The 57,671-nt window shown below is 66.5% G+C and carries 41 protein-coding genes (1 of these 41 only partly in view); 15 read left to right on the top strand and 26 right to left on the bottom strand.

All coding sequences use genetic code 11. The features are described 5' to 3' along the window. Nucleotides 1-151 precede the first annotated feature (151 nt). Nucleotides 152-943 (top strand): TatD family hydrolase, encoded by a 792-nt coding sequence (locus FHS47_RS16880; RefSeq protein ID WP_167030842.1) that lies wholly within the window; start codon nucleotides 152-154, stop codon nucleotides 941-943. A gap of 3 nt (nucleotides 944-946) precedes the next feature. Here FHS47_RS16880 and FHS47_RS16875 read toward each other — a convergent pair whose 3' ends face one another. Continuing rightward, nucleotides 947-2,605, bottom strand: a complete 1,659-nt coding sequence (locus FHS47_RS16875) for a Na+/H+ antiporter (protein ID WP_167030839.1) — start codon at nucleotides 2,603-2,605, stop codon at nucleotides 947-949. A 440-nt stretch (nucleotides 2,606-3,045) separates the two neighbouring features. On the opposite strand from FHS47_RS16875, the gene FHS47_RS16870 reads away from it, so the two are divergent. Beyond that, the gene (locus FHS47_RS16870; RefSeq protein ID WP_167030836.1) at nucleotides 3,046-6,096 is read left to right on the top strand and encodes a TonB-dependent receptor; all 3,051 of its coding nucleotides are present in this window, start codon (nucleotides 3,046-3,048) and stop codon (nucleotides 6,094-6,096) included. Between the two features lie 474 nt (nucleotides 6,097-6,570). Further along, on the top strand, nucleotides 6,571-9,672 hold the full coding sequence (locus FHS47_RS16865) for a TonB-dependent receptor (protein WP_167030833.1): 3,102 nt from the start codon (nucleotides 6,571-6,573) through the stop codon (nucleotides 9,670-9,672). A gap of 104 nt (nucleotides 9,673-9,776) precedes the next feature. Here FHS47_RS16865 and FHS47_RS16860 read toward each other — a convergent pair whose 3' ends face one another. Continuing rightward, entirely contained in the window at nucleotides 9,777-10,562 is a 786-nt protein-coding gene (locus FHS47_RS16860; RefSeq protein ID WP_167030830.1) for an AMP nucleosidase, read from the bottom strand. A 148-nt stretch (nucleotides 10,563-10,710) separates the two neighbouring features. Here FHS47_RS16860 and FHS47_RS16855 point away from each other — a divergent pair, with 148 nt between their 5' ends. Beyond that, nucleotides 10,711-11,655, top strand: coding sequence for a DegV family protein (locus FHS47_RS16855; RefSeq protein WP_208382101.1), 945 nt, complete (start codon nucleotides 10,711-10,713; stop codon nucleotides 11,653-11,655). An 11-nt stretch (nucleotides 11,656-11,666) separates the two neighbouring features. Next, complete coding sequence (locus FHS47_RS16850; protein ID WP_167032288.1) at nucleotides 11,667-12,302, top strand: DUF4124 domain-containing protein; 636 nt, start codon at nucleotides 11,667-11,669, stop codon at nucleotides 12,300-12,302. Between the two features lie 16 nt (nucleotides 12,303-12,318). On the opposite strand, the gene FHS47_RS16845 is transcribed toward FHS47_RS16850, so the two are convergent. Continuing rightward, complete coding sequence (locus tag FHS47_RS16845; RefSeq protein ID WP_167030827.1) at nucleotides 12,319-13,551, bottom strand: Hsp70 family protein; 1,233 nt, start codon at nucleotides 13,549-13,551, stop codon at nucleotides 12,319-12,321. 33 nt (nucleotides 13,552-13,584) lie between these two features. Further along, entirely contained in the window at nucleotides 13,585-14,367 is a 783-nt protein-coding gene (locus FHS47_RS16840) for an SDR family oxidoreductase (RefSeq protein ID WP_167030800.1), read from the bottom strand. A 115-nt stretch (nucleotides 14,368-14,482) separates the two neighbouring features. On the opposite strand from FHS47_RS16840, the gene FHS47_RS16835 reads away from it, so the two are divergent. Continuing rightward, a complete protein-coding gene (locus tag FHS47_RS16835; protein WP_167030797.1) occupies nucleotides 14,483-14,695 on the top strand; it encodes a hypothetical protein in 213 nt (70 codons plus the stop codon). A 36-nt stretch (nucleotides 14,696-14,731) separates the two neighbouring features. Here the strand turns inward: FHS47_RS16835 and sppA are convergent, their stop codons facing one another. Beyond that, complete coding sequence (gene sppA, locus FHS47_RS16830; protein WP_167030794.1) at nucleotides 14,732-16,651, bottom strand: signal peptide peptidase SppA; 1,920 nt, start codon at nucleotides 16,649-16,651, stop codon at nucleotides 14,732-14,734. An 81-nt stretch (nucleotides 16,652-16,732) separates the two neighbouring features. Then, complete coding sequence (locus FHS47_RS16825; RefSeq protein ID WP_167030791.1) at nucleotides 16,733-18,091, bottom strand: MATE family efflux transporter; 1,359 nt, start codon at nucleotides 18,089-18,091, stop codon at nucleotides 16,733-16,735. 89 nt (nucleotides 18,092-18,180) lie between these two features. Here FHS47_RS16825 and FHS47_RS16820 point away from each other — a divergent pair, with 89 nt between their 5' ends. From FHS47_RS16820 to tal, 3 genes are all read left to right on the top strand, one after another. Further along, complete coding sequence (locus tag FHS47_RS16820) at nucleotides 18,181-19,350, top strand: DUF3667 domain-containing protein (protein ID WP_167030788.1); 1,170 nt, start codon at nucleotides 18,181-18,183, stop codon at nucleotides 19,348-19,350. 371 nt (nucleotides 19,351-19,721) lie between these two features. Beyond that, entirely contained in the window at nucleotides 19,722-21,896 is a 2,175-nt protein-coding gene (locus FHS47_RS16815) for a primosomal protein N' (protein WP_167030784.1), read from the top strand. Between the two features lie 136 nt (nucleotides 21,897-22,032). After that, complete coding sequence (tal, locus tag FHS47_RS16810; RefSeq protein WP_167030781.1) at nucleotides 22,033-22,986, top strand: transaldolase; 954 nt, start codon at nucleotides 22,033-22,035, stop codon at nucleotides 22,984-22,986. Between the two features lie 71 nt (nucleotides 22,987-23,057). Here the strand turns inward: tal and FHS47_RS16805 are convergent, their stop codons facing one another. From FHS47_RS16805 to FHS47_RS16755, 11 genes are all read right to left on the bottom strand, one after another. Then, nucleotides 23,058-24,449: an efflux transporter outer membrane subunit gene (locus FHS47_RS16805; protein ID WP_208382099.1), complete on the bottom strand. Its 1,392-nt coding sequence runs from the start codon at nucleotides 24,447-24,449 to the stop codon at nucleotides 23,058-23,060. Nucleotides 24,450-24,465: 16 nt separating this feature from the next. Beyond that, a complete protein-coding gene (locus FHS47_RS16800; protein WP_167030775.1) occupies nucleotides 24,466-25,638 on the bottom strand; it encodes an efflux RND transporter periplasmic adaptor subunit in 1,173 nt (390 codons plus the stop codon). Continuing rightward, a complete protein-coding gene (locus FHS47_RS16795) occupies nucleotides 25,628-28,831 on the bottom strand; it encodes an efflux RND transporter permease subunit (protein WP_167030772.1) in 3,204 nt (1,067 codons plus the stop codon). The genes FHS47_RS16800 and FHS47_RS16795 overlap by 11 nt, the downstream gene beginning before the upstream one ends. 78 nt (nucleotides 28,832-28,909) lie before the next feature. Continuing rightward, entirely contained in the window at nucleotides 28,910-30,277 is a 1,368-nt protein-coding gene (locus FHS47_RS16790; protein WP_208382098.1) for a HAMP domain-containing sensor histidine kinase, read from the bottom strand. Next, nucleotides 30,261-30,941 (bottom strand): response regulator transcription factor, encoded by a 681-nt coding sequence (locus FHS47_RS16785; RefSeq protein WP_167030769.1) that lies wholly within the window; start codon nucleotides 30,939-30,941, stop codon nucleotides 30,261-30,263. Before FHS47_RS16785 ends, FHS47_RS16790 begins: the two co-directional genes overlap by 17 nt. Nucleotides 30,942-31,021: 80 nt before the next feature. Further along, the gene (rpoH, locus tag FHS47_RS16780) at nucleotides 31,022-31,882 is read right to left on the bottom strand and encodes an RNA polymerase sigma factor RpoH (protein WP_167030766.1); all 861 of its coding nucleotides are present in this window, start codon (nucleotides 31,880-31,882) and stop codon (nucleotides 31,022-31,024) included. 311 nt (nucleotides 31,883-32,193) lie between these two features. Next, nucleotides 32,194-32,895, bottom strand: coding sequence for a uracil-DNA glycosylase (gene ung, locus FHS47_RS16775; RefSeq protein WP_167030763.1), 702 nt, complete (start codon nucleotides 32,893-32,895; stop codon nucleotides 32,194-32,196). Continuing rightward, on the bottom strand, nucleotides 32,892-33,731 hold the full coding sequence (locus FHS47_RS16770; protein ID WP_167030760.1) for a response regulator: 840 nt from the start codon (nucleotides 33,729-33,731) through the stop codon (nucleotides 32,892-32,894). The genes ung and FHS47_RS16770 overlap by 4 nt, the downstream gene beginning before the upstream one ends. A 13-nt stretch (nucleotides 33,732-33,744) precedes the next feature. Beyond that, nucleotides 33,745-34,725: a permease-like cell division protein FtsX gene (gene ftsX / locus FHS47_RS16765; protein ID WP_167030757.1), complete on the bottom strand. Its 981-nt coding sequence runs from the start codon at nucleotides 34,723-34,725 to the stop codon at nucleotides 33,745-33,747. After that, complete coding sequence (ftsE, locus tag FHS47_RS16760; protein ID WP_167030754.1) at nucleotides 34,722-35,399, bottom strand: cell division ATP-binding protein FtsE; 678 nt, start codon at nucleotides 35,397-35,399, stop codon at nucleotides 34,722-34,724. The genes ftsX and ftsE overlap by 4 nt, the downstream gene beginning before the upstream one ends. A gap of 111 nt (nucleotides 35,400-35,510) precedes the next feature. Further along, complete coding sequence (locus FHS47_RS16755; protein WP_167030751.1) at nucleotides 35,511-37,268, bottom strand: DEAD/DEAH box helicase; 1,758 nt, start codon at nucleotides 37,266-37,268, stop codon at nucleotides 35,511-35,513. 428 nt (nucleotides 37,269-37,696) lie between these two features. Here FHS47_RS16755 and trxA point away from each other — a divergent pair, with 428 nt between their 5' ends. The 3 genes from trxA to FHS47_RS16740 all read left to right on the top strand — a co-directional run bounded on the left by trxA (nucleotide 37,697) and on the right by FHS47_RS16740 (nucleotide 41,581). After that, entirely contained in the window at nucleotides 37,697-38,023 is a 327-nt protein-coding gene (gene trxA, locus FHS47_RS16750) for a thioredoxin TrxA (RefSeq protein WP_338039638.1), read from the top strand. 149 nt (nucleotides 38,024-38,172) lie between these two features. Next, nucleotides 38,173-39,939: a transcription termination factor Rho gene (gene rho / locus FHS47_RS16745; protein ID WP_167030745.1), complete on the top strand. Its 1,767-nt coding sequence runs from the start codon at nucleotides 38,173-38,175 to the stop codon at nucleotides 39,937-39,939. A gap of 226 nt (nucleotides 39,940-40,165) precedes the next feature. Next, nucleotides 40,166-41,581: a glutamate--cysteine ligase gene (locus FHS47_RS16740; RefSeq protein ID WP_247741512.1), complete on the top strand. Its 1,416-nt coding sequence runs from the start codon at nucleotides 40,166-40,168 to the stop codon at nucleotides 41,579-41,581. Nucleotides 41,582-41,739: 158 nt separating this feature from the next. On the opposite strand, the gene FHS47_RS16735 is transcribed toward FHS47_RS16740, so the two are convergent. Continuing rightward, on the bottom strand, nucleotides 41,740-43,167 hold the full coding sequence (locus FHS47_RS16735; RefSeq protein ID WP_167030739.1) for an outer membrane protein transport protein: 1,428 nt from the start codon (nucleotides 43,165-43,167) through the stop codon (nucleotides 41,740-41,742). Nucleotides 43,168-43,404: 237 nt separating this feature from the next. On the opposite strand from FHS47_RS16735, the gene FHS47_RS16730 reads away from it, so the two are divergent. Then, nucleotides 43,405-43,707 carry a YcgL domain-containing protein gene (locus FHS47_RS16730; RefSeq protein ID WP_167030736.1) on the top strand — a complete coding sequence of 101 codons (303 nt, stop codon included), beginning with the start codon at nucleotides 43,405-43,407 and terminating at the stop codon, nucleotides 43,705-43,707. Between the two features lie 90 nt (nucleotides 43,708-43,797). Next, nucleotides 43,798-47,226, top strand: coding sequence for an ankyrin repeat domain-containing protein (locus tag FHS47_RS16725; RefSeq protein WP_167030733.1), 3,429 nt, complete (start codon nucleotides 43,798-43,800; stop codon nucleotides 47,224-47,226). Here FHS47_RS16725 and FHS47_RS16720 read toward each other — a convergent pair whose 3' ends face one another. The 3 genes from FHS47_RS16720 to ugpC form a co-directional block, all read right to left on the bottom strand. After that, entirely contained in the window at nucleotides 47,227-49,035 is a 1,809-nt protein-coding gene (locus tag FHS47_RS16720) for a monovalent cation:proton antiporter-2 (CPA2) family protein (RefSeq protein ID WP_167030730.1), read from the bottom strand. 76 nt (nucleotides 49,036-49,111) lie between these two features. Continuing rightward, nucleotides 49,112-50,101, bottom strand: coding sequence for a porphobilinogen synthase (gene hemB, locus FHS47_RS16715; RefSeq protein ID WP_167030726.1), 990 nt, complete (start codon nucleotides 50,099-50,101; stop codon nucleotides 49,112-49,114). 104 nt (nucleotides 50,102-50,205) lie between these two features. After that, on the bottom strand, nucleotides 50,206-51,300 hold the full coding sequence (gene ugpC, locus FHS47_RS16710; protein WP_167030723.1) for a sn-glycerol-3-phosphate ABC transporter ATP-binding protein UgpC: 1,095 nt from the start codon (nucleotides 51,298-51,300) through the stop codon (nucleotides 50,206-50,208). A gap of 215 nt (nucleotides 51,301-51,515) precedes the next feature. On the opposite strand from ugpC, the gene glk reads away from it, so the two are divergent. Further along, nucleotides 51,516-52,556 (top strand): glucokinase, encoded by a 1,041-nt coding sequence (gene glk / locus FHS47_RS16705; protein ID WP_167030720.1) that lies wholly within the window; start codon nucleotides 51,516-51,518, stop codon nucleotides 52,554-52,556. A gap of 9 nt (nucleotides 52,557-52,565) precedes the next feature. On the opposite strand, the gene FHS47_RS16700 is transcribed toward glk, so the two are convergent. From FHS47_RS16700 to secB, 5 genes are all read right to left on the bottom strand, one after another. Beyond that, the gene (locus FHS47_RS16700) at nucleotides 52,566-52,850 is read right to left on the bottom strand and encodes an addiction module antidote protein (protein ID WP_167030717.1); all 285 of its coding nucleotides are present in this window, start codon (nucleotides 52,848-52,850) and stop codon (nucleotides 52,566-52,568) included. Next, entirely contained in the window at nucleotides 52,847-53,149 is a 303-nt protein-coding gene (locus tag FHS47_RS16695) for a type II toxin-antitoxin system RelE/ParE family toxin (RefSeq protein WP_167030714.1), read from the bottom strand. Before FHS47_RS16695 ends, FHS47_RS16700 begins: the two co-directional genes overlap by 4 nt. A gap of 89 nt (nucleotides 53,150-53,238) precedes the next feature. Continuing rightward, nucleotides 53,239-56,247: a DEAD/DEAH box helicase gene (locus FHS47_RS16690; RefSeq protein ID WP_167030711.1), complete on the bottom strand. Its 3,009-nt coding sequence runs from the start codon at nucleotides 56,245-56,247 to the stop codon at nucleotides 53,239-53,241. Nucleotides 56,248-56,372: 125 nt separating this feature from the next. Next, entirely contained in the window at nucleotides 56,373-57,407 is a 1,035-nt protein-coding gene (locus FHS47_RS16685; RefSeq protein WP_167030708.1) for an NAD(P)H-dependent glycerol-3-phosphate dehydrogenase, read from the bottom strand. A gap of 3 nt (nucleotides 57,408-57,410) precedes the next feature. Then, nucleotides 57,411-57,671, bottom strand: the 3' portion of a protein-coding gene (gene secB, locus FHS47_RS16680) for a protein-export chaperone SecB (protein WP_167030705.1). Its footprint extends 231 nt past the window's final position; 261 of the gene's 492 nt are visible here — the last part of the coding sequence; the start codon falls outside the window, past its right edge; its stop codon occupies nucleotides 57,411-57,413.

Raw genomic sequence — 57,671 nt, 5'->3', positions numbered from 1 at the left:
TTGACGCGCATTTTCCGATCATCCTTCCGGCCTATGCTGAAACCCCGGCGAAAGTTCGTTCGGACGTCTATATCTGTTCCAATTCATAATCTTGCATGGCAATAACGCGCTTTTGCGCCGTGCAACCCCATTCGTCAACGCGAAAGAAAACATGGACTTGATCGACATCGGTGCCAATCTCACCCACGAATCCTTCCGTCAAGATCTTGACGATGTGCTGGCACGCGCCAGCGCGCATGGCGTCGGCCGGATGGTGGTGACCGGCGCATCCCGCGAGGGCAGCGTGCACGCGCTGGAGCTGGCACGCGCCAGCGGCGGGCGGCTGTTCGCCACCGCTGGCGTCCATCCCCACCACGCCGTGGACTACGACAGGCACACCGATGCCCTGCTGCGCGAACTGGCGCGCGAGCCGGAGGTCCGGGCCGTGGGAGAAACCGGGCTCGACTACAACCGCAATTACTCGCCGCGCGACGTGCAGCGGGAGGTATTCGAGCGCCAGCTGGAGATCGCGGCGGAGGTCGGCAAGCCGCTGTTCCTCCACCAGCGCGACGCGCACCACGACTTCCTAGCCATCCTGAAGCGCTATCGCGACCGCGTTCCTGCGGCGGTGGTGCACTGCTTCACGGACAGCGCCGAGGCGCTGCGCGACTACCTCGACCTCGATTGCCACATCGGCATCACCGGATGGATCTGCGACGAACGCCGCGGCGCGCACCTGCGCGAACTGGTGCGCACCATTCCGGCGAACCGCCTGATGCTGGAAACGGACGCCCCGTACCTGCTCCCGCGCACGATCCGTCCGATGCCCAAGGACCGCCGCAACGAACCGATGTACCTCGCGCACATCCGCAACGAGGTGGCGAAGGACCGTGGCGAAACGCGCGAGGCCCTGACCGAGTCGACCACGCGCACGGCGGAAGCATTCTTCGGCCTTCCGGCCTGAGCCTCAAACCGAATGCAATCCGGTCAACGCCGCTTCGGCCAGGTCCACTTCGCGCATGAGCAGGCGCATCGTCTCGTCGTTGATCCGATGCGTGCGGCGTAGTTCCGCCAGTTCCTTTCGCTCTGCCTGCAACGCCACGAGTCGCATGGCTCGCTCTGCACCCACTTCGGCGCGTGCCCTCTCGGGCACGTCGCCTTCCTCGCCCGCGGCAGCCAGCCGCTGCTGATAATCGGCCATGACACGTGCCGCGATCCGCGAGGCGAGCGCGACGGAACGATCGTCGCCACCGTCCTCCACGCGCTTCTGCTCCGCGGCAATGCCGCGCAGCGCCGCCTCCGCAGCAAGCGCTCGCGCTTTCCTCTCTTCCCGGACACGGGGATCTTCCCCGTCGAGTTTCAGCCCCCTCACCAGCAACGGCAGACCGATGGCGCCGAGCAGCAGCGTGCAGAGGATCACGCCGGTCGCGAGGAAGATCATGAGATCCCGCGTCGGAAACAGCACGCCCCCGTGCTTCATGAGGGGCAACGACAGCACGCCGGCCATGGTGATGGCACCGCGAACACCCGCCAGCGCGGTCGTCCAGACGAGGCGCGTGCCGACTTTCGGTCGCTGCTCTCCACGGTGCCAGGCCCGCATCAGCATGAAGCGCAGTGACACCCACACCCAGATGAAGCGCAGCACCACGAGCACCAGCGTGATCGCCACCACATAAGCCACGAGGTGCCACGGTTCGCCGCCTCCCGCCTGACGCAGATCCAGCGCCGCGTCGTCGACGATGCCGGGCAGTTGCAGACCCAGCAGAAGGAAGATCAGTCCATTGAAGACGAATTCCAGCATCGACCAGACAGCGCCGTTCTGCACGCGCGTGGCCACATAGCCGCCCTTCGATACATCCGTGCGGTTCATCGTGACGCCCGCCGCAACGGCCGCGAGGATGCCCGATACGCCGAAATGTTCCGCGAGCAGATATGCGGCAAAAGGCAGCACGAGCACGAGCGCGACCTGGCTCGGCGGATCGACCTCGCTGGCCCAACGGACGAGACGACGGCGGACCACCCCGAACACCAGTCCGACGAATGCCCCTGCCAGCACGCCACCGAACGCCATCATGGCGAAATCCGCCGCGGCCGAAGTCAGGGAGAACCTGCCAGTCAACTCGGCGGCGATCGCGAACTGCAACGCAACGAGGCCGGACGCATCGTTCAGCAGTGCTTCGCCGGAAAGCACGTGCATGAGTCGCGGCGGGATCCGCGATCCGCCGGTCATCGAGGACACCGCCACGGCGTCGGTCGGTGAAAGCACCGCCGCCAACGCAAACGCCACCGCCAACGGCACCGTGGGAATCATCCAGTGCACGAAGTAGCCCACCCCGACGATGGTGAAGAACACCAGGCCGATGGCGAGCGCCAGGATGGGACGCCACAGGAGGAACAACTCGCGCTTGGGAATACGCCAGCCGTCGGCGAACAGCAGGGGCGGAATGAACAACAGGAAGAAGAGATCGGGATCGAACTCGACATGCATGCCGAACGGCCGGGCGAGCAGCGCACCAAGGGCGATCTGCAACAGCGGCAGCGGCAGCCTGACCGGCAGGATGCGCACCACCGAGCCGGACAGCGCGACGACGAGCAGGAGGATGAGCACAGTGATGACGAGGTCCATGCGGCGACGCTAGCGGCCGGCCCCGGAAGAGGCAACAGGAACCTTCGACCGACGTAATATGCTGCACATCATACGCAATTACCTGCTTAGGACTTATTCCTATTGTTCCCTTATGGAACGGAGGTTTACGTTTTGCAAACGCATCGGTTCCGGTGCGTTCGTCGACGACGATTTCGCTCCATGGACGATGTCCCTGCACGAGCTTTTCAGGGGAGAACCCCATGCCGTTCCCGTATCGGTCCGTACCCCCATTCCGAGAAGAGGACAGGCTCGCCCGCCTGCCATGACGTCGCGCCGTCGCGCGCATCCGGCGTGACGGCGGCGAGATAACCCATTCCCCGCAAACCCACCGCCGTTCTTCGGCGGCCTGTCCGCGTGCCGCGCGGGCACGGGTGCTGCCGCTCCGATTTCGTTCCGCATAATCACAGGAGGGTACTTCCATGCAGTTCGCAAACCATGCTCCGGCAACCGCACGCCGACGACTTGTGGCCGCGCTGGCGTTCGCCATCGCCACGGGAGCCGCCGGTGGAGCGCTCGCGCAGAGCAACGCCACCGGCTCCATCTTCGGCTCGGCCACACCCGGCGACGTCGTCCATATCGAGAACACCGCCACCGGCCTCCGCCGCGACATCACCGTGGACGCGGGCGGACGCTATCGTGCCAACTCGCTCCCGATCGGCAGCTACGACGTCTCGCTGATGCACAACGGCGCCGTGGTCGATTCGCACAAGGGCGTGCAGACGTCCATCAGCCAGGGCACGGACGTGTCGTTCGCGTCCACCTCGGCGGATGCCACCACCCTGGGCAGCGTGCAGGTCACGGCGAACAGCCTGCCCAGCATCGACGTGAGCTCGGTCGACTCGCGCACGGTGCTCACGGCCGACCAGCTGTCGAAACTGCCCATCGCACGCACGTCGATCAGTTCCGTGGCGTTGCTCGCGCCGGGCACCACGCCCGCCGCGCGCGGCTACGGCAATGCGTTGTCGTTCGGCGGCTCGTCGGCGTCGGAGAACGCGTATTACATCAACGGCTTCCAGGCGACCAACCCGCTCACGGGTGTGAGTTCACGCCAGCTGCCCTACGACGCGATCGACCAGGAGCAGGTGCTCATCGGCGGCTACGGCGCGGAATACGGCCGTTCCACTGGCGGCGTGATCAACGTGGTTTCCAAGCGCGGCTCGAACGAATGGAAGGGCGACGTGCAGGTGCTGTTCTCGCCCAGCGGCCTGGCGCAGCAGCCGAAGGACATCCGCCTCACCGACGGCACGCTCTACCAGCGCGGCAACCCGTACGCCCTGCGCGACCAGGAAAACCTCCAGTATTCCGGCTCGCTCGGCGGCGCCCTGATCAAGGACAAGCTCTTCATCTTCGCGGCCGCCGACTGGATCAAGCAGACCGGAAACTACACCGGACCCAGCACGGTCAGCGACGACGAGCGTGACTCGAACAAGACCACGCGCTGGCTGGGCAAGATCGACTGGAACATCACCGACAACAACATCCTCGAGTTCACTGGGATCGGCGATACCGAAACCACCGATGCCTCCATCTTCGGCTACGACTATGCGACGGGCCGCGGCGATTACCTCGGCCACACCTACACCAAGAACTACAACGGCACGCAGACCAACGCCACGCCGGGCGGCAACATGTACATCGGCCACTACACCGGTTACATCACCGACGATCTCACGATCAACGCGATGTACGGCAAGTCGAGCTCCAACCATCAGCAGACCATCAACTCCGCGTCCGGCGGGACCTGCCCCGGCATCACCGACAACCGCGTCGAATTCGCCGCCAATCCGCAGACCGGCTGCACGGTGGGCGCCACCTCGTTCCTGCTGCCAGGCTCGAAGGACCGCACGAACGGCTGGAGCGCGAACATCGAATACCGCATCGGCGACCACGACCTGCGTGCCGGCGTGGACAACTATGTGCTCCGCGCCACGTGGGGTTCCGTGCCCGTGGGCGGCACGGGCTACATCTACGCCGACGTCGGCAACGGCAAGTCGATACGCAATCGCCTGAGCAACCTCGGCCTCGACCCGGACCTGTACAACCCGGCCGACTTCCCCAATGGCTACTACGTCGAATCCACCGCCCTGACCACCGGCACGTCGGCACGCACGAACCAGCGGTCGCAGTTCGTGGAAGACAACTGGCAGATCTCCGACCGGTGGCACGCGTATATCGGCCTGCGCAACGAGCAGTTCACCAACTACAACGGTTCCGGCGACGCGTATGCGAGTTCGCGCCACCAGCTCGACCCGCGCCTGGGTGCGTCGTGGGACGTCTACGGCGACAGCTCGTTGAAGATCTACGCCAATGCGGGCCGCTACCACCTCGGCCTGCCAACCTCGGTCGCCGTGCGCGGCGCCGGCCCATCCACCTATCCTTCGCAGTTCTACAGCTTCACGGGCATCGACCCGGTCAGCGGCGTGCCCACCGGGCTCGGCACCGGCCCGTGGTCCGCCACCTACTACAACAACGGTGCCAACGGTGTGCCGCCGGATGCGAAGACCGTGTCGGCCCAGCAGCTGCACTCCTACTACCAGGATGAGTACATCTTCGGCTTCGACAAGCAGCTCGGCGACAACTGGACCGTCGGCGCGAAGGCGATGTACCGCCGCCTGCGCAGCCTGATCGACGACACCTGCGATTCGGCGCCGCTGCAGGCATGGGGCGACCGCAACGGTCTCAGCGACGAAGTGGCGGCCGGCATCGCGCGAAGCACGGGCTGCTGGCTGTACAACCCCGGCCGTGCCAACACGTTCACGGTGTCGCCGGCAGACGGCCAGTATCTGAGCATCCCGCTTTCCGCCAAGGATATCGGCGAGCCGAAGCCGAAACGCTCGTACTACATGCTCGACCTCTACGCCGAGCACCAGTTCAGCGACAAGTGGTACGGCAAGATCGACTACACGTACTCGCGCAGCTACGGCAACTCCGAGGGCCAGCTCGATTCCAACATCGTGCAGGCTGACGTTTCCACGACGGAAAGCTGGGACTTCCCGGCCATCATGGAGAACACGAACGGCGACTTGCCGAACGACCAGAAGCACCAGCTGCGCATCTACGGCACGTACGCGCCAACCGATGAATGGCAGTTCTCGACGGTAACGCGCATCGCCTCGGGTTACCCGGTGAGCTGTCTCGGCGTTCGTCCGGAATCCGCCGGTGGCGACCCGTACAACTACCAGAACAACTACTTCTGGTGTAACGGCCAGCCCTCGCCGCGCGGCTCCCGTGGCCGCACGCCGTGGACGTACACGCTCGACCTCAGCGCCGCCTGGAAGCCCGCCTTCGCGGACCACAAGCTCACGCTGTCGGCCGACGTGTTCAACGCCCTCGGCAAGCAGCGCGTGACGCAGTACTACGAAACCGGCGAGACGGCCGCCGGACTGCCGAACCCCAACTACCTGCGCGCCCGCTCGTTCCAGGATCCGCGCTACGTCCGCCTCGGCGCACGGTACGACTTCACGCTCTGATCCATAACAAGAAAGTGGCAACACTCCCCAGATTGGCCGCTCCCGGAGGGAGCGGCCTTTTTTTATGGTGGGTTTTCGCGTCGTGGGTGGGCCTCGGCGGCCTTGCCCGCCCATGTCGCCACCAGGAAAAAGCGACGCCGTCCAGATCTGTTCGCGAGTTCGCGAAGCGAAGTGTCGAAATATCCCGAACTCAATGAAGATTTTTTCATCGAGGGGTTAACGGTATACGGACCTTCCTGCGACCTCCGATGCCCAAGGCAGCCGTGGCGCCGAAGCCGCCTTGCGATGCAGGCGCACGACCCATGCGTTCGCCGCGCACGCAATATCCAGAGGAAATTGTGTTCAGGGAACTCGCATTGAGCGGCCCTGGTCGGCGGGCGTAGCGTGCATCCGCTTGTTGCAGTTTCGTTAACCGCTTCGCTCGTCGAGGGACGGCGACGGTTTGAATCAGTGGGCCATTGGCCGGGAGAACACATGGGATCGCGTCATTCGGTGGAGCGTACGCAGCGACGCTCGCTTTCTTTTGCCATCGCGTTGGGACTGGGGCTCATCGCGACCGGCGCCTTCGCACAGAGCACGGTCGGCGGCATCTACGGCACGGCGGACGCCGGGGCGCAGGTCACCGCCACCAATACCGGGAGTGGCCTCAGTCGTTCGGCCACGGCGGGCAACGATGGTCGTTTCACCATTTCGTCGCTTCCACCCGGCAGCTACCACGTCACCTCGACGAAGGGAGGCCAGAGCGCCGCACGCGACGTGCAGGTCGTGGCCGGCCAGGGCTTCAACCTCAATCTCGCCGCGCCGACCGGCACCGAAGACCTTTCCACGGTGTCGGTCACCGCGAATGCCCTGCCACCCATCGACATCACCTCCAGCCAGACCAACACGGTGATGACCTCGGACCAGATCAAGAAGCTGCCGCTGGCCCGCAACCAGACGGCGGTCGCCCTGCTGGCACCGGGCGCCACGCGCGGCGACAGCGCCTTCGGCAACCTTGCGTCCTTCAGCGGCGCGTCGGTGGCCGAGAACAGCTACTACGTCAACGGCTTCAACGTCACCAATTTCTTCCAAAGCCTCACCTACGCGCAGGTGCCGTTTGAAGCGATCGACCAGGAGGAAATCCAGGATGGCGGTTACGGGGCCGAGTACGGTAATTCCACCGGCGGCGTCATCTCGGTAAACACCAAGCGCGGCACGAATGAATGGAAGGGCGGCGTCGACTACACCTGGAACCCGTACCAGTTCCAGGCCAACCAGCCGAACGTGTACCTGCGTAATGGCGCGCTGTTGCAGAACAACCGCCACAACAGCAACTACGTCATGGGCAACAACCAGACGGGCAGCCCCACCGATTTCGGCCAGCGCTGGAACGCGTGGCTCGGCGGTCCGCTGATCAAGGACAAGCTGTTCCTGTTCGCCCTGGTGGGCGGGACGCGCACGGCCGACGAGCACTATGGCGATACGACCGGTGGCGGCAACTTCAACAAGACGACGATCAGCGACCCGCGCTACCTGGTGAAGCTGGACTGGAACATCAACGAGAGCAACATCCTCGAATACACGGGTTTCAGTGATTCCAGCACGCAGCAACAAAGCGTCTACGGTTACAGCTACGACGACAATGGCCAGCCCCACCGCGGCGACTACCTCGGCCAGGTGTACGACAAGACCGGCGGGATGAACAACATCCTCAAGTACACCAGCTACGTCACCGACGACTTCACGATATCCGCGCAGTACGGCACCAGCGTGAACAAGCGCATCGAGCGCGCCACGACCGCCGATGGTGTTGTGGAGCAGTACGACGGCAACATCTTCGACGCCGTGAATTCGCCCGGTTGCCCGATCATCAACGACCACCGCACGCCCGTGAACGACGGCGCCTCGGGCTATCCGCACTGCTCGTTCACCACCGGCACGCTCAACACCCCCGATGGGGAGGATAAGCGTAACGCCGGCCGCATCGACTTCGAGTACCACCTGGGCGATCACGAGCTGAAGGCGGGCTGGGCGCGCGACCACTTCACCACCGATACCGGCACCGCCTACGAAGGCGGCTCGACGTATACCTACCAGTCGATTCCGGAAAGCATCCTGGGCCATGCCCCGGGACTCGATCCTGCCGACAGCGTCGTGGAGCAGGCCGTATTCGCCACCGGCGCGAAAGTGGGTATCACGCAGAAGTCGTATTACCTCCAGGACAACTGGCACGTCAGCGACAACTTCGTCGCTCGCATCGGCGTGCGTAACGACGGCTTCAACAACACCAACAGCCTCGGCCAGACGTATGTCAGCCAGACGCATAGCTGGCAACCGCGCCTGGGTTTCTCCTGGGACGTGCATGGCGATTCGTCACTGAAGGTGTACGGCAGTGCGGGCGACTATTCGCTGCCGCTCGACGGCAACGTCGCGTTGCGCGGCGCCGCCGCGTCGCTCTACCAGATCCGCTACTTCAGCTACACCGGCGTGGATCCGGTCACCGGCGCGCCGCTTGGGCTCGGCCCGGTACCCGCGGCATACGGGGCGCAGTTCCCATCGCGCACCGGCACCGTGTACGCCAACGGCGAAGCCGGTGTGGTGCCCAATCCGGACGCCGTGGCCACCAGGGACCTAAAGCCGTTCAAGCAGCGCGAGTTCATCCTCGGAGCCCAGCAACAGGTAGCGGACTGGACGCTTGGCGCGAAGGCGATCTACCGCAAGGTGCTCACGGGCATCGACGATGCCTGCGACTTCCGCCCGATCGCAAAAGCCGCCAATGCGGAGTACGGCCTCAACCTGGATACCAACAGCCTCACCCCGGCCGCGTCCAACGTGCCGGGCTGCTACATCTTCAACCCCGGCAGTTCGGTCACCTTGAGGACGCCGGTGGATGCCACGGGCACGCTGTACGACATCCACCTGCCCGGTACGGCCGTAGGCGAGCCGAGCTACAAGCGCTCGTACATGGCCCTCCAGCTCACCGCTGAGCGCAACTTCGACAATGTGTGGTACCTGAAGACGTCGTACGTGTTCTCGCACACTCGCGGCAATGCCGAGGGTGGCGTGGATTCAAGCAACGGCCAGGCGGACACCGGCACCACCGAGCTGTTCGACTATCCGGAAATCATGGCCGGTGCGAACGGTTACCTGCCGAACGACCGTAAGCACACCTTCAAGATCTATGGTGCGTGGCAGATCACGCCCGAATGGCTGATCGGCGCCAACGGCGTGTTGCAGACGGGCCGCCCGGAAAATTGCTATGGCCTCAACCCGATCGACGGCCAGGTCGATGGCGGATACGGTGGCGGCGCCTATCTCTATTGCAGCGGCATGATCGTCAAGCGCGGTTCCGTCGGCCGCACGCCCACGTACTGGAATATCGACCTCAACACGTCGTACAAACCGGAATGGGCCAAGGGCGTGACGATCTCGGCGAGCGTGTTCAACATCTTCAACAAGCAGCACACCACCACGATCAACGAAGTAGGCGAGGACAACAGCGGCAATTCGCTGGCGGGAAGCACCTACAAGATTCCCACCAGCTTCCAGCAGCCTCGCTATGTGCAGCTTTCGGCCGAGTACGACTTCTCTCTCTGAAGCAACACCACAATAAGACATGGCGCGTGCCCCTGGGCGCGCGACCGGTGCGAACATCCCCAGATCGCCGCCCGCTCCCACGGGCGGCTTTTTTTTGTTCTGCACTACTCCCCGTCGTCCTCGAAGCGCAGGTGCTTCACGCTGCGACCGTGACGACGTACCAGCTTCAACGCTTCCACGCCGACCTTGATGTGCCGCTCGACAAAGTTGGCCGTGACGGCGGCGTCGCTCGTCTCGGTTTTCACACCTTCGGGAATCATCGGCTGGTCGGAGACGAGCAGCAGTGCGCCGCAGGAGATGTGATTGGCGAAGCCGGCGGCGAAGATCGTCGCGGTTTCCATGTCGATGGCCATGCTGCGGGTGCGGCGCAGGTATTCCTTGAAGGCGTCGTCGTGTTCCCACACGCGGCGGTTGGTCGTGTAGACAGTGCCCGTCCAGTAGTCGTGGCCGAGGTCACGGATCATGGTGGAGACGGCGCGCTGCAGCTGGAATGCGGGCAGCGCCGGCACCTCGGGAAGCAGGTAGTCGTTGGACGTGCCCTCCCCGCGGATGGCGGCGATCGGAAGCACGAGGTCGCCGATGGCGTTCTTCTTCTTGAGGCCACCGCACTTGCCGAGGAACAGCACGGCCTGGGGTTCGATCACGCTCAGGAGGTCCATGATCGTGGCGGCGTTGGGGCTGCCCATGCCGAAGTTGATCAGGGTGATGCCGTCGGCCGTGGCGTTGGGCATGGGCCGGTCGCGGCCGCGCACTTCCACGCCGTGTTCGTGTGCGAAGCGGTCCACGTAGTGGCCGAAGTTGGTCAGCAGTATGTGCTGGCCGAAGGCCTCCAGGGGCGTGCCCGTGTAGCGGGGCAGCCAGTTGGAGACGATCTCGTTCTTGGTTTTCATGTCGAATCCGGATGCGCGTGCGCCGTCGGTGGACTTCAAGCCGACGACACGGTTACCGGCGACGCCACGCCGGCGGAGTGCCAAATTCATTCGTGCAAGTGTAGCATCGGCCTGAAGGAACCCAGGGGGGTTCGAGCGGGAGTGGCCGATGCGGATCGGCGTGGCGATCGATGCGGCCTGCGACGTGCCGCAGGACTTTCTGGAACGGAACGACATCGCGGTGATGCCCATCGCGGTAAAGGTCGATTCCGAACGGTTCAAGGACGACCGCGATCCGGCCGAGATCCAGCGCTTCCGCGACCGGAAGCTGGGCAGCCGGAGCCATTCGGCCGAAACCGAGGCCAGTTCGGTGGAGGACGTGCAGTCCCTCTTCCTCGACCGCCTGGTGAAGGAATACGACTGCGTCGTGTGCCTCACCATCATGGCCACGCGCAGCCCCATTCACGACAACGTGATCAAGGCCAGCTTCGCCATCCTCAAGAATTACCGCCCCGTGCGCGAGGCCGCCGGGCGCTCGGGCCCCTTCCTGATGCGCGTGGTGGACACGCGGAACATTTTCGCCGGAGCGGGCCCCGCCATTGCGGAAACCGTGCGCATGATCCAGGCGGGCAAATCGCCGGCCGAAGTACGCGAACGGGCGGCGCAGGTGGCCGACTGCTCGTACGGTTACATGCTCCCGCGCGACCTCAACTACCTGCGGTCGCGCGCCCGCAGCAAGGGCGACCGCAGCGTCAGCTTCCTGAGTTCGATGCTCGGCACCGCGCTGGACATCAAGCCCATCCTCCGCGCCCATCGCGGCGAAACGGGGCCGGTCGGCAAGATCCGCGGCTTCGAACAGGGCGCACTGGCCTTGTTCGAATACGCGGCGAAGCGCGTGCAGGCGGGCCTGATGGTTCCCTCGCTTTCGCTGAGCTACGGCGGCGACCTCGACGAGATGCGCGACCTTCCAGGGTACAGCCGGCTCGTTCGCACCTGTGACGACGCGGGCGTGCAGATACTGGAAAGCCCCATGGGCATCACCGGCATGGTGAACGTGGGCGAAGGCGCCATGACGCTGGGGCTGGCCTCCGAAGACCACGTGGCGGAGTTCTGAACGTGCGCGCCATGCGCGGCGCGGCGGTTGCGATCGCGCTGGCTGCGACCGGCGGCGCAGCAGGTGAAACCGTCTACAAGTGCGAGGCCGGCGGTCGCACGATCTACCAGCAGACGCCCTGCGCGCAGGGCCAGCGGCAGCAAGCCATCCAGTTGGCGGACCCGGCTCCCCCGGCGGAGCCATCCGCTCCGCCTCGTCCGCCGCCGGCCGCCGAAGAAGGCCCGGCCGCAGCACCGGTCGCGCCCCGCTCTTTCACGCCGCCACCGACCTTGTTCGGCTGCATCCGTGCCACCGACGGCAAGCCCTATACCAGTCCCGACGGAGAACCGCAGCCGTACATGGCACCCCTGGGTGTGTTGGGTGCGGTCAGCCAGTCGCTCGCCGACACGTACGGAAGCCGCGGCGCGGCCATTGCGTCAGCGCCCGAGTTGAACCGCGGCAAGGGCAATGCCGCGGCGGTGGCCACAAGCAACTACGTATGGGTGCAGGACCAGTGCCGGCAGCTGTCGCCGGCCGAGGCCTGCGGCGCGCTGCGCGACGAGGCGGAGGCGAACCAGCGCGCGATCCGCCAGGCCTTCAAGAGCGAACGCGGTCCGCTGGAAGCGAAGGACGCGCAGTTGCGACAGCAGCTGCAAGGCTGCGACTGAACGCTGGAACCGCGCCTCAGGCCGAGGTGACGTCCAGTTCCGTCGCGGCAACGGCAAGGCCCGACACCACGCCCAGCGAGGGATCGCCTTCCACCATCGGGATATCCGGGAAGCTGCGGCGGACCGCTTCTTTCACGATGGGCGAGCGCGAGGTGCCTCCGGTGAGAAAGATGCTGGCGGGCACGGATGGCCATTCCTCGCGCACGTCGGCGAGCAGGCGCTGCATGCGTTCGATGAAGGGCTCGGCCGCCTCGTTCATGTCATCGCGCACGATGCTCACGCCCAGTCCGGGGTCGAGAAAACCGAGGTCCGCTTCGGTCCGGTCCCGGCTGCTCAGCGCGATCTTGCTGCGTTCCGCCGTCTGGTTGAGTCGGGTGGTGGCGCCGGGCTGTTGCAGCGCCTGCAGACGGGAGCGCCACGGCTCGTCCACGAAGCGATAGTCCTGGCGGCGGAACTCGCGCTGTTTGGGCAGGTTGTGCACGCTCGCCGCCTCCACGAAGTGGTGCACCGGCACGCGGGTTACGTTGTTGCCCAATGCCGGCATGAAGGCGCGCATGCTCAGGTTCACGTCGAGGTCGGTACCGCCCTTTGCCAGGCCCCACGTGCGCGCGATCTTCGGCAACTCGTCGCCGCCCAGCTCGGCGAAGGCCACGTCGGTGGTACCGCCGCCGATATCGACGATGAGCGCGGTCTGCCGGTGCGAAAGGCGCTTGTGGTAGTGCATCGCCGCCGCGGCAGGTTCCTCCAGGAAGGAAACGCTGTGGAAGCCCGCGACGGCGGCCGCTTCGCGAATGATCTCCACCGCCTGCTCGGAACCCTTCTCGCCCATCGAACTGCGGAAATGGACGGGGCGACCGATCACCGCCGTGCGCACGTTTTCGCCAAGCTGGCGACTGGCGGCAAGGCGGATGTGCTCGAGTACGTAGGTGGCGATATGCACGATCACGCGGCGAACCTGCGGATCCATGCGGAACCCGAGCATCGACTTCGGCGATTCGATCAGATTGCCGTCGCCGTATTCGAGATAGGCAGCGACGGCCTCGTCGCCGAACAGGGCGTCCTCGAAACTTTCCACGGTTGCCGCCGCCGTGTCCGCCGCGCGACGTTTCGTCGGGTCGGGCACCACTTCGGGGAAGAACACGGCGGTACGGAACTGCTTCGCGTCGCCGAAGGCGACGTGGGTCAGCTCACCGTCGACGAAGGTCGCCGCGGCCGTGTAGCTCGTGCCGAAATCGATACCGATGTGCATGGGAGTTCCTCGGGGGAACTCCCGATTCTAGCGTCAGAAGCCGTAGCGCAGGAATCCGCCGTCCACGGCGACGATCTCGCCCGTCACGTAGCTCGCGGCGGGCAGGCACAGGAAGGCCACGGCCCCGGCGACTTCCTCGGGCTCGCCTATGCGCCCCATCGGCGTCCGGTCGAGCACTTCCTCCAGGTATTCCGCATCGGCCAGCGCGGGTTCGCTGCGCTGCGTACGGATGTACCAGGGCGCCACCGCATTCACGCGAATGCCGTCCTCGGCCCATTCGCAGGCGAGGTTACGGGTCATCTGGTGCAAGGCGGCCTTGGTCATCCCATAGGGCGAACCGGTGCGCACGTGCACGATGCCCGACACCGAGCCCACGTTCACGATGGCCGCGTTCGCGTGCTGCACGAGGTGCGGGTACGCCGACCGGCTCATCTCGTACGCGGAGAACACGTTGAGTTCGAACAGGTCGCGGTACTCGTCTTCCGAATAGTCGAGCGTGGCCTTGGGCGCGTTGCCGCCCACGTTGTTCACCAGAATGGAAAGGTTCGCGCCGAGGTCGGCCACCCAGTCGAACACGGCCAGGCGGTCTTCGTGATCGGAGAGATCGGCAGCCATGCCCAGCACTTCGACGTCCGGGCATTCGTCGGCGAGTTCGTCGCGTACCTCCTGCAGGGCCAGCTCGTCGCGCGCGACGAGAAGGACATCGGCACCGAGGGCCGCCAGCTCGCGCGCGCAGGCATAACCGATGCCCTTGCTTGCCCCGGTGACGAGGGCGGTACGGCCGTCGAGGCGCCAACTGGCAAGTCGTGGGTGCATGTGTCATCTCCGTGCGTTACGCCGATCGTAAGGGATCGAACGCCGGATGTGTCCGCGCCGATTGCACGGGATCGCCATCCGGACCAGACTCGGCGCCGATACCGGAGGACACGACATGGCCCGCTACCTTCCGCTGCTTGTTCTGATCGGCGTTTGCGCCGCCTGCTCGAAACCGCCGCAGCCGCACGAGCCGCCAACGCCCCAGGCCAGGGCCGAGACGCCCTGGGATTCGCTGGAGGCGCAGAAGAAGAAGGCGCAAGACGTGCAGAAGACCGTCGACGCCCAGGCTAAGGCTCAGGCGAAGGATATCGACGCCCAGACGCAATGACCCGAACGAGCCGCCGTGGCGGCTCTCGGGCACCCGTCAGCGGGGAGAGCAGAAGCAGTAGGCGTACACGTGCGGCTTGCCTGCCTCGGCATTGCGGAACAGCGACCACTCCGGCGCCAGCTTCGGCAGTTCAGCCACCCACGACGGCAGGCGCAGGCCCCACGACATCGCCACCCGCGCTTCGGAACTGTCGCCGATGCTGGTGAGGAAGCGCTCGAACGCGCCCATGGGTTTCTCCGCGTACCGTACGTTGAAGCTCTTGCCCAGCCCAGCCTGTTCCGCTGCGTCGCGGATCGCGTCGTCGAGGCTGCCGAGGCGGTCTACGAGGCCGCGATCCAGGGCCTGCTGGCCCGTCCATACGCGGCCCTGCGCAATCGCGTCGATGGTTGCGAAGTCCTTGCCGCGCGCCTTCGCCACGTTGCCGACGAAGTCGCGGTAGCCCTTGTCGATGATGCTCTGGATCAGCACCCCCACGTTCGGATCGAGCGGCCGGGTCATGTCGAACGCACCCGCCAGCGGGCTCGTCGAAACGCCGTCGCTCTTCACGCCGATCTTGGCGAGGGTGTCGGGCACGGTGAAGAACATGCCGAAGATGCCGATCGAACCGGTGATGGTGTTGGGCTCGGCGTAGATCCGGTTGGCGTTCATCGAGATCCAGTAGCCGCCGCTCGCGGCCACGTCGCCCATCGACACCACCACGGGGATGCCCGCCTCGCGGGTGAGTTCCACCTCGCGGCGGATCTGCTCGGCGGCGTAGACCTCGCCGCCCGGCGAGTTCACGCGGAGTACCAGAGCCTTGGTGCGCCGATCCAGGCGCACGGCGTGGATAAGGGCGGCCGTGGATTCGCCGCCGATGCGGCCCTGCGCCTGCTTGCCTCCGGCGATCTCGCCCTCGGCCACCACGACGGCGACACCCGGCCCCGTCTGCAGCATGTCGACGGTGGAGAGGCCTTGCGTGGCGACGTACGACGCCAGGTCGACCTGACGGAAGCCTTGGTCTTTCTTCCCGGCGGGCACGCCCTCCTCACGAAGCATCTTCACGAACTGCTGCTCGGTGGCGATGCCATCGGCGAGCTTTTCGTCGACCGCGAGCTGGGCGAGGCTGCCCTTCGCATCGCGCACGCGCTCGGCCAGACCGTCGATGTCGGCGCGCAACACGGCGGGGTCGAGGTGGCGCATGCGTGCCACTTCGTCGATCCAGGTGTTCCACAGGCCGCCCAGCCAGTACGTGTCGGCCTCCTTCGATTCGGGCGAGGCATGGTCGAGGATGAACGGCTCCGCCGCGCTCTTGAACTGGCCTACGCGGAACAGGTGCACCTGCACGCCGAGCCGGTCGAGCATGTCCTTGTAGAACAGGCGGTAGTTGGCGAGGCCCACGGCCATGACGCCGCCCTGGGGATCGATGTAGATCTTGTCGGCGTGCGCGGCCAGGTAGTACTGGCCCTGCTCCAGGCTGGCGGCCCAGACCAGCACGGGCTTGCCGGCCTTGCGGAAGCGGTCGAGCGCCGCACCGACTTCGCGCAGCGCCGCGAAACCGCCGGCCTGCAGCTTGTCGGGGCGCAACACGATGCGGCTGATGCGGTCGTCCGTGGCCGCGCTGTCGATGGCGCGGACGAGGTCGCGCACCTGCACCTGCTGCACGCCGTCGCCCGTCATGCGGCCGATGGCGCGCGACAGCGGATCGGCGCTGTATTGCTCCACCAGCGCGCCCTCCGGCGCCAGCACCAGCACGGTGCGGTCGTCCACCTGGCCGGCCCGGCCACCGAGGAACAAGAGCAGCAGGAACACGGCAAGAAGACCGAAGAAGATCGCGTTGATGATCACCAGCCGGGTGATGTTCAAACCGCGACCGAGGCTCAGCATGAAGCGGCCAAAGCCGCCACGCCGGCGCGGCGGGGGAACGGGTAGCGGGCGGTGTGGCAGGGGCGGCGGCACGGCGTCGTAGCGATCCGACATCTAGGCGGTTCCTTCGGGACTGTGCGCAGCGTAACCCGTTGGACCGTTGGTATCACGTGTGGAATGGCATGGAGGGCGCGGTCAGGGATCGTTCCGCCAATCGCCTTTCGCGCTGCTGCGCCAGAACCTTGCGAAAAGAAGGATCGCGGCCATGCTGAGCCCGGCGATCAGGCCCATCCACATGCCTCGCGCGCCCATGTCCCGGTGGAACGCCAGCCACCAGCCGACCGGCATGCCCACAACCCAGTAGGCGAACAGGGTGATGCCCATCGGCACGCGGGTGTCCTTGAGCCCACGCAGCGCACCGTTCGACGCCACCTGGATGCCGTCGGAGAACTGGAAGAAGCCGGCCAGCACGAGCAGTTGCGATGCCATCGCGATGACACCGACATCGCTCGTGTAGAGGCGCGCGATCGATTCCGGGAAGGCCAGCATGACGCCGGATGACACGAGCTGTGTGACGAGCACCAGCGCGATACCGGAAAGGCCCGCATAGCGCACGCCCGCGGCGTCGCGCCGTCCCGCCGCGTTGCCCACGCGCACGGTGATCGCCATCGACAGGCCCAGCGGGATCATGAAGGCGACGGACGCCACGTTCAGCGCCACGTGGTGGCCCGCCGTGACCGTTTCCCCGAGGCGGCCGATCAGCAGCGCCACGGCGACGAAGAGTCCCGCCTCCATGAGCAGGGTGACCGCCATCGGCAGTCCGATGTGCAGCAACGGGCCGATCTGGCGGAGATCGGGCTTCGCCAGGCGCCCGCGCAGGTTCAGGTCGCGGTAGTTCCGGTGCTTCAGCACGTAAGTGGCGAAACCGAGCATTTCCGCCCAGAGCACCACCGCCGTGGCGATGCCGCTGCCGCGCGCGCCCATGACGGGGAAACCGAGCTTTCCGTACATCAACACGTAGCCCAGCGGCGCCAGCAGAACGAGGCCGCCGAAGCTGAAGTACATGGACGGCCGCGGCATCGACAGGCCTTCGGACAGGCCGCGCAATGCGAAATACGTGGTGAGCGCGGGGGCCGCGAAGCAGATGGCGTGCAGGAATGCCTCCACGTCGGGGCGCATCGATTCCACCACGCCGAAAAGCACCATCAGGGGCGAGGCATGCCACACCCCGATGCCTAGCAGCACACCCAGCACCCACGCGATGTACAGGGCCTGGTGGAATACCGGCCCCACTTCGCCGCGGCGTCCCGCGCCGTCCAGCTGCGCCACCGTCGGGGGTACGGCCATCATCGTGCCGATGCCGGTGACGATGGCGAGCACCCAGATGCTGGCGCCGGTCACGACCGACGCCTGCGTGTGCGCGGCCTGATGTCCGGCGAGCACCGCATCGACCACGTTGGTACCGATGGCGGAAAGTTGCGCGACGATCATCGGCAGGGCCAGCCGCATGGTGGCGCCGATCTCCCGACGCGCGCGGGCGCGGTCGATGGTCATGGAACTGCAGTCGATGGATGGCCGCCCATTGTAGCGGTTGCCGTGCCATCATCCGCAGCCGAAAGGGGAAAATCTCGGGGGAAGAAGCGATGAATCAACTGACGCCGTCGCCAGGCCTGCTTTGCGCCAACTGTGGCGAAGCGCTGCAGGGCGAGTTCTGCCATGCCTGCGGCCAGTCGATCCGGAGCGTGATCAAGCCGGTGTCGCACATGCTGGAGGACGCCGGCGACCTCTTCTTCCACATGGACGAACGCATCGTCCATACCCTGCCGCCGCTGTACACCAAGCCCGGCTTCCTCACCCTGGAATACTTCTCCGGCCGCCGGGTGCGCTACATCGCTCCTTTCAGGCTGATGTTCGTCTTCTGTCTGCTCGCCTTCTTCTTCATGCACCTGGCGATCAGCGACACGCACCTGGACGAAGGTCTCTACGGTGCCAAGCCGGCGAAGGACGACGTGGCTGCGCTGCACGCGGCGGACACCGCCGACGAGGTGCGCAAGATCTACCAGGGACAGATGGAGGAACTGGACGCTGCCAAGGCAGAGCCCAACGTGCCCGACGCTGCCAAGGCCGCCATCGGCTTGAGCCAGCAGGTGGTGCGCGACGCCGCGAACCGCCGTCTGGCCGAACTGAAGGCCGAGCCCATCGCCCCGGGCACCAACGCGGAAACGGGCCTCGCGCCACGCAAGGCGGACGAGGACAGCTGGTTCTCCCGGCCGACCACCGTCGACATCGCCTGGCTACCGGACGTGATGACCCGGCGCCTGGCCCTGGGCATCGCGCATTTCAAGGCCAACATCGCCCAGGTGATGGATGGCGGTCCCGGCAAGAGCGAGGCGATCCGCCGCATCATCGAGGGATTCTTCTCGGTGCTGCCGCAGACGCTGCTGGTGATGATCCCGGTGTTCGCGCTCATCCTGAAGCTGTTCTATGTCTTCAAGCGCCGCCTGTACATGGAGCACGTGATCGTCGCCCTGCACAGTCACGCCTTCCTTTTCATCTCCCTGCTCGGGCTGATGCTGCTGGGCTTCGCGAAACATGCGATCGAGCCCCACGTGGCACTGGCGGGCAAGGCGATCGGACTGGTGCAGGCGGCCATGTGGGTGTGGATGCCGGTATACCTGCTGATCATGCAGAAAAGGGTGTATCGCCAAGGCTGGCCCATGACCCTCCTGAAATACTGGCTGATAGGCAGCGTCTATTTCTGGCTGCTGCTTTTCGCCCTGTCGGTCGCAGCCCTGATTGGCGCAGCGCACTAGGATTTATTCCTAAGCGGCGGGCGGTTGTGCACAGGCGGCGGGGCCCCTTCGCGTTTGTCAAGACAAAATGCAGAGCCGGTGACGATTTTCCTCGACCCATCTGCAAGTTATTGAAATCATGGCACATTTCAGCTTGGTTAAAATGTACCCAAGCTAACCGGAACGGCCCAACCATGCGCCTTGGATGCCCCCCATCCGAGGCTCATCCACAGAGTTATCCACAGCACTTGTGGATAACATGGAAAGCGGTCACGGCGCGGGCACTTACAGCTTCTTCCTCCCGCCGTACACGTCACTTGCAGGCAAACCCATGTGCCAGTGGTCAATGATTGACCAGCGGAATCGGCATCTCCCTATAAACTAGGATCCGCATGAACGCCGTCGTCCGCGTCGCCCTTCCGGTGCCCTTGCCGACCCTTTTCGACTACCTGCCTCCCCTGGACGGCGAGGCGCGGACGGGCGCGCGAGTGCGGGTGCCGTTCGGGCGCGGGGAAATGGTGGGCGTGGTGATCGACCCGGCGGCCGAGGCCGCCGTCGGCGCGACGAGGCTCAAGCGGGTCGCCGAGGTCCTCGACCCCTTCCCCCTCCTCGACGACGAGTTGATGGCGACCCTTGCCTGGGCGGCCGACTACTGGGCGGGCGCACCGGGGGAGGCCTTCGCCAACGCGTTGCCGCTGGCCCTGCGCGAGCCCCGGCCGTTGCCCGCGACGGGGATCGAAGCCTGGGCGCTCACTGTCCAGGGGCGCTCGGCACTCGACGCAGGAAGCCGCAAGGGCGGTTCCGCTGCGCTCCTCGACGCGCTCCGCCATGGGCCACGGGCCGCCGACGACCTGACGGCGGCCCTGCCCGGTTGGCGCGCGGCCGCCCGCCGGCTGCTCGAAGGCGGCCTGGTCGAGCGGATCGAGCTCGGGGAAGCCGCCCTGCCCCCGTCTTCCGCACCCGGCCCCGCCCTGAGCGACGAGCAGTCCGCCGCCGTCGCCGCGATCGGCCAGGGGTTCGGCGCGTTCCGTCCTTACCTCCTGGACGGCGTCACGGGCAGCGGCAAGACCGAGGTCTATCTCGCCCTGATCGAGCGGGCCCTGGCGGAAGGACGGCAAACGCTGCTGCTGGTACCGGAGATCGGCCTCGCGCCGCAAACGGTCCGCCGGCTTCGCGAGCGCCTGGGCGTGGCCGTCGAGGTGCTGCATTCCAACCTTGCCGAAGGCGAGCGCGCACGGGCCTGGCTCAGGGCACGCGACGGCAGCGCTCGCGTCGTCCTGGGAACACGCTCCGCGGTGTTCACCCCGCTGCCTCACGCAGGCCTCATCGTCGTGGACGAGGAACATGACCCGTCCTACAAGCAACAGGAAGGATTCCGCTACCACGCGCGCGACCTGGCTGTGTTCAGGGCGCGCACGCTGGGCGTGCCGGTGGTGCTGGGTTCGGCGACGCCGTCGCTGGAAACGTTGGCCAACGTGCAGGCCGGCCGCTACACACGTTTGGTGCTGCGAGCGCGCCCCGGTGCCTCGCAGCCCACCCGGGTCCAGATCGTCGACATGCGCGCGCAAAGGCTCGACCACGGTTTGTCGCCCACCCTCGTGCACGCCGTCGCCGCTTGCGTCGAACGCGGCGAACAGGCGCTCGTCTTCCGCAATCGCCGTGGATACGCCCCCGTGCTCCTGTGCCACGACTGCGGCTGGCACGCGGACTGCCCACGCTGCGAACGGCCCATGACCCTGCATGCGGGCCGGCGGAGGCTGGTCTGCCACCACTGCGACAACACGATGCCGGTGCCATCGGCCTGCCCCGCCTGCGGCTCGGCGAACCTCAGTCCCCAGGGCCAGGGCACGGAGCGCCTGGAAGAGGCGCTTGCCGAGCGCTTCCCGGAGGTTCCCGTCGTCCGCATCGACCGCGAGACGACGCGGCGGCGCGATGCCTTCGGCGACATCCTCGACGGCCTGCGCGAGGACAAGCCGGCGATCCTGGTCGGTACCCAGATGCTGGCCAAGGGTCATGATCTGCCGAACCTCACGCTGGTCGCCATCGTCGGGGTGGACGAGGGGCTGCACAGCGTGGATTTCCGCGCGGGCGAGCGACTGGCCCAACTGGTGGTCCAGGTGGCCGGCAGGGCCGGGCGAGCCAGCAAGCCCGGAAGCGTGCTCCTGCAGACACACCACCCCGACCACGCGATGCTGCACGCCCTCCTTCGCGGCGGTTATCCCGCCGTGGCCGAGGGCCTGCTCGAGGAACGCCATCTCCTGGATCTGCCACCGTATGCCCACCAGGTGCTGCTGCGCGCGGACGCGCTGGGACGTGCCGAGGTGGACGAGTTCCTCGCCCAGGCCCATGCCGCCATCGGCGATCCGGGCGACCTGCGCGTGGCAGGCCCCATGCCGGCGCCCATGCCCCTTCGGGCAGGCCGCCATCGCGGGCAGTTGCTGGTGGAAGCCGGCGCGCGCGCGCGCCTGCATGCCTTCCTGCGCGCATGGCGACAGGCGCTCGCGGGGCTGCCGGCCGCGCGCAAGGTCCGCTGGTCGCTCGACGTGGACCCGATCGACCTGTATTGACCCCGATGTCGCGGTTGAATCGCGCACATCTTGCTCACACCTGTTGGATATCTCTGAACCGAAACGTATGGATGCCTACATTTGCTCCGCGTTCGGCGCGACAATAGACCTCTTACCAGGTAACGGAACCCCCAACGTGACCAGCCAACTCGAGCAGCTCCGCAAGTTCACCACCGTCGTCGCCGACACGGGCGACATCGCCGCCATGCAGAAGTACAAGCCGGAGGACGCAACCACCAACCCGTCGCTGCTCCTGAAGGCCGCCGGCATTCCCGAGTACGCCGGCTACATCACTGAGGCCGTGGACTGGGCAAAGTCGCAGAGCAACAGCCGCGACAGCCAGCTTACCGACGCGAGCGACCGTCTTTCCGTGTTGATCGGCCGCGAGATCCTCAAGATCGTTCCCGGCCGCGTGTCCACCGAGGTCGACGCCCGGCTTTCGTTCGACACCCATGCCTCGATCGAGAAGGCGCGCCGCCTCGTCGGTTTCTATGAAGATATCGGCATCAAGCGCGAGCGCATTCTCATCAAGCTGGCTTCCACGTGGGAAGGCATCCGCGCGGCGGAGCAACTGCAGAAGGAAGGCATCAACTGCAACCTCACGCTGCTCTTCAGCTTCGAACAGGCCGTCGCCTGTGCCGAGGCCGGCGTGTTCCTGATCTCGCCGTTCGTCGGCCGCATCTTCGACTGGTACGTCGAGCACACCGACAAGAAGACGTACGCTCCCGAGGAAGATCCGGGCGTGCAGTCCGTGCGTCGTATCTACGACTGGTACAAGCTGCACGGCTTCGAAACCGTGGTGATGGGCGCCAGCTTCCGCAATATCGGCCAGATCCAGGCGCTGGCCGGTTGCGACCGGCTCACGATTTCGCCCGAACTACTGAAGCAGCTCGACGAAACGGACGCACCGCTGCCGATCGCGCTGAAGGACAGCGGCCGCCGCGAACCGGCGCAGGCGAAGATCGACGAAGCCAAGTTCCGCTGGGGCCACAACGAGAACGCCATGGCCACGGACAAGCTTGCCGACGGCATCCGCAAGTTTGCCGCCGACCAGCGCAAGCTTGAGGCATTGATCGGCGCCAAGCTCTGAACATTCAGGCAGCGCAACGATGACAACGAAGGGGCCGCAAGGCCCCTTCTTGCGTCAGCTGTTTCGCAAAGTCACGCGTGCCAACCGCCGCCCAGTGCGCGGACGAGTTGCACGCTTGCGCGCAGCTGCCTCGTTTCGAGGTCGATCACGCTGCGTCGCGCGTCCAGGGCCGCCGTCTGCGCCTGTACCACGTCGAGATACCCGACGGCGCCTTCGCGATAGCGATTGAGCGACAAGTCCACCGAACGTTGCGCCGCGTCGGCGGCGGCGCGCTGGTCTACCAGTGCCGTGCCGAGATCGCGCAGCAAGGTGAGGTTGTCCTCAACCTGCGCGAAGGCATCGAGCACCACGGAGCGGTATTGCGCGCCGGCTTCGTCGGTGGCGGCTTTCGCCTGTTCCACAGCCGCCTTGCGGCGGCCACCGTCGAAGACATTGAGCAGCACCGTGGGGCCGATGGCCCAGAAGCGGTTCGGTGCCGTCAGGATGTTTGCCCAGCGGTCGCTCTGCCAGCCGCCTTGCGCGTCGAGCGTCAACTGCGGAAAGAACGCCGACCGCGCGATGCCCACGCGGGCATTGGCAGCGGCCGTGCGCCGTTCGGCGGCGGCGATGTCCGGACGGCGCTGGAGGATCGCCGACGGCACCGCCAGAGGAATGGTGGGCACCTTCACCTGCCCGTCGTCGGTGGCCAGCGAGAAGTTCGACGCGGAGTCGCCGACGAGTACCGCGATAGCGTGCAGCACGAGGGCACGTTGCGCCTGGGCCTGCGTGAGCTGCGACTTCGCATTCGAAAGCTGCGTTTGCGCGCGCGCCACGTCCAGGCCCGAAGCGATACCGCCGTCGTGGCGGGACTGCGTAAGCGAAAGCGCGCGCGTGAACGCATCGATGCTCTCGTTCAGCACCTTGATCTGCCGGTCGAATCCGTTGAGCTGAAGGTAATCGTCGGCAAGCTGCGCCTGCAGGCTCAGCTGCACGGAGGCGAGGTCGGCAGCGGAGGCCGCCTGCTCCGCCGTGCCGGCAGCCACGCTGTCGCGCACGCGGCCCCAGAGGTCCACCTCGTAGTCGAGCTGCGCGCCGATGGTGTAGGCGTTGTAGTTGCTCGGCGATGTCGCGCCACGCAGCGGCCGCGTGTCGGATTCGCGATTGCGCTGACCACTGGCGTTCAGGCCAACCTGGGGGAACAGGCCCGAACGCACTTGCCGGGTGAAGGCTTCGGACTGTTCGTAGTGCGCCAGTGCAGCCGCGAGCGTGGCATTGTTCGCCACCAGTCTCGTCTGCAGGTCGTCGAGGCGCGCGTCGCCGTAGAGCTTCCACCAGCCGTTCCGATCCAGCTGATCCGCAGGCTTGGCCTCGGTCCACGGAGTGTCGGCATTGGCGTACTGCGCGGCCGTCGGCACGTCGGGTGTCTTGTATGCCGGCGCCAGCGAGCAGGCGGAAAGACCGCCGGCCAGAAGCATGGAAAGCATGGCCCCCTGGGATGCGTCACGCCTTGGCATGGTCGCCATCCGCCTTGGGCGCGTTCACGCGCACCGTATCGCCGTCCGCGAGGCCATCGGGCGGGCTTTCGATGAGCCGATCCCCTGCGGCGATGCCCGATCCGAGTTGCACCGTCTTGCCGAAGTCGCGCGCGATGGTGACCACCTTGAAGGCCACCTTGTTCTGCCCGTCCACGGTGGCGACACGCAGCCCCTTGTCGTCGAAGACGAGCGCGCTCGCCGGTACACGAAGCAGTGCGGCATCGGCCGGAAGATCGAAGGTCACGCTGGCGTATCCACCGGGCAGCAGCTTGCCGTCCGAATTGTCGACCGAGACTTGCACCAGGGTGGTGCCGGAGGCCGCGTTGATCGCGGCGGACGTCGCTTCGACCGTGCCCGAGAACGTCTTGCCCGGGTATTCCGGCACCGTGAGTTTCACGGTGGCTCCGTCGCGAATCGACGGCACGTAGTTCTGCGGCACGTTCACGTACATGCGCAGCTTGTGCACGTCGGACACGACGAACAGCTCCTGACCACCGCCACCGGCGTTGATCAGCGCGCCGACATCGGTCTCGCGCGCGGTGACGACGCCGTCGAACGGAGCGACCAGCTTCGCGAATCCCTTCAACGCCTGGATCCGTTCGAGATTCGCCTGCGCTGCTTGTGCAAGCGCATGCTTCGCCTCGTAGTCACCGGTCTTCTCGTCCACTTCCTGACGCGACACGGAGTCGGAATCGCGCATCGCCTGCCAGCGCTTCGCGGTGGTGAGGGCCAACGCCTCGTTCGCACGAGCGCTGGCCAGGTCGGCCTTGGCTTGCAGCAGTTGCTGATCCAGATCGGGCGTCTCGATTTCGGCGAGCAGGTCGCCGGCCTTCACCTTCTGGCCGATGTCGGCCTTCCAGTACTTCAGGTATCCGCTCGTACGGGCGAAGATCGGTGCGCGCGCATAGGCCTGGAGCCGACCGGGAAGGTCCAGCTCGCCACCACCCTGGCTGCTCTCCGGCGACACCACGTTGACGGTGGGCACGGCCTGGGCGTCGGTCCAGTCGCGCAGCTTGCGCGAGTCGTTTGCGCGCGTCGCCACGCCGGCCACGACGATGGCGATGACGACGATGGCGGCGATGGTTGCCGCGAGACGAAGGCGACGCGGCGGGGGTTGGTGCAGGGTATCAGGCGACATGGACGGGCTCTCCGGAAACGTTCGCCGGGTTGGAAGACGGGTGGCCGCGACGGCCATGGACGATGCTGAAGACGATGGGCACGAAGAACAGCGTGGCGGTGGTGGCGAAGACCAGTCCGCCGATCACGGCACGACCCAGTGGTGCGTTCTGCTCGCCGCCTTCGCCCAGACCCAGGGCCATGGGCGCCATGCCGATGATCATCGCCAGCGCGGTCATCAGCACAGGGCGGAAGCGCACGAAGCCGCCTTCGAGCGCGGCCTTGGCCGCGTCGCCATGCTCGGCAAGACGCTCGCGACAGAAGCTCACCACCAGGATCGAGTTCGCCGTGGCGACGCCCATGCACATGATCGCGCCGGTGAGTGCGGGGACCGAGAGCGTGGTGTGCGTGGCGAAGAGTATCCAGACGATGCCGGCGATGGCGGCCGGCAGCGCGGTCACGATCACGAACGGATCGCTCCACGACTGGAAGTTGACCACGATCAGCAGGTAGATGAGCACGATGGCGCCTAGCAGGCCAAGGATGAGGCCGGAAAAGGCGCTGTTCATCGTCTGCACCTGGCCCAGCAGTGCGGTGCTGGAGGCCTTGGGCAGGAACTTCCGGTTTGCGTCGACGATCTTCTGGATGTCGGACGCGACCGCGCCGAGGTCGCGATCCTGCGTGGTGGCGAAGATCTCGACCATGGAATTGATGTTGTACTGGCTCACCACGGAACTGGTGGCCGTGCGGGACAGCGTGGCGAAGCCGCCGAGGATCTGCGCACCCGCGGTTCCCGTGCTGGGGCTGATCGGCACGTTCTCCAGGTCGGGCAGGCTGTCGATGCGGTATTGCGGCGTCTGCATCACGATGGGATACGACACGCCGTTCTTGGGATTCAACCAGAACGTCGGCGCCACCTGACTGGAGCCGGCGAGATTCACGCCGAGGCTCGTTGTCACGTCGCGCTCGGTGATGCCCACCTGCTGCGCGCGGCTGCGATCCACGTCGACATTGAAGCCGGGGTTCGCCTGCGACTGCTGGATGCGTGCATCCACGACGCCCGGCACACGGCGAATCTCGCGCAGCAGGCGCTTGGCATACGCGAAGTTCGCAGACACGTTCGGGCCACGGATCTGCAGGTCGATGGGCGCGGGCGAACCGAAGTTGAGGATCTGGCTGATGATGTCCGCGGGCGGGAAGGAGAACGTGGCGCCCGGGAACTGGCGTGGCAATATCTCACGCAACGTGCGCACGTAGTCGGCCGTGGGCGCATGCCCTTCGTTCAACGCGATCTGGATGTCGCCGTCCTGCGATCCGACCGTGCCGGTATTGTTGTACGCCGTGTTGATGCCCGAGATCGGCTGGCCCATGTTGTCGACCACGGTGCCAAGGTCCTCCTTGGGAATGACCTTGCGCACGGCCTCGTTCACCTCGGCGAACAGGCGGGCGGTCTCCTCAACGCGCGTGCCGATCGGGGCTCGCACGTGCATGAGGATCTGGCCACCGTCCACCGACGGGAAGAAGTTGCGGCCGAGCATCGGCACCAGCAGGAACGACAGCAGCACGAAACCGAGGAACCCGATCGTGAACACCTTGCGATGGAGCAGCGCCATCTCCAGGAGCACGTGGTAGCTGGCGCGAACGCTCTCGAAACGCTTCTCGAAGCCGCGCTGGAAGCGCACGAGGGGATTGCGCGAAACGGTACCGTGCTCTCCGTGCGGGTCTTCATGGCTGTGCGGCTTCAGCAGGTACTTCGCCATCGTCGGCACCAGGGTGCGCGAGAGGATGAACGACGCGATCATCGCGAACATCACCGCCTCGGCCATCGGCACGAAGAGGAACCGCGCCACACCCTCCAGGAAGAACATCGGCACGAACACGATGCAGATGCACAGCAGCGACACGAAGGCAGGCGTCACGATCTGCGCCGCGCCGTCGAGGATCGCCGTTTCGACATCCTTGCCCTGCTCCAGGTGCCAGTTGATGTTCTCGATGGTCACCGTGGCGTCGTCCACCAGGATGCCGACGGCGAGCGCCAGGCCGCCGAGGGTCATGATGTTCATCGTCTCGCCTATGGCGGAGAGCGCGGCGATCGAGCCGAGGATGGCCAGCGGAATCGACGTGGCGATGATGACGGTGGAGCGCCAGCTGCCGAGGAAGAGCAGGATCATCAGGCTGGTGAGCGCCGCGGCGATCACGCCTTCGCGGGCCACACCCTCGATGGCCGCACTGACGAACAGCGACTGATCGCCGATAGGCGAGATGGTCAGGCCTTCCGGCAGCGCGTCCTTCATCTCCGCGACGCGTTGCTTGATGCCGGCGATGATCGCCAGCGTGGACGCCGAGCCGTTCTTCATCACCGTCATCAGCACCGAGCGGTTGCCGTCCACGTGCACGATGTTGGTCTGCGGCGGCGAGCCGTCGCGCACCTGCGCCACGTCGCGTATGTATACGGTGGCACCGTTGGCCACCTTGACCGGCAGATTGCCCAGCTCGTCGATATCCGAAGGCGAGTTGTTGAGCTGCAACGTGTATTCGTAGCGGCCGATCTTCTGCGTTCCCACCGGCGTGATGAGGTTCTGCGCGGCCAGCGCGTTGGCGACGTCCTGCGCGGAGAGTCCCCGCGCCTGCAGTGCCTGCGGATCGATGTCGATCTGCACCTGACGCGTCTTGCCCCCGAAGGGGTACGGAATGGAAGCGCCGGGCACGGACACCAGCTGCGGCCGGATGATGTTCTGACCCAGATCCGCCAGGTTCTGTTCGGTGAGCCCCTTGCCCGAGAGCGCCAGCTGGATGATCGGCACCGTCGAGGCGTTGTAGTTGAGAATTAGGGGCGGCGTCGTGCCGGCCGGCAGCTGCCTCAGCAGGGTTTGCGCTACCGCTGTCACCTGCGCATTCGCCGTACGGATGTCCACGGTCGGCTGGAAGAAGATCTTCACGATGCCGAAGCCCTGGAGGGAGTTGGCCTCGATGTGCTCGATGTCGTTGACGGTGGTGGTGAGCACGCGCTCGAACGGCGACGAGACACGGCCGGCCATCTGGTCGGGGGGAAGCCCGGTGTACTGCCAGACCACGGCGATCACGGGAATCTTGATGTCGGGGAAGATGTCCGTCGGCGTGCGCAACGCCGAGAGCGGACCCACGATGAGGATCAACAGCGCGAGGACGACGAAGGTATACGGCCGCGTGAGCGCGATCCGGACGATGCCAATCATGGGGGACGGATTCCGAGGCGTGTTTGCGTCGGCGCGAATTTTGCGCCGCGGCACGCCATCGGCGTAGTTAATATTTATTTAGGCGCTGGCGGGACAGGTGACCGTGAAGACCGCGCCGCGATCGCTGCCGCCCACCGACAGCGAGTACCCATGCAGGCGCACGATGGCACTCACGATGGCGAGGCCAAGGCCGCACCCCGGCTTGGACCGTGTCTCGTCGCTGCGATAGAAGCGGCGGAACACGGCCTCGCGCTCGTCCGGCGGAATGCCTGGCCCGGTATCGGCGATATCCACGCGGGCGCCGCCGTCGTCGCCGGTGGATGCGACGAGACGCACGGTGCCGCCGTCGGGCGTGAACTTGATCGCGTTCCCGACGAGATTGGCGAATGCCTCGAACAACAGTTGCGGATCGCCGCGCAATGGCGGCAGTCGGCCAAGTTCCAGGTCGAATCGCTGCCCGCGGTCTTCGGCAACGGGCGCATAGAACTCATGCACATTCCGCAGGACGCTGCCCAGATCCATGTTCTCGAAGCAGGCGCTGCGCTGCCTGTCTTCCAGTTCGGACACCCGAAGCAATGCGCGGAAGCGCGCCAGCACGGTGTCGATCTCACTGACGCATGCATCGAGTTGCTCGCCCTCCGGGCGCGACTCGAATACCTGTTGCAACCGGTACAGACGCGTGCGCATCCGGGTGAGCGGCGTTCGTAGATCGTGGGCGATGTTGTCGGTCACGCCCTTCACTTCGCCGAGGAGACGTTCGATCTCGGCCAGCGTGGCGTTGACGGTTTCCGCGAGGAGGTCCACTTCGTCGCCGATGCCGCTCACCGGAAGGCGAACGCTCAGGTCCCCCTCGCGAATGGGCTCCATCGCCTGCTGGATGGCTCGGATACGCCGGGCAGGCCCGCGCGCGATCAGCACGCCGCCAAGCACCCCGGGGATCAGCGTGAGGGAGAGGCCCCACAGGAGTCCGCGACGGATGATCGTGCCGACACCGTCGATGGTCGTGCTTTCCTTCGCCACGACAAGGCGCGTGCCATCGGGCAGTTCATGGGAAAGCCCCCGCACGCGGGTGCTGCCCTTGCGCGTGGGAGAGTCGAGACTGGCGTCGATCGACCGGGCCATGCCGTCTTCGTCCAGGCCCTTCGGCAGCGCGGCAATGTTGCCGGCAAGGTGGCGGCCCTGCGCGTCGAACAGCCCCATCCACATGGCGCCCTGCACGTCGATCCGGCTGGCGGCGTCGACGGTGGCGCGCATGTCCCGCGGTGCGGTGCCTTCCAGATAGTGGACGCGCGACGCCAGCATCTGGTCGATCACGCCGGACAGGTAGCGCGACGTTTCCCACTGCACGATGCCGAGGAGCACCACGCACCAGATGGCGAACAACGCGCCATAGATGATGATCAGGCGCGAGGTGGCGGAACGCCAGGCGTCAGTCAGCGGGCGCAAGGACGTATCCCGAGCCGCGAACGGTACGGATGAGCGGCGAATGGCCTGCGCCGTCGATCTTGCGGCGCAGCCGGCCGATATGGACGTCGATCACGTTCGTGCCCGGATCGAAATGGAAGCCCCACACGTGTTCGAAGATCATCTGCCGCGTCACTACCTGCCCGGCATTCCGCATCAGGAATTCCAGCAGCCGGAATTCCGTGGGAAGCAGCGTCAGTTCCTGGTCCCGGCGTTGCGCGTTGTGGCGGACCAGGTCGAGTTCGAGATCGGCCACGCGCAGGCGCGTCTCGTTCGGACCCTGGCGACGCCGGCGCAACAGCACCTCGGCGCGGGCCGCGAGCTCGTCCGGAGAGAACGGCTTGGTGAGGTAATCGTCGCCGCCCGCACGCAGGCCGCGCACGCGCTCATCCACGTCGGAAAGCGCGCTGATCATCAGCACGGGCGTGTCCACGCCGCGCTGGCGCAACGCAGACACGACGTCGATGCCGTCCATGCCCGGCAACATGCGGTCCAGGGTGACGATGTCGTAGCCGTCGGCGAGCGCGCGAGCGAGGCCTTCGCGGCCGTCGGCCACCCAGTCGGTGGACAGGCCGTGCGCACGCAGTTCCGCGACAATGTCGCGCGCGGTGACCTCGTCGTCTTCGATGACCAGCGCCCTGGGCATCCTGTTCTGCTCCTGCCGGATGACTTCAAACGGAAAACGGCCCGCGAGGGCCGTTTCCGATCTTACGCCGAACCGCGATCTCAGGCGGCGATGGCGACGCGCATCTTCTTCATGGCGTTCGCCTCGATCTGGCGGATGCGCTCGGCGGAAACGCCGTACTCGTCCGCGAGGTCCTGCAGCGTGGCCTTGTTGTCCTCGGCCAGCCAGCGACGCTGGATGATGTCGCGCGAGCGGTCGTCCAGGTTGCCGAGCGCCGTGGAGAGCGCGCCCATCTGATTGTTGCTGGCGTCTTCCTCGGCGAGGTTGTCGTACGGGTCGGCGCCTTCGTCGACGAGGAACGCGGCCGGAGCCGGCTTGTCGTCGTCGTCCGCGTCGGCCGGGGCCTCGAAGCCGACGTCACGGCCAGAGAGACGGGATTCCATCTCGCGGACGGTGGCTTCCGGCACGCCCAGGTCGTTCGCGACCACGCGCACTTCCTCGGCGTTCATCCAGCCCAGGCGCTTCTTGCTCTTGCGCAGGTTGAAGAACAGCTTGCGCTGCGCCTTGGTGGTAGCCACCTTCACGATGCGCCAGTTGCGCAGGATGAACTCGTGCATTTCGGCGCGAATCCAGTGCACGGCAAAGCTGACCAGGCGAACGCCCTGATCCGGATCGAAGCGCTTCACGGCCTTCATCAGGCCGATGTTGCCTTCCTGGATGAGGTCGGAAAGCTGAAGGCCATAGCCGTTGTAACCGCGGGCCACGTGGACCACGAAACGCAGGTGGGACATCACGAGCTGCTTGGCGGCGTCGAGGTCGGCGTCGTCGTGGAAGCGGCGCGCCAGCGACTGCTCCTCGTCAAGGCTGAGCACCGGAATGCGATGGACGGCCGAGATATAGGAATCCAGACTGCCAACGACGCTCGGTAGCCCGTAGTTACGGGTGGCGAGGGCTTGGGACATGTGTGGAACCTCCTGAAAGTCTTTACGCAGATTAGCAGTCCCGGAATGAGAGTGCTAAGTCGGCCCGAAGTTCATCGGTTAACTGTACGCAATGGTACAGAAATAGGTCCGGCATGTCCAGAGGCTGGCGGGTCGGGTTCATGTGCGGTATGGGTCGAAGCACAGATTTACGCCCAAACCACTGTTTCGTAAGGTGTTTAAGTCGTCTACAGGAGCGCGCCCTGCGCGCGACATGTTTTCGACTCCGTCCGCAAGCTGGCGCGCCAGCTCACAGGCTCGGCCTCAAACGCTGTCGCGCGCAGGGCGCGCTCCTACATGGAAAGGTCGGAACGGGGCGGCAGCGACCAGTCGATCGGCGGCTCCCCGCGGGATTCCAGGTAGGCGTTCGCCTTGGCGAAGTGGCCGCAGCCCATGAACCCGCGGTGGGCGGAGAGCGGCGAGGGATGCACGCTGCGCAGGACGAGGTGGCGCTTGCCGTCGATCAGCTGGCCTTTCCGCTGGGCATGGCTGCCCCAGAGCATGAACACCAGCCCCTCGCGCTCGCGGTTGAGGGCGTCGATGGCCGCATCGGTGAAGCCTTCCCAGCCCTTGCCCTGGTGCGAACCGGCTTTGCCCGCTTCCACGGTCAGCACCGCGTTCAACAGCAGCACGCCGCGGTCGGCCCACGGCGTGAGGCAGCCGTGGTCGGGACGTGGGATGCCGAGGCAATCCTCGATTTCCTTGAACATGTTCTGCAGCGACGGCGGCACGCGCACGCCGGGCCGCACGGAGAAGCTGAGGCCGTGGGCCTGCCCGGGACCGTGGTACGGGTCCTGGCCGAAGATGACCACGCGCACCTTGTCGAATGGCGTGTGCGCGAACGCATTGAAGATCTCGGGGCCCGGCGGGTAGATCGTCTTGCCGCGCGCTTTTTCGCTACGCAGGAACTCCGACAGCGCCAACATCTCGGGACGATCCAGGTACGCGCCGATCCGGGCTTTCCAGGACGGTTCCAGCTTCACCCTGTCGTTCAATGCGTCACCCTCGCACGCAGGTGCAGGGCAACGCGCAGCTGGAACAGGAGCTTCGTGATGAGCAGCTTTTCTTCCACCGGCTTTTCCACGAGGTCGTTTGCGCCGGCGCGCAAGAGCGCGGCCTGGTTCGCGGGGTTCTCGTCGCCGGTCATGACCAGCGTGGGTAACTGGCCCTTGCCGTAGCCGAAGTCGTTGCGGATGCGCTCGACCAGGTCGCCGCCGGTGAGTTCGCCCTTCAGGCTGACGTCCGTCAGCACGACATCGGCACCGACCTCGCCGCGTTCCCGCGCCTGGCGCAGGTGCTGCAGCGCATCCTCGGCACTGATGACGTGGTGCACGGTGAGTCCGTACTTCTCCATCATGCGCCGTGTCGCCAGTGCCACGACGCGGCTGTCCTCTACGTAGAGCACCTCGCCTTCGGCACCGCCCTCGGGCCTTACGTAGCCGCGGATGAATTCGGCCAGCGCGCCGAAGCCCAGGGACTTGTCGAAATAGTCGGTGACGAACTCGCCGAGTTCGCGTCGGTGCAGGCGTTGCTCGACGTCGCCCGATACGACGACGATCGGCATGTAGATCTGCGGTGCGGATTCGCGCACGAAGCGGGCGACGTCGAGTCCGTCCATGTCGGGGAGGCGCAATGCCACGGTGACGAAATCGAAGACGCCGCGCTGCAACTCGGACTGGGCCTCCGCCCCTGTGGTGGCCTCCACGATCTCCACACCCGGCACCTCGGCCGCGACCACGCGCGCGATGAGCTGGCGCACGACCTTCGAGCCGTCCACGATGAGAATGCGCGGCGTCGCGCTGGCCACGCCCGAACCGATGTTGGATGCCACCCCGCCCCCCCCTTCAGCCCGCCGCCGCGCGGCGGATCTGCCGCGCGCTGACCAGTCGCGCACCGAGCCACCCCAGCACGGCCGACGCGAAGGGTACCGAAAGCAGCAGCCATGCGGGGAGCCCGCCGAAGCTCACGCTGCCATCATAGGCTGCCGCGAGCCGGCCCACCGGTCCGGCCATGGCCAACTCCAGCACCACGGCGAGCACGACCGCGAGCACGCCGGCAAGGAAGCCGAGCCAGATACCGGCATACAGGTAAGGGCGTCGCACGAACGGACGGCTGGCCCCGATGAGCAGCAGCACGCCGATCTCCGCGCTGCGGCTCTGGATGTCCACGCGGATGGTGTTGCCCACGACCAGCAGGGCGGCGATGCCGAGCAGCAGCGCGAGGAGCGCGACGGCCCGGCCACCGACACCGACGAGGGCGTCCAGGCGCTGTCGCCACGCACCGGTGTCCTGAACCATGTCGACGCCTGGGGTCGCCTTCATCGATTCGACAAGGCGGCTCACGTCCTCCGCCGACAGGCCCGGCTTCGGTTGCACGGACAGCACATAGGGAAGCGGGTTGGCGTCGAGCGACTGCAAGGCCCCCGAGAACCCCTGTACCTCGGCAAGCTCGGCAAGACCGTCCTTGGGCGTGCGCACCACGATGTCGGCCACTTCGGGACGACCGCGCAGCGCGGACGCTGCGGTTTCCGCCATGGCGGCATTCTGCCCCGGCTTCATGAAGGCACTGATGGACTGGTTTCGCCCGAGCGCGTCGCCCATCCGTTGCACGTTGCCCAACAGCAGGTAGAAGGTGAGCGGCAGGGCCAGCGCCACGCCCATGACAGCCACAGTGAGCAGGGTGCCGAGCGGCCGCACACCGAGGCGACGCAGGCTGATGGACATGCTCCACAGGTGGTGCTCGCGCCACGCGCCGACCTTTCGCGGCTCGCTGCGGCGCGTCTTCTCCGGCTCCGGGGCCTTGCGGGTGTCGCGCACCGCGTTCATACCACCTCCGTGGCGGGCACGTCGGCGACGAGCTTGCCGTGGTCGAGGACCACGACGCGCTTTTTCATCCGCTTGATGAGCATGAGGTCGTGGCTGGCGACGAGGACGGCGGTGCCCACCGCCTGGAATTCGGCAAACAGGGTCATGATTTCCATGGCCAGTTGGGGATCGAGGTTGCCGGTCGGTTCGTCGGCGATGAGGACCGCGGGCTTCGCGACGATGGCGCGAGCGATGCCCACGCGCTGCTGCTCGCCGGTGGACAGTGCCTCGGGCAATTGTTTTTCGTAGCTGAGCAGGCCGACTTTCTCGAGCGCGGCGCGCACGCGGCGGCCGCGATCGGCGGGTGCGACGCCGCCGATGATCAGCGGCAGCTCCACATTGGCGAAGACGGTACGGTCGAGCAGAAGGCGATGGTCCTGGAACACCATGCCGAGCTTGCGCCTGATCCTGGGAATGTCGCCGGGGCGAACGGTGTTGAGCTTCTGGCCGTCGAGCGTCACCACGCCGTTCGTGGGACGCTCGATCATCGCCAGCAGCTTCAGCAGCGTGCTCTTGCCGGCGCCGGAATGCCCGGTGACGAAGGCCATTTCGCCCGCGTCGACATGGAACGACACATCGGTAAGGGCCTGGTGACCGCCCTCGTACCGTTTGCTCACCAGATCGAAACCGATCACCGCTTTACCCGTTGGCTCGTGAATCTCCAGAGGATAAGGGATGTGCTGGAAATTTTGCGGCCGTGCGACCCACGCAGTTCATATAAATGTGGGAGCCGTTCCGACAGGGGCTCAGCGCCCCCCGAACAGCCGACCGATGCGGCGCAGGAGGCCGATCTTTTCCTTCACTGGCGCGGCGGGCGGCGTCGGTGCCGACGCCGGCCGGGTGGCGGTCACCTGGCGCGACGGGCGGCGATTCGGATTCTCGCCCTCGGCACGACGCGGCGCGCCCTGCTTCGGACGGTCGCCGCGCGACGCATTGCCGTTCGGCGTGCCATTGGCGCCGTCACCCGCGTTCTCCGTACCTTCGCGGGCGCCGCGGCCACGACCGCCACGACGGCGGCGGCGCTTCTTCGTGGCGCCCTCGGCGGCCATCGCTTCCGTGGCGGCAGGCAGGTCGGCCACGGTCTCGGCGACCACGACGGTCTTCATCGGCACTTCCGTCGACGGCGCGGCGGCGGCCGGGCGGTCCTCGCGTGGCGGGCGCGGGCGACGTTCGCGGCTACCTGAGCGGTCGCCCGAACGCGGGCCGCGACCGTCGCGGCTGCCCCGGCCACCCTTCTCCGGCGGCGCACCGCGTGTGGGGATGTGACCGCCGGTGTCGTTCGGATCGTCCACTTCGTCCTGCACGCCGTCGGCACGGGGCCGCGGCGCGGGCATCACCAGCATCTTCGCCTCGATCGACGCCGTGGGAATCTTCTGGTTGATGTAAGCCTCGATGTCCGGCAGGCCCATGGCGTAGAGGTCGCAGGCGAAGCTGATCGCGTCGCCTTCGGCGCCCAGGCGGGCGGTACGGCCGATGCGGTGGACATAGTCCTCGGCATCCTGCGGCAGGTCGTAGTTGAACACGTGGCTGACGGCCGGGATGTGCAGGCCGCGCGCGGCCACGTCGGTGGCCACGAGCAGATCGATCTGCCCGTCCTGGAAGCGCTGCAGCAGCTTCTGGCGCTTGACCTGCGGCACGTCGCCGGAAATGGCGCCCACGCGGAAGTTGTGCCGCTTGAGCCGGTCGGTGATGCGCTCGGCGGCGGCCTTGGTATTGACGAAGATGATGCTGCGCTCGGCCTTGCTCTCTTCCAGCAGGTTGAACAGCAGCGGCATCTTCTCTTCCTTGGAGGGGAAGTAGACGACCTGGCGCACGCGGTCGGCGGTGACGTTTTCCGTCTCGACCACCAGCTTTTCGGCCTCGTGCATGTGCTCGTAGGCCAGTTCAAGCACCCGGTGGCTCAGCGTGGCCGAGAACAGTAGGACCTGGCGCTTCTCGCGCGCCGGAAGGCGACGGAAGATGAAGCGCACGTCCTTGATGAAGCCGAGGTCGAACATGCGGTCGGCTTCGTCGATGACCATGACTTCGACGCTGCCGAAGCCGAACACGTCCTGCTTGTAGTAGTCGAGCAGGCGGCCCGGCGTGGCGATGATGATGTCGCAGCCGTCGCGCAGTTGCTGGCGCTGCTTGTCGTAGTCCACGCCGCCATAGATGAGGGCGCTGCGCAGGCCGGTGGCCTTCCCGATGGTCTGGAAGTCCTTCTCGATCTGGATCGCCAGTTCGCGAGTGGGTGCGATGACGAGGGCGCGGGGATCGGAATCCTTGCGGTCCGGATGGGCCGGATGCTTCAGCAGGCGGTCCATGAGCGCGACGAGGAAAGCGAAGGTTTTTCCGGTGCCGGTCTGGGCCTGGCCCGCGACGTCGCGTCCCGTGAGGGCAACGGGAAGCGTCAGCGCCTGAATGGGCGTGCAGCGGGTGATCCCGGCGGCGGCAAGGCCTTGCTGGAGCAACGGGTGCAGGTCGAGGTTTTCGTAGAAGACGTCGGTAAGAACGGTTTGGGACATAGTGGAGATGGGCCTGAAACTCGCGCCGCACCGTGCGGCGCCGTCCCTGCGGCATGAGGAGCCCGCGGGACGGGAGGAGGGTCCGGCCGGGTCACGGGAGTGTCGGGAAGCGGCCGGATGCCATGCCGGCGGCGCCTGCGACGCGCCCGGCGCGCGAAGGCCGGAAGCGGAGGTGGTCGCACCCGAGGGTTCCCGCTGGCATAGGTGAACCGGCTGTTGAAACCGGTTCACCTATGTCAACGGAAACCACCCGCCGGCAACCTTGAATTGCTTGAATCGCGCCCCTAGTTGGGTTGGAATGAGGGCCACCGGCCGCAACGGCCAAGACCTTCGGTTCCGGTTGGACCCGCGACATGGGGCTCCTTAGTGTAGCCGATGCGAGCGTCACGGTCGTCAACCCCCCTATTTCACCCATTCTGGAGATTCCGGTGAGCGACAAGATCACCCATACGAGCGACGCTGCATTCCAGCAGGAAGTGCTCGAATCCGACACCCCGGTGCTGCTCGACTTCTGGGCGGAGTGGTGCGGTCCCTGCAAGTCGATCGCACCGGTGCTCGACCAGCTGGCGGGCGAGTACGAAGGCAAGCTGAAGGTCGTGAAGATCAACATCGACGAAAACCAGCAGACGCCGCGCCAGTACGGCATTCGCGGCATTCCGACCCTGATGATCTTCAAGGACGGCAAGGTCGCCGGCACTCAGATAGGCGCCGTCGGCAAGGCCCAGCTCAGCCAGTTCATCGAAAAGACGATCTGATCGTCCCGAGTCATCCCGCCGCCGCGTGGGGCGCTTTACGCAGCGCCTCACGCGATGCTAGGCTCTAAGCGTTCGCCGGGACACCGCTTGTCCCCCTGCCGCGAACCCTCTCCCCTTCTTCTTCCAACGGCGCCCCGTGAGGTTTGCCCGTGTCCGATATCGAAAGCAAAGAATCCATCGACGCCAAGGGCGCCGGCGACCAGCCTGCGACCGAACCGCGTCCTCGTGGCCGTCGCAAGGCGGCGCCCGCCGAGGCTCCCGCGGTAGAGACGAGCGCGCCCGCGCCGGCTCCCGCGAAACCAGCTCCCACACCGCAAGCGGAGTTGCAGCTCAACAACCAGGCGCCCGCGCTTCCGCTGCTTCCGCCACCGCAACAGCAGCAGCAAGGCGAAGCGCGCGAAGGCAACCAAGGCAGCCCGCAGCCGGCCCAGTCCCAGGGCCAGCAGCAGGGCGGCGGCCAGCATCCGCAAAACCGCAACGACCGTAACGAGCGCGAAGGCCGCGGCCGGCGCCGCCGGAACGAGCGCAACCAGCAGCGACAGGGCGGTGGCGGCGGCGGTGGCAACGGCGGCGGCAATTACCAGCACCCGCGCAACAACAACGGCTATCCCGTCGACGACGACGAGAATGCCGACGCCGGCAGCAACGACCGCCTGATCAACCTGACCGAACTGAAGCGCAAGAATTCCATCCAGTTGCTGGAATTCGCCGAATCGCTCGGCATCCGCGAAGGCGTGGCCCGCCAGCGCAAACAGGATGTGGTCTTCAACATCCTCAAGGCTCACGCCCGCTCCGGCGGCGGCATCTGGGCGGAGGGCGTGCTCGAGATCCTCCAGGACGGCTTCGGCTTCCTGCGCTCGGCCGACGAGTCCTACCTCGCCGGCCCCGACGACATCTACGTCTCGCCCAGCCAGATCCGCCGCTTCAACCTGCGCACCGGCGACTACATTACGGGGCGCGTCCGCCATCCGAAGGAAGGCGAGCGTTACTTCGCGATGCTCAAGGTCGACGACATCAACGGCGATCCGCCGGAGGCGTCGAAGAACAAGCTGTTGTTCGAGAACCTCACCCCGCTGTTCCCGCGCAAGGCGTTCAAGCTCGAGCGCGGCAACGGGTCCACCGAGGACATCACGGGCCGCATCCTCGACCTCGTGGCGCCGATCGGCCGGGGCCAGCGCGGCCTCATCGTGTCCCAGCCGAAGTCCGGCAAGACGATGATGCTGCAGAACATCGCGCAGGCCATCCAGTACAACCATCCCGACGTGCACCTGATCATGCTGTTGATCGACGAGCGTCCGGAAGAAGTCACGGAAATCGCCCGTACCGTGCGCGCCGAAGTCATCAGCTCCACCTTCGACGAACCGGCCGTGCGTCACGTGCAGGTTGCCGAAATGGTGATCGAGCGCGCCAAGCGCCTGGTCGAGCACAAGAAGGACGTGGTGATCCTGCTCGACTCCATCACCCGCCTGGCTCGCGCCTACAACACCGTGGTGCCCAGCTCCGGCAAGGTGCTCACCGGCGGTGTCGACGCCAACGCCCTCCAGCGTCCGAAGCGTTTCTTCGGCGCCGCGCGTAACGTCGAGGAAGGCGGCAGCCTGACGATCATCGCCACGGCGCTGACCGACACCGGGTCGAAGATGGACGAGGTGATCTACGAGGAGTTCAAGGGCACGGGCAACATGGAAGTGCACCTGTCCCGCCGCATCTCCGAAAAGCGCGTCTATCCGGCCATCGACATCAACCGTTCCGGCACGCGCCGCGAAGATCTGCTCATCGATCCCGACCTTCTCGCCAAGATCTGGATCCTGCGCAAGCTCCTCCACCCGATGGACGAACTGGCCGCGATGGAGTTCATGCTCGACAAGATGAAGAACACGAAGTCCAACGACGAGTTCTTCAATTCGATGAAGCGCTGATCCGCTCTCACGGACGCGTCACGAAGCCGCCCGCATGGGCGGCTTCTTTTTTGGTTCGCCGGATGCCCCGAAGTGGACGAATCCACGGTCGATTGCGGGCATGCCTCGGGGTCGGGATCGCGCATTGCTGAACCCGCACGGCGGCGGAGGACACTTTGGAGACGGCACCGACCTGCGATGCTACGCTCCGCGCGCAGGCACCTTTTGCTTGCTGTCAGCCGCCCCCATGTCCACCGGCTACCGGCCGTCAGCCCTACGTCAAGGAAAGTCCGTGTCCATCCCCAGCGCCGCGAAGAACACGCCCATTGGCGACCGCCACGATCTGGCCGCCTATCTCGCCAAGGGCGAGAAACCGCGTGAGGACTGGCGCATCGGCACGGAGCACGAGAAGTTCGGGTTCTACACCGACGACCTCACGCCCCCGCCGTTCGACGGCGACCGTCCGGGTATCCGCGCCATTCTCGAAGGCCTGGCGTCACGCTACGACTGGGACATTGCCCGGGAAGGTGACACGCCGGTCGCTCTGACGAAGGGCAAGGCGAACATCACGCTCGAACCCGCCGGCCAACTCGAACTGTCCGGTGCGCCCCTGGAGACGATCCACGAGACCTGCGACGAAGTCACCAACCACCTGAAGGAGGTGCGTTCGGTGGCCGAGGAACTCGGCATCGGCTTCCTCGGCATGGGCTTCCAGCCGAAGTGGCGTCGCGACCAGATGCCATGGATGCCAAAGGGCCGCTACAAGATCATGCGCGAGTACATGCCCAAGGTCGGCTCGCTTGGCCTGGACATGATGACGCGCACCTGCACCGTGCAGGTCAACCTCGATTACTCGAGCGAGGCCGACATGGTGAAGAAGTTCCGTGTGGGTCTCGCGCTGCAGCCCATCGCCACAGCGCTGTTCGCCAACTCGCCTTTCACCGAAGGCAAGCCGAACGGTTACAAGTCGTATCGCTCGCACGTATGGACCGACACCGACGCCGACCGCACCGGCATGCTCGACTTCGTGTTCGACGATGGCTTCGGTTACGAGCGCTACGTGGATTACATCCTCGACGTGCCGATGTATTTCAGCTATCGCGACGGCAAGTACGTCGATCTTTCCGGCCAGGACTTCAAGAAGTTCATGCGCGGCGAACTGCCCGCGTTGCCGGGCGTGAAGCCCTCCCTGACCGACTGGGCCGACCATCTCACCACCGCGTTCCCGGAAGTTCGCCTGAAGCAGTATCTGGAGATGCGCGGCGCGGATACCAGCACATGGAATTCGTTGTGTGCGTTGCCCGCATTCTGGGTGGGCCTGCTGTACGACGACACCGCGCTCGACGCCGCCTGGGACCTGGTAAAGGACTTCAGCCGCGAAGAACGCCACGCGCTGCGCGACGGCGTACCGAAGGAAGCGCTGGACCTGCGTTTCCGGAACCACACGGTTCGCGATCTGTCGCTCGAAGCGCTGAAGATCGCGCAAGCCGGACTGAAGCGTCGCAACCGTCAGGGCAATCGCGGCGCGGACGAGTCGATCTACCTCGAGCCACTGATGGAGATCGCGATCTCCGGCAAGACGCAGGCCGACGTGAAGCTTGAACTGTTCCACGGCAAGTGGAATGGCAGCGTCGATCCGGTGTTCCGCGAATACGCGTACTGAAGCACGTGCTGCATCTGTAGGAGCCGCTACAGCGGCGAGAAACCCTTGCGATCGACGGCAGGATTGCCCTCGCCGCTATCGCGGCTCCTACAGGCCAACAAAAAACCTCCCCGTTGCCGGGGAGGTTTTTTTTGGCCGTCAGCCGATCGGTGAAGCGATCAGAACTGGTACTTGGCCGACACGCTGAGCAGGTTGCCCTTGTCGTCGCTGGCACCGGCCAGGCGGTCGCCCGTACCGTCGGTGACGCCCGCGATGTGCGCGTTGTTCACGAAGATATGGGCATAGCCGGCGTTGATCTCGAAGCGGTCGGTGGCCTTGTAGCCGATACCGAAGGCAAGCCACTTACGGGTCGAGTCGGGCACGCGCGGCGAACGCGTATCGTCGTAGGTCGGGGTGGTGTCGATAGCCACACCGCCGCGCAGGGTCAGCTTGTCGTTGACGTAGTACTCGCCACCGACCGACGCGAACCAGGTGTTACGCCAGCCGTAGTGCTCGGTGGTCGGCGGCTGATTCGGGTTCGAGTAATTGACCGTGAGGTCCTGGAAGGAATCCCACTTCGTCCACGACAGGTCGAAGCCCAGGCCGAACTTCTGGTCCTGGTGCCAGAAGCTGGCGGTGGCGATGGCCGGCGTGGTGAAGCCCGCGGTACCGTCGGTATGGGTGAACGGCGGCTGGCCGCTACCGAGCAGGGCGCCCACGGCAGGATTCGACAGCACGGCGGTGACGTTGGTCGGCATGGTGAAGTTGCCGGTGCCTTCGAGCGTGTGCTTGATCTTGCTGCGGTAGTTGAGCGCGATGCGGTCGTTCTGGGTCAGCTTCCACAGACCGCCGACCTGCCAGCCGTAGGCCCAGTCGTCGCCCTTGATCTTGGCGTAGCCGTCGCTACCCGGCGGCACCACGGCGGCGTACTGCGCGGCAAGCGCGCGGGCGGTGGCGGGCGGGAGCTGGCCAGCGGCAGCGGCGCGCTGGATCAGGCCGAGACCGACGGTGTTGTAGTTGATGGCGCTGGTAAGTTCCGCGCTGGTCTTCTGCGCGATGGCGCTGACGCCGAGGGAGAAATCGTCCGTCACGTCGAACGAAGCCGAGAGGGTGGCGTCGAACGACTTGAAGTCGGACTTGATGGCGTTGTAGCGGCCCTTCCAGTCGGAGTCGTATTCGGTCTTGAAGCCGAACGGAGCGGTGAGGCCCAGACCGATGTGCCAGCGGTCGCCGACCTTCGACGCGAAGTACAGCGCCGGGACGGGAATGGTGGTGCCGGCGTCGCCGCCGTTGCCGCCGCTGATGGGGCGGCCCTGCGCGTCGGTGGCCGTGCCGTGGAACTTGGTGCTGAAGTTGATGCCGGTGACGTCGGCCTGGAACACGTTGCCCTGGAGCATCGACATCGCGGCCGGGTTGTTGACGATCACGGAGGCGTCGTCGCCCGCCGCGGCGGAGCCGGCGAAAGCGCGGCCGAGGGCCTTGGCGCTGTTTTCCTTCAGCTGGAAGGCGCTGGCCTGGGCAGCCTGGGGAGCCACCAGGGCACCGGCGATGGCCAGCGAGAGGGCGGCAATGGCCAACGGACGGGTATGGAGGTTCAGCTTCTGCATCGGGTTCGGCTCCTGCTTTTCGTTACTGCTCGGGGGCGATGGAATACGCGGCCGAAAGCGGAAACTTTCCCGTTTTCATACGCGCGTTTAACATTCTGGGTTTGCACTCTGGACGAGTTGACGACCGTTTTGCAAGTCTCGGTGCAACAAAGGTGAAACGGGCGACTCCTGCGCCGCCCCGTTCGCGACCGGCATTTGCTAGGGTGTAAAGCCCGCCCGCCAGCGAGACCTGCCGTCATGCACTGCTTCGTCTACGCCAGTCAGCGCAAACCGGACACCTACGTCTGGCTCGTCCGCCGCGACGGTTTCGACCTTCTTCCCGAACCGCTCGTGCTCCTGCTGGGCGAATTGCACTTCGTCCTCGAAGTGGAATTGACACCCCAGCGCAAGCTGCCCCACGACGACACGGAGCGTGTTCTCGCCAACCTCGCTGCCCAGGGCTGGCACATGCAGACACCTCCCAACGAAACGCTGAGCGTGTGCAACCAGCCGAACCACAATCGCGAGATCGATCCCGACGAAACACTGGTACGCGCATGACCCCGCTGGCTCTGCCCATGCGGGAAACGTGCAACCCGGGTTAACGTCGCGTTACCGCGTAGGGCGGAACGGCTCCGTATACTCGCGCGCATGGCCAATTCCAAACGTCGTCGCCCGCCGCTGATCAAGGCGCTGCCCTGGTTCCTTCCTGCTCTCGCCGCGGTCGCCTGTGCGGGCCTGACGGCGTCGCCGCTCGCCCTCATTCCGCTGCTCCTGGCGAACGCCCTGGCGATGGGCGCGGTATGCCACGCCATCGGTTTCGACCCGGAAACGAGCTACCTGCGCACGGTGTTGCGACGCGGATCGGCGCACCTGGTGATGTTCACGGCCTACACCTTCGTCGTTTTCGTACTCGTCGCCTGGCCGCTGCTCAAGCTCACCCAGGCACCAAGCCTGGGGGCCGCCCTGCTTCTCGCCGCCACGCTCGTGGTCGCCCTCGCCGCCCTGTGGCGGGTGTGGCCGGCGTTCGGGCTGGTGTTCGTCTGGGACGACGCCTACCCCGAAAGCAGCGGCGACGGCTCATGGATATTCACTGCCATGGCCCGCTCGATCACGTTCGGCCGGCACCTGTCCGCCGAGGAGCGGTTCTTCTCCCATTTCCTCCCCGCCTCGTTCGCCCTGCTCGTCCTGGCCTTCAGCGCCGTGGCGCTGTCCGGACTCTATGGCGTGCTGCCGCCGGAGATGCGCATCGCGGCACTGGGCATCTACGGGCTGGTGCTGCTGCCGCTCGGCTGCATGCTCATCGCCAACCGTACCTTGCGCGCCCTGCTCTGCGATCGCCGCGAACACATCCGCGCGTCGCGGGCCGAACCGCGTGAGAGCACAGCGGCCACCCCTGCCGAGACCGTGCGCCCACCCATCCCCGTGCTCGCCAGCGAGGAAAGCCAGCCCGGCGTGCGCGAGCGCTCCCTGCTGGCGGCCACGCGCGCCGGCGACATCGCCCGGGCGGTCGCGCTGGTCGAAGCGGGTGCCGATCCCGAAACGGGCGCGGAGCCGGGCGACCGCGACCAGCGTCCCGTGCTCACGCTTGCGGCCCTGTCGCCGGATACGCGGCTGCTCCGTGCACTGATCGGCAAGGGCGCCCAGGTGAACCGCGCGCATAACGGCATGACGGCCCTGCTCGCGGCCAGCCGCGACAGCTGGCACGGCCGCCCGGAAGCCGTGCTCACCCTGCTCGCCAACGGTGCCAACCCCGCGGGCGCCGACCCCGAAGGCAACACGCCCCTGCACGGTGCGGCGCTCAGTGCGGAGCCGACGGTGGCTGCCATGCTCCTGGATGCCGGAGCGCCCGTGGATGCCGTGAACCATGCTGGCGATACCCCGCTCGTGATCGCGTGCCGCGCCGCAAACTGGACGCTGGCCCGCTTCCTCCTGGATCACGGCGCCAAGCCCGCGCCGGTGGGTGGTGAACCGGCGCTGGTCGCCGCGGCCGGCATTCCGGACGACGACAGCGAGGGCGCCAAGCTGCTGCTGCGCTACAAGGCACCCGTGAATGCGACCGATGCCGATGGCCGCACCGCGCTGCTGACCGCGGCGGCCGAAGGACACGAGCAAATCGCACGCGTTCTCCTTCAGGCCCATGCGAATCCCAACCTCGCGGACAAGAACGGCACCACGCCGCTCATGGAGGCAGCCCGCGCCGGGGCGCATGGCATCGTCCAGATGCTCGCCGACGCGAATGCCGATGCCTCGCCACGCGACGGCCATGGCCGCGACGCCCTCACGCTCGCCTGCCAGTCGCCCCGAGCCCAGGCGGCCACCGTCCGCGCCCTGCTGACCCTCGGCGCGCAGCCGAAGGAACCCGCCGCGGACGGCCGCAGCGCACTCGACCATGCCGCGGCCATGGGCCGCTGGGATTTCGTCGCGCTGCTCGACCCGGAAACACCGCTGCCGAGTTCGCTGAGCGAATCGGTCGTACCCGAAGCCGGTGCGGACTCGCCGCCGCACCTCTACGATGCGCTGCGCTTCGGCCATTGGGCGGTCGCGTCCACCTTCGCCGCCAAGGCGCGGGAGTGGCCTGCGCATGCGCTGGCGGCTTTGTATGTGGACCTTGCCGGTACCGGCTTCGACGCCGCGCGGGCATGGCTGCTGGATCACGGCCTTCCCGCGGAAGCGCGCCTCGCCCCGCCGGCGGACGACGAAGGGGTACTCGGCCGCCGCCTGTTCGACGCCCTGCTTCCGCAGTTGCCGCACTCCGCCGACGCGTTGCTCCAGCTCATGCGGGCCGGCGCCAGCCCGGCCGGCGCGGGGCTGCTGGGCCACGCCATCTGCCGTCTGGAAGACACCGACGAGAGGCTGACGCTGGCGATGCTCGAGGCGGGCGCGGACCCGTTCGGTGCCGACGCACGTGGGCGCACGCCGTTGCACATGGCTGCCGCCACAGGGCGAGCCGGCCTGCTCGCCGCGCTGCTGGCGCGGGGGCTCGACCCCAACGTTCGCGACGCCAGCGGTCGCACACCGCTGCATGCGGCGCTGGAACAGGGTGGCGACAGCCTTCCGCTCGTGCGCCAGCTGGTGGCCCACGGCGCCGATCCCGAGGCCGCCGACATCAACGGCGAAACACCGTACGGACTGGGCATCGGGCATGGCGACGTGGAGCGCTGGCTGAGCTGGTCCACGTGGCCACTGCCGCGGCGCGCGCTGCGGGCGGACGATCTTCCCTCCGCCGCTGCCGCGGGTGACCTCCAGGCCGTCGAGCGTCTGCTCGAACTGGGCTTCGCCGTGGATACGCGCGACAGCCAGGGTGCCACCGCACTGCTCCGCGCGGCCGGTGCCGGCCACCGGGACGTGGCGGAGCGCCTTCTGGTGGCGGGCGCCGATTCCGCGGCCAGCGCGGCGTCAGGCGTCACGGCCCTCGCCGCGGCGGTGAACGCACGCCGCGACAACGTGGTGTCGCTCCTGATCGATCGGGGCGTCGCCGTGGATCAGCGTCTCCCCGGCGACGCCACGGCACTGATGATCGCCGCCACGCTCGGATATCCCGACATCGCCGACCTCCTTCTGGGTGCCGGTGCCGACGTGAGCGCGCAGGACGCGCACGGGCATACCGCCCTGCACGCAGCCGCGCAGTACTGCTTCGGCGGCAGCGACAGCCTGCGCGCGCGGCGCCTGCTCGACGCCCTGATCGGCAAGGGCGCGGACGTGAACAAGCCCGACAAGGAGGGCGTGACGCCCTTGCTCATTCTCCTCGGGGCACACATGCGCCCCGGCACCCAAGCGGACCCCACCCATCTGGGCGCGCTCGTGCCGGTGCTGCTCGACGCCGGCGCGAAGCTGGAGCACGCCGACCATCGCGGTGTCAGCGCGCTTCATGCGTGTGCGATGCACGCGCTACTGCCGCCGGCGCGCGTGCTGTTGAACCGCGGCGCCAACCGCAATGCCGCCGATGCATTCGGCCGCACGGCAGGCGACGTGGCTCGGCACCTCGGTTACGTGGACATTGCGCACGAACTGGGCACGCGCATCGGCGCCATTCCCAGCGTCAGGCAGACACTGCGGCAGCCCGCACAGCCCGACTGATCAGCTTCCCTCTTCGCGCACCCGCTCTTCGACCGCGTCCGCCTCGAAGAGCTGTTGCAGATCGTGCAGCGCTTCCTTCGTGGTCTGCACGAGTGCCGTTTCGTCGTCGTAGACGAGGTATTGCGCGCGAAGCACCTGGTCGTCGTGCCTGCGGAAACGTTCCAGGCGGCTTTGCGCCACTTCCGCGCTCATGCCCAGCGACTCGAGCACGTGGCGCGTCATCTCCAGGCTGGAATAGAAGGTTTCGCGCACCGGGTCCTCGACGCCGATGTCCATCAGGCGGAACACGTGCTGACGGTTGCGCGCGCGGGCAACGATCTTGAGGTGCGGGTACTGCCTGCGTACCAGCCTCGCCGTGCGCAGGTTCGCTTCGGGATCGTCCGTCGCGATGACGAAGACCTCGGCCTTGTCCGCCTGCGCGGCGCGCAGCATTTCGGGCCGCGCCGGATCGCCGAAGAAAAGCGACGTGCCGCCGAACCGGCGCGAGGTTTCCACCTGTTCCACCGAACTTTCCAGCGCCACGAACTGGATGCCCTGGGCGCGCAGGATGCGCGCGACGATCTGGCCCATGCGGCCGAAGCCGGCAATGATGACGCGCGGCGTGTCGGCCTCGATGTTGTCGAACTCGCGGTCGGGCTTGCGCACGCGCTCGGTGACCATGCGCGACGCCACCAGCACGAGCAGCGGCGTGAGCGCCATGGACAGCGAGATGGCCATCACCATCAGCCCGCGCTGGGCGTCGTCGATGACGCGACCCTGCTGGGCCAGGTTGAGGATGACGAACGCGAATTCGCCGCCGCAGGCGAGCACGGCCGCCAGGCGTACGGAGTCGGCCGTGGTCAAGGCACCCACCAGCCGCCCCAACGGCATGATCAGGACGGCCTTCACCACCATCAACAGGGCGACCATGCCGAGTACCAGCAGCGGTTTGTCGACCAGCATGGCCAGATCGACCGACATGCCCACGCTGATGAAGAACAGACCCAGCAGCAGCCCCTTGAAGGGCTCGATGTTCGACTCGAGTTCGTGCCGGTATTCCGAATCCGCCAGCAGCAGGCCGGCGAGGAAGGCTCCCAGCGTCGTGGAGATGCCTGCCAGCTCCATCAGCCACGCGGTGCCCATGACCACCAGCAAAGCGGTGGCCGTGAACACTTCGGTGCTCTTCGCGCGCGCGACGAAACGGAACACGTGGCGCAGCAGCAGTCGACCGCCCACGATCACGGCGAGGATCGTGCCGACCACCCGCACCACGCTCATGAGGTCGGGCGCATGGGCGTCCCGAGCGATGGCCCCGCCCAGCAGCGGCACTGCCGCGATCAGCGGAATGGCCGCGAGGTCCTGGAAGAGGAGGATGGCGAAGGCCTGGCGGCCGTAGACGGTGCCGGCTTCCTTGCGCTCGGCCAGGATCTGCAGGCCGAACGCCGTGGACGACAGCGCAAGGCTGCCGCCGACGATCACCGCGGCCTTCCAGGTAAGGCCGAACAGGAAATAGCCGATCGCACCGAGGGCCGCCGAACAGGCGAGCACCTGCAGGCTGCCGGTTCCGAACACCGCGCGGCGCATCACCCACAACCGCGATGGGGAGAGTTCGAGTCCGATGACGAAGAGCATCAGCACGACGCCGAAATCGGAAATCGTCGCGACGCCTTCCGTATCGCTCACCAGGCCCAGCACCGACGGACCGATGACCACGCCTGCGAGCAGGTAGCCGAGAACGGCGCCCAGGCGAAAGCGCTTGGTCAGCGGTACGGCGATCACCGTCGCCAGAAGGAAGACGACCGCCGTCTCGAGAAAATGATGACCGTCCATCCCGGCTCCCCGATAAGTCGCAAGGATTATGTCATGCGGGCGGACCGGCGTTTTGGCGAATCCTGTGCGAGTGGGATCAGCCCTTCAGCCAGCGTGCCACGTCGATGGCGAAGTAGGTGAGGATCGCATCGGCACCGGCGCGCTTCATCGACATGAGCGACTCCATCACCACGGCCTTCTCGTCCACCCAGCCGTTTTGCGCGGCGGCCTTGATCATCGCGTACTCGCCGCTGACCTGGTACACGAAGGTCGGCGCGCCGAAGGTGTCCTTCACCCTGCGCAGGATGTCGAGATACGGCAAGCCCGGCTTCACCATCACGGCGTCGGCACCCTCAGCGAGGTCGAGTTCCACTTCGCGCAGGGCCTCGTCGCTGTTGCCGACGTCCATCTGGTAGGTGTGCTTGTTGCCCTTGCCGAGGTTCGCCGCCGAGCCGACGGCATCGCGGAACGGGCCGTAGAAACTCGACGCGTACTTGGCGGAATACGAGAGGATGCGGGTATGGATGTGCCCGGCGTCTTCCAGTGCCTCGCGGATGGCACCGATGCGGCCATCCATCATGTCCGACGGCGCCACGAAGTCGAAACCCGCCTCGGCCTGCGCCACGGACATCTTGATGAGCGCCTCGACGGTCGGCTCGTTCATGACGTAACCGTCGGCGTCGATCAGCCCGTCCTGGCCGTGCGTGGTGTACGGGTCCAACGCCACGTCGCCGATCAGGCCCAGATCCGGAAAGCGGCGTTTCAGTTCGCGCGCGGCGCGCTGGAAGAGGCCGTCGGGATTCCACGCCTCGCGTGCGTCCTCGGTTTTCACCGAGGCATCCACGGAGGGAAACAGCGCCAGCGCGGGAATACCGAGTTCCACGCATTCCGCGCCCAGTTTCACCAGTTCGTCGATGGAAAGGCGATCCACGCCCGGCATGGACGACACCGGCTGCCGCACGCCCTCCCCGTCGACCACGAAGGCCACCATGATGAGGTCGGACACGGTGAGCACGGTCTCGCGCATCAGGGCGCGGGAAAATGCGTCGCGACGCATGCGGCGCATTCGGACGGCGGGGAAGGTCATGGGACGGGCCTGTTCGTTGGCGATCCGCCCATTTTACTCCTCACGGCCCCGCCGCCGGTGGACACGGCGTCGCAGGCGGCACCGGTACGCGAACGGGCGCTCGCTCAGACCGCTATGCGCAGCGTCGTCTCCGGATCGAAGAAATGCAGCCTCTCCCCCTGGAAGCCTAGTGCCACCTCCGTGCCGGGCTGGATCGCCGAATGCGGAGGCACGCGGGCCACCAGTTCGGCTTCGCCGTGCCGCATGTTCAGGAACACCTCGTTGCCCACCGGTTCCACCACTTCCACGTGCGCGCGCAGGCGTTCGTCCACGCCCGTGTGGTCGGCCACGGTAAGCAGGTCCTCGGGGCGGATGCCGACGATGACCGCCTTGTCCACCCAGGCTTCGAGAGCGTGCGCCTGCGTGCCCAGGGCGATGGCGCCGTTGTGCGTTTCCAGTCGCAGACCATCGGCGTGGCGCAGCGTGCCGTGGAAGAGGTTCATCGCCGGGCTGCCCAGGAATCCCGCCACGAAGAGGTTCGCCGGCCTGTTGTAGAGGTTCATCGGTGTGTCCAGCTGCTGCACCACGCCGCCGTTCAGCACCACGATGCGCTGGCCAAGCGTCATCGCCTCGATCTGGTCGTGCGTGACGTAGACCATCGTCGCGCCCAGGCGGCGATGGATGCGCGCGATTTCCACGCGGGTGGAGAGGCGCAGCTTCGCATCGAGGTTCGACAGGGGTTCGTCGAGCAGGAACACCGCCGGATCGCGCACGAGCGCGCGGCCCAGCGCCACACGTTGCCGCTGACCGCCCGAGAGTGCGGCCGGACGGTGTTCCAGGCGCTCGTTCAGCCCCAGCATGTCGGACGCCACCGCCACGCGCCGGTCGATCTCCTCACGTGCCACGCCACGCAGGCGCAGCCCGAAGCCGAGGTTCTCGCGCACCGTCATGTGCGGATACAGCGCGTAATTCTGGAAGACCATGGCGATGTCGCGATCCTTCGGTGCCACATCGTTCACCACCCGGTCGCCGATGCGCATCGTGCCGCCCGTGATCGACTCCAGGCCGGCAATCATCCGCAGCAACGTGGTCTTGCCACAGCCCGAAGGCCCCACAAGGACCAGCAATTCGCCGTCCGCAATCTCGAAACTCGCCTCCTCCAGGGCCACATGCCCGTTCGGATACACCTTGCGCACCTTGTCGAGGCGAACTGCTGCCATTTCCTGCTCTCCCGTGGGCCCGGGGCTGACGGGCGATGCCTGCCACTGCCCCGGGCAATAAGGTATTCTGCCGACGTAATCGTTTACGTCAAAGCCTCCGCCGGACGATCGACCTCCTGTAGGGCTTCAGCCCGGCCCGGAGTAGGCCTTCACTAGACGTCAGCGCCCGCGCGAGGCACCCTTGCGGGCTTCCGTGACATGACAGGTTCCTCAACATGGCCAACGTTAGCGCCCCGGCGCCGACTCTGCTCGCCGACCTCGGCGGCACCAACGTGCGCTTCGGCATCGCTCATCCGGATGAAGATCCGCCGCTCATTCAGGAAAGCATCCGGCGCTACCACGTCAAGGACTACGCATCGCTCGGCGAAGCTGCCCAGCAGTACTTCAAGGAAACGGGCCACCAGGCCCAGCGCGCCATCATTGCCGCCGCGGGTCGCATCGACAACGGCGAGACCGTGAAGGTCACGAACAATCCGTGGGCCATCTCTGCAAAGAACCTCACGAAGGAACTCGGCCTCGAGTGGGTCCACCTCGTGAACGACTTCGCCGCGCAATCGATGGCGGTCATGCTGATGACCGACAAGCCGGATGCCAAGGGTCATGCCGATCTGGTGCAGGTCGGCAATCCCCCCATCCCGAAGATCGGCAGCAAGGAAGAGCAGACCTTCGTGGTCGTCGGCCCGGGGACCGGTCTTGGCGTGGGCGGCCTGCTGATCCGTGGCGACAAGGTGAGCGTGCTGCAGACCGAGGGCGGCCATGCCGGCTTCGCCGCGCACAGCGCCGAGGACATCGAGATCCTCAAGGTGCTCAACCTTCACTACGGCCGCGTGTCGAACGAACGCCTCATCAGCGGCGCCGGCCTCGTGAACCTCTACAACGCGATCTGCGAGATCTCCGGCCAGAAACCGGACGAAGCCATCACGCCGGAAGACATCACGCGCCGCGCCACCGACGCATCCTGCCCGATGTGCAGCCGCGCGGTCGAAACGTTCGCGGGCATCTTCGGCAGCGTGGCCGGCGATCTCGTACTCACGCTGGGTGCGTGGGACGGCGTTTACCTCACCGGCGGCATGACGCCGATCCTCCTGCCGTGGATCCAGAAGGGCCACTTCCGCGAGCGCTTCGAAGCGAAGGGCCGTTTCCGCGACACGATGGAATCGGTGCCCACACAGGCCATCATGAACCCGGAGCCGGGTCTCATCGGCGGCACGGCGCTGGCGATCGTCGAGGCCGGCGGCACACCGCTGCGCCGCTGAAGCATGGCGTCATGCCGCGCGCAGGTTGACACCCAGCGCGCGCATGACGCGCATGACGGTCGCGAATTCGGGATTGCCGTCTGACGACAGGGCTCGATAGAGGCCCTCGCGCGAGATACCCGTAGCGCGCGCGACGCTACTCATGCCGCGTGCGCGAGCGATATCTCCCAGGGCCGCCCTCACAAGGCTTCCGTCACCGGGATCGTCTTCGAGACATGCATTGAGATAGGCCGTCTGCTCCACTTCGGAATGCAGCTGATCGACGGCGTCCCACCGGGTGAATTTCTCTTTCATTCGTTCTGGTCCCATGCTGCCGCCAACGTAATGGCCTGCGCGATATCGGACTGCTGACTGCTCTTGTCCCCGCCGGTCAGCAAGACCACGAGTACCGATCGTCGGTGGATGTAGTAGAGGCGATAACCCGGGCCGTGATCGATGCGCATCTCGCGAACGCCCTCTCCAACATGCTTCACATCGCCCGGATGACCGAGCGACATGCGGCGGAGGCGAGCCTGGATTCTGGCGACAACCATGTGGTCGCGGAGCCTGGAAACCCACCGGCGAAACGTTTCACTCTGGACGATCTCGTACATGGATCGACCGTAACCCATAAGTTACGGCATGTGACCCATGGATTACAAGACCAGCGAGCCCGGCCGACGCGTGTTGCGTCCGGAGGACATCAGACCGACGGTGCCAGTAGCGCGTCGAGGTCGCTTTCGTCGAAGCTGAGGCGTTCGCGGCTACCGCCGCCTTCGAGCACGGCGTCGGCAAGTTCCGCCTTGCGGGCCTTCAGTTCCTCGATGCGTTCTTCCACCGTGCCGGCCGTGATGAGGCGGTAGACGAACACCGGCTTGTCCTGGCCGATGCGGTGCGCGCGATCGCTCGCCTGCGCTTCGGCCGCCGGGTTCCACCACGGGTCGTAGTGGATCACCGTGTCCGCGCTGGTGAGGTTGAGACCGACGCCGCCGGCCTTCAGCGACAGCAGGAACAACGGCACCTCGCCGTCCTGGAAACGCTGCACGGGTTCGGCGCGGTCGCGCGTTTCGCCGGTGAGGGTGACATAACTGATGCGGCGGCGGTCGAGTTCGCCGGCGACGAGCTTGAGCATCTCCGTGAACTGGCTGAAGAGGAGTACACGCCGGCCTTCGGCAAGTAGCGCGGGCAGCATGTCCATCAGCAGCTCGAACTTCGCCGACTCGCGCACGCCGCGCGCGGCTTCGAGCTTCACGAGACGCGGATCGCAGCAGACCTGGCGCAGCTTGAGCAACGCATCGAGAACCACGATGCCGCTGTGCGCGATGCCGCGCTGCGCGATCACCTCGCGTAGTTCCTCGGCGAGCGAAAGACGCAGGCTCTCGTAGAGGTCGCGCTGTTTCGGTTCCATCACCACACGGCGCGTGATTTCCGTCTTCGCCGGCAATTCCGACGCCACCTGTGCCTTCGTGCGGCGAAGGATGAAGGGCGCGATACGGCGATTGAGCCGCTCCTGGCATTCGAGATCCTGGTGTTTCTCGATCGGCACGCGATAATGGCGGCGGAAGGCGCCTTCGTCGCCGAGCAGCCCTGGCACGGCAAGGTCGATCTGCGACCAGAGTTCGCCCAAGTGGTTTTCCAGCGGCGTGCCGGTAAGGCACAGGCAACGCGGCACCTTCAGCGTGAGCAGCGCACGGCGCGCCTGCGTGCGCGGGTTCTTCACCTGTTGCGCCTCGTCCAGCACCACCAGCGAGAAGGCCTGCTTCTTCAGGGTGTCGACATCGCGTGGCAAAAGCGCGTATGTCGTCAGGATGACGTCGTGCTCGGCGATGCGCGTGAACGTTTCCGCGCGCTGCGGGCCGTGCAGGGCGAGAAGGGTGAGGCCAGGCGCGAAGCGCGCCACTTCCGAGATCCAGTTGGGCACGAGACTGGTCGGCACGACCACGAGCGCGGGCGACGTGAGGTTGCCGCTTTCCTTCAGCGCGAGCAGGTGCGTGATCAGTTGCAAGGTCTTGCCGAGACCCATGTCGTCGGCGAGCACGCCGCCCGTACCGGCTTCGGCGAGCGCGTTCATCCAACGCAGGCCGTCGCGCTGGTAGCCGCGCAGTTCAGCCCGCAGACCCTCGGGTACTGCGTCGCTCGCGCGCTCGGCCGCCTCGCGCAAGCGGCGCGTGAAGCCGCGCAACCGCTCGGGCGCTTCGAAGGAGCCGCCGCTCGGCAGCGCCTGCGCCAGTTCCTCCAGGCGGCCGGCCTGCACCCTCGGAAGGTGCAACTGCTGCCGCGGTTTCTCCAGGTATTCCGCCAGGGGCGCGAGAAGGCCGCGCAGTTCCTTCAGGCGCACCGGCACGCGGCGGCGCTCGTCCACGGGGGCGTACCAGACCGAGTCCGCCGCCTCGCCCGGCATCGGGCTGAGGCTGAGCTGGTGCTCGGCCAGGGCCTGAGCCACCGCGGGCAGCAGGTTCACCCGTTTTCCTTCCACCTCGATGCCGATTTCCAGGTCGAAGGCGCGATCCGCGTCGTCTTCGTTCGCCTGGCCATACCAGCGCACCGGCCCCTCGAGGACTTCGAACGGAAAGCTCGCGGCGTATTCCAGGAGGAAGCCGTCGGCCTCGAGCCTCGGCCGCAGGGCGAGCCAGCGGGCCGGGGTGTTCACCTCGAGCGCACCCGCATACCCCTTGCCCGGGAACAGCCATGCGTCGTCGGGAAGCGTGTCGGCCATGTCCCAGGGAAGGCCCTCGGTGTCCACCGCCGGATTGAGGCCTGCGGTTTCGAGGGTTTCCATGGCGGACAATTCCTCGGCGCGACGCCGGGCGATCTCCAGCAGCACGCCGTTGCGAATGCGACGGACCAGCGGCTCGCCACCGCGCCCCGGCAGGCGCTCGCCGGCGTAATCGAAGGCCAGGCGCCCATAGGCCAACGGCGGCGTACCGGCCGCCAGCCGCGCGTGCCGCGTCAGGGCGTGCAGCACGAGCACCGGCCGAGGCGATACCTCGGCGCGGCGCACTTCGCCGAACACCTGCGGCACCGGCACGCGGGGGCCCATGCGCGTCGTTTCCAGCGACGTACGGAAGGCGGCGGTGCTCTCGGGTGGCAATGGCGGCAGGTCGAGCCAGGCGCTTTCTTCCTGCTCACCTTCCAGCAGACCGACCTCGGCGTGTTCGGCGTCGAGGAACCAGAGCGAGCCCACGCGGAACAGGCGCTGGCTCGCGGGAACGTCGGGCAAAAGCTTCTGGCTGCCGTCCTTTTCGAGGTTCCAACGCCAGCGCAGCGGCTGCGGTTTCCCGCGCGACAGTTGCAGGCCGGCCACGCCGCCGAAGAAACAGGGCGCGCTGTCCAGGATCTCGGCAAGCAGCTGGTCACCGAGTTCGCCGGTGAACCGCGCGTAGCTGCGGCTCTTTCGGAGCGTCTGGGGAAGGCCCAGCAGCGTGGCGGCGAGGCGTTTCTCCACCACCGTGAGCGTTGCCTCCGGAAGGTGCCGGCTATCCAGGGGCAACGGTCGGGAGAAGCGCCCATCCGTGCCGACCGTCAGCAGGACCGGGGCAACGTCGAGGTGCGCGGCGGGCTCGTGGTCGTCGTTGACGCCCTCGAGGAAAAAGCCGAGTACGGAGCCCTCCGTGGCGACCGTCCGCGCGGCCGACCCCATGGCTCGCTGCCACGCCTGCGGCAGCGACTCCACGATGTCGTTCCGCCTGCGCTTGTCGTCCGGTTGATGCATCCGTAGCGATCCTGCCCGCGCGACCAAAACAGGAAGCTTAGCAAAGCCCGAAGGCGTTACCCGTAGGACTTTTTACCCGGTGGACCGGGCCGGTTCAGGCAGCACGGGAGGCTGCGGGTGCCGCCTCAGTCGCGTGCGGGGAAGAGATCCACGGGATATTCGGCCTTCTGCTCACGACCCATCAGTGTGCGCAGGGCTTCCTCGGGCGTGACCTCGCCATGGAGCACCGCCCGCACACCGGCGGAAATCGGCAGGTCGAGGCCGTGGAAGCCGGCCAGACGGGCAACTTCGTCCGCCGTGACCACGCTTTCGACCACCTGGCCGATCTGGCGGATGGCCTCGGGCAGCGGAACGCCCCGACCGAGCGCGAGACCCAGCCGGCGGTTGCGCGAGAGGTCGCCCGTGCAGGTGAGCACGAGGTCGCCCAGGCCGGCCAGCCCCATGAGGGTTTCCGCCCGAGCCCCCAGGGCCACCCCCAACCGCAGCATCTCGTTCATGCCCCGGGTAATGAGGCCGGCGCGGGCGTTCAGGCCGAGCTCCATGCCATCGGCCACGCCGGTGGCCACGGCCAGCACGTTCTTCATGGCGCCGCCGAGTTCGGCGCCCAGGATGTCGTTGCCCGTATAGGCGCGGAAATTCGGCGCATGCAGCAGCACGGCCAGTTCCTTGCCGAACGCTTCGTCGGTGGCGTGCACGGTGACCGCGCTCGGCAGGCCGGCGGTGACCTCGCGGGCGAAGGAGGGGCCCGTGACGACTGCCGCCGGGCGGCCTGGGAGTTTCTCGTTCACCAGCTCGTGCAGGAAGCGCCCCGTGCCGGTCTCGAAGCCCTTCGTGGCCCAGGAGACCCGGGCGTCGGGCTCCAGAAGGGGCACGATCTGGTCGAGCATGGCGGCGAAGGCGTGGCTCGGCACCACCAGCAGCACGATGCCGGCGCCCCGCAGCACGGTGGCGAGATCGGCCTCGTAGACCAGTTCCGGCGGGAGGTCGAGATCAGGCAGGTAGCGCAGATTGCGACGCGCCGCGGCCATGGCCGCGAGCGCCTCGGCGTCGCGGCCCCACAGGCGCGTGGGAACGTCGTTACGCGCCAGCAGGGCTGCCAGCGCGGTGCCCCATGACCCGGCGCCGAGGACGGCGACGGTGGGTCGGGAGGTGGCGCTCATCGCTCAGCTGTTGAGCGAGTGAGTACCTGCGCCTTCGAGCTGCTGGCGCTGCTGTTCGGCGTAGAGGGCATCGAAGTTGATCGGCTGGAGCAGGAACGGCGGGAAACCGCCTTCCTGGATCATGGCGGAGACCATCTGGCGCGCGTACGGGAACAGGAGGTTCGGGCAGTACGAACCGAGGATGCCGTCGCGGTCGTCGCCCGAGAAACCGGCGATGCCGAAGATGCCGGCCTGGTGGACTTCGGCGAGGTAGGCGGTGCGCTC

This window comes from Luteibacter sp. SG786, assembly GCF_011759605.1.
GTDB lineage: Bacteria > Pseudomonadota > Gammaproteobacteria > Xanthomonadales > Rhodanobacteraceae > Luteibacter.
This window is presented reverse-complemented; position numbering and strand designations above follow the sequence as displayed.

What these genes read in the sequence shown, in the direction of transcription:
- FHS47_RS16880 (WP_167030842.1), top strand. Translation starts at nt 152, where the DNA reads ATGGACTTGATCGACATCGGTGCCAATCTCACCCACGAATCCTTCCGT.
- FHS47_RS16875 (WP_167030839.1), bottom strand. Translation starts at nt 2,605, where the DNA reads ATGGACCTCGTCATCACTGTGCTCATCCTCCTGCTCGTCGTCGCGCTG.
- FHS47_RS16870 (WP_167030836.1), top strand. Translation starts at nt 3,046, where the DNA reads ATGCAGTTCGCAAACCATGCTCCGGCAACCGCACGCCGACGACTTGTG.
- FHS47_RS16865 (WP_167030833.1), top strand. Translation starts at nt 6,571, where the DNA reads ATGGGATCGCGTCATTCGGTGGAGCGTACGCAGCGACGCTCGCTTTCT.
- FHS47_RS16860 (WP_167030830.1), bottom strand. Translation starts at nt 10,562, where the DNA reads ATGAAAACCAAGAACGAGATCGTCTCCAACTGGCTGCCCCGCTACACG.
- FHS47_RS16855 (WP_208382101.1), top strand. Translation starts at nt 10,711, where the DNA reads ATGCGGATCGGCGTGGCGATCGATGCGGCCTGCGACGTGCCGCAGGAC.
- FHS47_RS16850 (WP_167032288.1), top strand. Translation starts at nt 11,667, where the DNA reads ATGCGCGGCGCGGCGGTTGCGATCGCGCTGGCTGCGACCGGCGGCGCA.
- FHS47_RS16845 (WP_167030827.1), bottom strand. Translation starts at nt 13,551, where the DNA reads ATGCACATCGGTATCGATTTCGGCACGAGCTACACGGCCGCGGCGACC.
- FHS47_RS16840 (WP_167030800.1), bottom strand. Translation starts at nt 14,367, where the DNA reads ATGCACCCACGACTTGCCAGTTGGCGCCTCGACGGCCGTACCGCCCTC.
- FHS47_RS16835 (WP_167030797.1), top strand. Translation starts at nt 14,483, where the DNA reads ATGGCCCGCTACCTTCCGCTGCTTGTTCTGATCGGCGTTTGCGCCGCC.
- sppA (WP_167030794.1), bottom strand. Translation starts at nt 16,651, where the DNA reads ATGTCGGATCGCTACGACGCCGTGCCGCCGCCCCTGCCACACCGCCCG.
- FHS47_RS16825 (WP_167030791.1), bottom strand. Translation starts at nt 18,091, where the DNA reads ATGACCATCGACCGCGCCCGCGCGCGTCGGGAGATCGGCGCCACCATG.
- FHS47_RS16820 (WP_167030788.1), top strand. Translation starts at nt 18,181, where the DNA reads ATGAATCAACTGACGCCGTCGCCAGGCCTGCTTTGCGCCAACTGTGGC.
- FHS47_RS16815 (WP_167030784.1), top strand. Translation starts at nt 19,722, where the DNA reads ATGAACGCCGTCGTCCGCGTCGCCCTTCCGGTGCCCTTGCCGACCCTT.
- FHS47_RS16805 (WP_208382099.1), bottom strand. Translation starts at nt 24,449, where the DNA reads ATGCTTTCCATGCTTCTGGCCGGCGGTCTTTCCGCCTGCTCGCTGGCG.
- FHS47_RS16800 (WP_167030775.1), bottom strand. Translation starts at nt 25,638, where the DNA reads ATGTCGCCTGATACCCTGCACCAACCCCCGCCGCGTCGCCTTCGTCTC.
- FHS47_RS16795 (WP_167030772.1), bottom strand. Translation starts at nt 28,831, where the DNA reads ATGATTGGCATCGTCCGGATCGCGCTCACGCGGCCGTATACCTTCGTC.
- FHS47_RS16785 (WP_167030769.1), bottom strand. Translation starts at nt 30,941, where the DNA reads ATGCCCAGGGCGCTGGTCATCGAAGACGACGAGGTCACCGCGCGCGAC.
- rpoH (WP_167030766.1), bottom strand. Translation starts at nt 31,882, where the DNA reads ATGTCCCAAGCCCTCGCCACCCGTAACTACGGGCTACCGAGCGTCGTT.
- ftsX (WP_167030757.1), bottom strand. Translation starts at nt 34,725, where the DNA reads ATGAACGCGGTGCGCGACACCCGCAAGGCCCCGGAGCCGGAGAAGACG.
- FHS47_RS16755 (WP_167030751.1), bottom strand. Translation starts at nt 37,268, where the DNA reads ATGTCCCAAACCGTTCTTACCGACGTCTTCTACGAAAACCTCGACCTG.
- FHS47_RS16740 (WP_247741512.1), top strand. Translation starts at nt 40,166, where the DNA reads ATGTCCACCGGCTACCGGCCGTCAGCCCTACGTCAAGGAAAGTCCGTG.
- FHS47_RS16735 (WP_167030739.1), bottom strand. Translation starts at nt 43,167, where the DNA reads ATGCAGAAGCTGAACCTCCATACCCGTCCGTTGGCCATTGCCGCCCTC.
- FHS47_RS16730 (WP_167030736.1), top strand. Translation starts at nt 43,405, where the DNA reads ATGCACTGCTTCGTCTACGCCAGTCAGCGCAAACCGGACACCTACGTC.
- FHS47_RS16725 (WP_167030733.1), top strand. Translation starts at nt 43,798, where the DNA reads ATGGCCAATTCCAAACGTCGTCGCCCGCCGCTGATCAAGGCGCTGCCC.
- FHS47_RS16720 (WP_167030730.1), bottom strand. Translation starts at nt 49,035, where the DNA reads ATGGACGGTCATCATTTTCTCGAGACGGCGGTCGTCTTCCTTCTGGCG.
- hemB (WP_167030726.1), bottom strand. Translation starts at nt 50,101, where the DNA reads ATGACCTTCCCCGCCGTCCGAATGCGCCGCATGCGTCGCGACGCATTT.
- ugpC (WP_167030723.1), bottom strand. Translation starts at nt 51,300, where the DNA reads ATGGCAGCAGTTCGCCTCGACAAGGTGCGCAAGGTGTATCCGAACGGG.
- glk (WP_167030720.1), top strand. Translation starts at nt 51,516, where the DNA reads ATGGCCAACGTTAGCGCCCCGGCGCCGACTCTGCTCGCCGACCTCGGC.
- FHS47_RS16700 (WP_167030717.1), bottom strand. Translation starts at nt 52,850, where the DNA reads ATGAAAGAGAAATTCACCCGGTGGGACGCCGTCGATCAGCTGCATTCC.
- FHS47_RS16695 (WP_167030714.1), bottom strand. Translation starts at nt 53,149, where the DNA reads ATGTACGAGATCGTCCAGAGTGAAACGTTTCGCCGGTGGGTTTCCAGG.
- FHS47_RS16690 (WP_167030711.1), bottom strand. Translation starts at nt 56,247, where the DNA reads ATGCATCAACCGGACGACAAGCGCAGGCGGAACGACATCGTGGAGTCG.
- FHS47_RS16685 (WP_167030708.1), bottom strand. Translation starts at nt 57,407, where the DNA reads ATGAGCGCCACCTCCCGACCCACCGTCGCCGTCCTCGGCGCCGGGTCA.